Annotated in this window: 56 protein-coding genes (2 of these 56 cut by a window edge); 29 read left to right on the top strand and 27 right to left on the bottom strand. The window is 69.4% G+C overall.

Annotated features, from left to right (window positions below; translation table 11 throughout):
• Positions 1 to 143, bottom strand: the 5' portion of a protein-coding gene (locus ACT54R_RS02310) for a zinc-finger domain-containing protein (RefSeq protein ID WP_476326346.1). 118 nt of this gene lie to the left of the window's left edge; only the first 143 of its 261 coding nucleotides appear in the window; the start codon lies at positions 141 to 143; its stop codon lies off the left edge, out of view.
• A 428-nt stretch (positions 144 to 571) separates the two neighbouring features.
• Between ACT54R_RS02310 and ACT54R_RS02305 the strand changes: the two genes are divergently transcribed.
• Complete coding sequence (locus tag ACT54R_RS02305; protein WP_476323084.1) at positions 572 to 2,371, top strand: ABC transporter ATP-binding protein; 1,800 nt, start codon at positions 572 to 574, stop codon at positions 2,369 to 2,371.
• A gap of 162 nt (positions 2,372 to 2,533) precedes the next feature.
• Here the strand turns inward: ACT54R_RS02305 and ACT54R_RS02300 are convergent, their stop codons facing one another.
• Positions 2,534 to 3,970: a class II 3-deoxy-7-phosphoheptulonate synthase gene (locus tag ACT54R_RS02300; RefSeq protein WP_476323081.1), complete on the bottom strand. Its 1,437-nt coding sequence runs from the start codon at positions 3,968 to 3,970 to the stop codon at positions 2,534 to 2,536.
• Between the two features lie 324 nt (positions 3,971 to 4,294).
• Here ACT54R_RS02300 and ACT54R_RS02295 point away from each other — a divergent pair, with 324 nt between their 5' ends.
• Together ACT54R_RS02295 and ACT54R_RS02290 are read left to right on the top strand one after the other, a co-directional pair.
• Positions 4,295 to 5,596: a multidrug effflux MFS transporter gene (locus ACT54R_RS02295; RefSeq protein ID WP_476323078.1), complete on the top strand. Its 1,302-nt coding sequence runs from the start codon at positions 4,295 to 4,297 to the stop codon at positions 5,594 to 5,596.
• Between the two features lie 157 nt (positions 5,597 to 5,753).
• Positions 5,754 to 6,647, top strand: a complete 894-nt coding sequence (locus ACT54R_RS02290; protein ID WP_476323075.1) for an SHOCT domain-containing protein — start codon at positions 5,754 to 5,756, stop codon at positions 6,645 to 6,647.
• Positions 6,648 to 6,689: 42 nt separating this feature from the next.
• Here ACT54R_RS02290 and nth read toward each other — a convergent pair whose 3' ends face one another.
• Complete coding sequence (gene nth / locus ACT54R_RS02285) at positions 6,690 to 7,367, bottom strand: endonuclease III (RefSeq protein ID WP_476323072.1); 678 nt, start codon at positions 7,365 to 7,367, stop codon at positions 6,690 to 6,692.
• A gap of 508 nt (positions 7,368 to 7,875) precedes the next feature.
• Between nth and ACT54R_RS02280 the strand changes: the two genes are divergently transcribed.
• Entirely contained in the window at positions 7,876 to 8,352 is a 477-nt protein-coding gene (locus ACT54R_RS02280) for a DUF2244 domain-containing protein (RefSeq protein ID WP_476323069.1), read from the top strand.
• 220 nt (positions 8,353 to 8,572) lie between these two features.
• Here the strand turns inward: ACT54R_RS02280 and ACT54R_RS02275 are convergent, their stop codons facing one another.
• From ACT54R_RS02275 to fae, 3 genes are all read right to left on the bottom strand, one after another.
• Positions 8,573 to 9,262 carry a ChrR family anti-sigma-E factor gene (locus ACT54R_RS02275; protein ID WP_476323066.1) on the bottom strand — a complete coding sequence of 230 codons (690 nt, stop codon included), beginning with the start codon at positions 9,260 to 9,262 and terminating at the stop codon, positions 8,573 to 8,575.
• Positions 9,259 to 9,840 (bottom strand): sigma-70 family RNA polymerase sigma factor, encoded by a 582-nt coding sequence (locus ACT54R_RS02270; RefSeq protein WP_168460610.1) that lies wholly within the window; start codon positions 9,838 to 9,840, stop codon positions 9,259 to 9,261. The genes ACT54R_RS02275 and ACT54R_RS02270 overlap by 4 nt, the downstream gene beginning before the upstream one ends.
• A 244-nt stretch (positions 9,841 to 10,084) precedes the next feature.
• On the bottom strand, positions 10,085 to 10,624 hold the full coding sequence (gene fae / locus ACT54R_RS02265; RefSeq protein WP_168460607.1) for a formaldehyde-activating enzyme: 540 nt from the start codon (positions 10,622 to 10,624) through the stop codon (positions 10,085 to 10,087).
• Positions 10,625 to 10,811: 187 nt separating this feature from the next.
• On the opposite strand from fae, the gene ACT54R_RS02260 reads away from it, so the two are divergent.
• Both ACT54R_RS02260 and ACT54R_RS02255 read left to right on the top strand, forming a co-directional pair.
• Complete coding sequence (locus tag ACT54R_RS02260) at positions 10,812 to 10,955, top strand: hypothetical protein (protein ID WP_024278335.1); 144 nt, start codon at positions 10,812 to 10,814, stop codon at positions 10,953 to 10,955.
• Positions 10,952 to 11,911 (top strand): site-specific tyrosine recombinase XerD, encoded by a 960-nt coding sequence (locus ACT54R_RS02255; RefSeq protein ID WP_476323061.1) that lies wholly within the window; start codon positions 10,952 to 10,954, stop codon positions 11,909 to 11,911. The genes ACT54R_RS02260 and ACT54R_RS02255 overlap by 4 nt, the downstream gene beginning before the upstream one ends.
• Positions 11,912 to 12,070: 159 nt before the next feature.
• Here the strand turns inward: ACT54R_RS02255 and ACT54R_RS02250 are convergent, their stop codons facing one another.
• Positions 12,071 to 12,646, bottom strand: coding sequence for a nitroreductase family protein (locus tag ACT54R_RS02250; RefSeq protein WP_476323058.1), 576 nt, complete (start codon positions 12,644 to 12,646; stop codon positions 12,071 to 12,073).
• Between the two features lie 238 nt (positions 12,647 to 12,884).
• Here ACT54R_RS02250 and ACT54R_RS02245 point away from each other — a divergent pair, with 238 nt between their 5' ends.
• The 3 genes from ACT54R_RS02245 to ACT54R_RS02235 all read left to right on the top strand — a co-directional run bounded on the left by ACT54R_RS02245 (position 12,885) and on the right by ACT54R_RS02235 (position 15,140).
• Positions 12,885 to 13,907, top strand: a complete 1,023-nt coding sequence (locus tag ACT54R_RS02245; RefSeq protein ID WP_476323055.1) for a hypothetical protein — start codon at positions 12,885 to 12,887, stop codon at positions 13,905 to 13,907.
• Positions 13,908 to 13,939: 32 nt separating this feature from the next.
• Entirely contained in the window at positions 13,940 to 14,278 is a 339-nt protein-coding gene (locus tag ACT54R_RS02240) for a c-type cytochrome (RefSeq protein ID WP_476323052.1), read from the top strand.
• 169 nt (positions 14,279 to 14,447) lie between these two features.
• Positions 14,448 to 15,140, top strand: a complete 693-nt coding sequence (locus ACT54R_RS02235) for an outer membrane protein (protein WP_476323049.1) — start codon at positions 14,448 to 14,450, stop codon at positions 15,138 to 15,140.
• A gap of 272 nt (positions 15,141 to 15,412) precedes the next feature.
• Here ACT54R_RS02235 and ACT54R_RS02230 read toward each other — a convergent pair whose 3' ends face one another.
• The 3 genes from ACT54R_RS02230 to thrS form a co-directional block, all read right to left on the bottom strand.
• Positions 15,413 to 15,829, bottom strand: a complete 417-nt coding sequence (locus ACT54R_RS02230; RefSeq protein WP_476323046.1) for a type II toxin-antitoxin system VapC family toxin — start codon at positions 15,827 to 15,829, stop codon at positions 15,413 to 15,415.
• A gap of 1 nt (position 15,830) precedes the next feature.
• Positions 15,831 to 16,271 carry a DUF7662 domain-containing protein gene (locus tag ACT54R_RS02225; protein ID WP_476323043.1) on the bottom strand — a complete coding sequence of 147 codons (441 nt, stop codon included), beginning with the start codon at positions 16,269 to 16,271 and terminating at the stop codon, positions 15,831 to 15,833.
• 128 nt (positions 16,272 to 16,399) lie between these two features.
• Positions 16,400 to 18,376 (bottom strand): threonine--tRNA ligase, encoded by a 1,977-nt coding sequence (thrS, locus tag ACT54R_RS02220; RefSeq protein ID WP_476323040.1) that lies wholly within the window; start codon positions 18,374 to 18,376, stop codon positions 16,400 to 16,402.
• A gap of 456 nt (positions 18,377 to 18,832) precedes the next feature.
• Here thrS and ACT54R_RS02215 point away from each other — a divergent pair, with 456 nt between their 5' ends.
• The 3 genes from ACT54R_RS02215 to ACT54R_RS02205 all read left to right on the top strand — a co-directional run bounded on the left by ACT54R_RS02215 (position 18,833) and on the right by ACT54R_RS02205 (position 21,722).
• Positions 18,833 to 19,465: a L,D-transpeptidase gene (locus ACT54R_RS02215; RefSeq protein WP_476323037.1), complete on the top strand. Its 633-nt coding sequence runs from the start codon at positions 18,833 to 18,835 to the stop codon at positions 19,463 to 19,465.
• Between the two features lie 40 nt (positions 19,466 to 19,505).
• Entirely contained in the window at positions 19,506 to 20,519 is a 1,014-nt protein-coding gene (locus ACT54R_RS02210; RefSeq protein ID WP_168460576.1) for an amino acid ABC transporter substrate-binding protein, read from the top strand.
• 171 nt (positions 20,520 to 20,690) lie between these two features.
• Positions 20,691 to 21,722 (top strand): MBL fold metallo-hydrolase, encoded by a 1,032-nt coding sequence (locus ACT54R_RS02205; RefSeq protein WP_476323033.1) that lies wholly within the window; start codon positions 20,691 to 20,693, stop codon positions 21,720 to 21,722.
• Between the two features lie 19 nt (positions 21,723 to 21,741).
• Here ACT54R_RS02205 and cutA read toward each other — a convergent pair whose 3' ends face one another.
• Positions 21,742 to 22,065: a divalent-cation tolerance protein CutA gene (gene cutA, locus ACT54R_RS02200; protein WP_476323030.1), complete on the bottom strand. Its 324-nt coding sequence runs from the start codon at positions 22,063 to 22,065 to the stop codon at positions 21,742 to 21,744.
• 165 nt (positions 22,066 to 22,230) lie between these two features.
• Here cutA and ACT54R_RS02195 point away from each other — a divergent pair, with 165 nt between their 5' ends.
• From ACT54R_RS02195 to ACT54R_RS02185, 3 genes are read left to right on the top strand one after another with little or no spacing between them, the layout of a single operon-like run.
• Complete coding sequence (locus ACT54R_RS02195; protein WP_168460566.1) at positions 22,231 to 23,007, top strand: NAD kinase; 777 nt, start codon at positions 22,231 to 22,233, stop codon at positions 23,005 to 23,007.
• A 21-nt stretch (positions 23,008 to 23,028) separates the two neighbouring features.
• On the top strand, positions 23,029 to 24,447 hold the full coding sequence (locus ACT54R_RS02190; protein ID WP_476323027.1) for an MBOAT family O-acyltransferase: 1,419 nt from the start codon (positions 23,029 to 23,031) through the stop codon (positions 24,445 to 24,447).
• A gap of 16 nt (positions 24,448 to 24,463) precedes the next feature.
• Positions 24,464 to 25,561, top strand: coding sequence for an alginate O-acetyltransferase AlgX-related protein (locus tag ACT54R_RS02185; protein ID WP_476323024.1), 1,098 nt, complete (start codon positions 24,464 to 24,466; stop codon positions 25,559 to 25,561).
• Positions 25,562 to 25,564: 3 nt separating this feature from the next.
• On the opposite strand, the gene ACT54R_RS02180 is transcribed toward ACT54R_RS02185, so the two are convergent.
• From ACT54R_RS02180 to folE, 8 genes are all read right to left on the bottom strand, one after another.
• Positions 25,565 to 25,816, bottom strand: coding sequence for a hypothetical protein (locus ACT54R_RS02180; protein WP_476323021.1), 252 nt, complete (start codon positions 25,814 to 25,816; stop codon positions 25,565 to 25,567).
• Positions 25,813 to 27,129, bottom strand: coding sequence for a hypothetical protein (locus tag ACT54R_RS02175; RefSeq protein WP_476323018.1), 1,317 nt, complete (start codon positions 27,127 to 27,129; stop codon positions 25,813 to 25,815). The genes ACT54R_RS02180 and ACT54R_RS02175 overlap by 4 nt, the downstream gene beginning before the upstream one ends.
• Entirely contained in the window at positions 27,098 to 27,637 is a 540-nt protein-coding gene (locus ACT54R_RS02170) for a hypothetical protein (protein ID WP_476323016.1), read from the bottom strand. The genes ACT54R_RS02175 and ACT54R_RS02170 overlap by 32 nt, the downstream gene beginning before the upstream one ends.
• Positions 27,638 to 27,761: 124 nt before the next feature.
• Positions 27,762 to 28,397, bottom strand: a complete 636-nt coding sequence (locus ACT54R_RS02165) for a flavin reductase family protein (protein WP_476323013.1) — start codon at positions 28,395 to 28,397, stop codon at positions 27,762 to 27,764.
• A gap of 201 nt (positions 28,398 to 28,598) precedes the next feature.
• Positions 28,599 to 29,681 (bottom strand): patatin-like phospholipase family protein, encoded by a 1,083-nt coding sequence (locus tag ACT54R_RS02160; protein ID WP_476323010.1) that lies wholly within the window; start codon positions 29,679 to 29,681, stop codon positions 28,599 to 28,601.
• 152 nt (positions 29,682 to 29,833) lie between these two features.
• Positions 29,834 to 30,829, bottom strand: a complete 996-nt coding sequence (locus tag ACT54R_RS02155; RefSeq protein ID WP_476323007.1) for a helix-turn-helix transcriptional regulator — start codon at positions 30,827 to 30,829, stop codon at positions 29,834 to 29,836.
• A gap of 428 nt (positions 30,830 to 31,257) precedes the next feature.
• Positions 31,258 to 31,758 carry a phosphoribosyl-AMP cyclohydrolase gene (gene hisI / locus ACT54R_RS02150; protein ID WP_476323004.1) on the bottom strand — a complete coding sequence of 167 codons (501 nt, stop codon included), beginning with the start codon at positions 31,756 to 31,758 and terminating at the stop codon, positions 31,258 to 31,260.
• 72 nt (positions 31,759 to 31,830) lie between these two features.
• On the bottom strand, positions 31,831 to 32,556 hold the full coding sequence (gene folE, locus ACT54R_RS02145) for a GTP cyclohydrolase I FolE (protein ID WP_168460533.1): 726 nt from the start codon (positions 32,554 to 32,556) through the stop codon (positions 31,831 to 31,833).
• Positions 32,557 to 32,911: 355 nt separating this feature from the next.
• On the opposite strand from folE, the gene ACT54R_RS02140 reads away from it, so the two are divergent.
• Positions 32,912 to 33,355, top strand: coding sequence for an iron-sulfur cluster assembly scaffold protein (locus ACT54R_RS02140; protein ID WP_476323001.1), 444 nt, complete (start codon positions 32,912 to 32,914; stop codon positions 33,353 to 33,355).
• A 10-nt stretch (positions 33,356 to 33,365) separates the two neighbouring features.
• Here ACT54R_RS02140 and ACT54R_RS02135 read toward each other — a convergent pair whose 3' ends face one another.
• A complete protein-coding gene (locus ACT54R_RS02135; protein WP_476322998.1) occupies positions 33,366 to 33,965 on the bottom strand; it encodes an HD domain-containing protein in 600 nt (199 codons plus the stop codon).
• 102 nt (positions 33,966 to 34,067) lie between these two features.
• On the opposite strand from ACT54R_RS02135, the gene yidD reads away from it, so the two are divergent.
• Positions 34,068 to 34,487, top strand: a complete 420-nt coding sequence (gene yidD, locus ACT54R_RS02130; RefSeq protein WP_476322995.1) for a membrane protein insertion efficiency factor YidD — start codon at positions 34,068 to 34,070, stop codon at positions 34,485 to 34,487.
• 19 nt (positions 34,488 to 34,506) lie between these two features.
• On the opposite strand, the gene ACT54R_RS02125 is transcribed toward yidD, so the two are convergent.
• The 5 genes from ACT54R_RS02125 to gspD form a co-directional block, all read right to left on the bottom strand.
• A complete protein-coding gene (locus ACT54R_RS02125; protein ID WP_476326344.1) occupies positions 34,507 to 36,687 on the bottom strand; it encodes a transglycosylase domain-containing protein in 2,181 nt (726 codons plus the stop codon).
• Positions 36,688 to 36,856: 169 nt separating this feature from the next.
• A complete protein-coding gene (locus ACT54R_RS02120; protein WP_476322992.1) occupies positions 36,857 to 37,285 on the bottom strand; it encodes a YidB family protein in 429 nt (142 codons plus the stop codon).
• Between the two features lie 49 nt (positions 37,286 to 37,334).
• Positions 37,335 to 37,895 carry a tetratricopeptide repeat protein gene (locus ACT54R_RS02115; protein WP_476322989.1) on the bottom strand — a complete coding sequence of 187 codons (561 nt, stop codon included), beginning with the start codon at positions 37,893 to 37,895 and terminating at the stop codon, positions 37,335 to 37,337.
• Between the two features lie 39 nt (positions 37,896 to 37,934).
• The gene (locus ACT54R_RS02110) at positions 37,935 to 38,555 is read right to left on the bottom strand and encodes a prepilin peptidase (RefSeq protein ID WP_476322987.1); all 621 of its coding nucleotides are present in this window, start codon (positions 38,553 to 38,555) and stop codon (positions 37,935 to 37,937) included.
• Positions 38,556 to 38,563: 8 nt separating this feature from the next.
• Positions 38,564 to 40,795 carry a type II secretion system secretin GspD gene (gene gspD / locus ACT54R_RS02105; protein ID WP_476322985.1) on the bottom strand — a complete coding sequence of 744 codons (2,232 nt, stop codon included), beginning with the start codon at positions 40,793 to 40,795 and terminating at the stop codon, positions 38,564 to 38,566.
• Between the two features lie 528 nt (positions 40,796 to 41,323).
• Here gspD and ACT54R_RS02100 point away from each other — a divergent pair.
• The 12 genes from ACT54R_RS02100 (at position 41,324) to ACT54R_RS02045 (ending at position 50,870) form a co-directional block, all read left to right on the top strand.
• On the top strand, positions 41,324 to 42,994 hold the full coding sequence (locus tag ACT54R_RS02100) for a GspE/PulE family protein (protein WP_476322982.1): 1,671 nt from the start codon (positions 41,324 to 41,326) through the stop codon (positions 42,992 to 42,994).
• Positions 42,995 to 42,998: 4 nt separating this feature from the next.
• On the top strand, positions 42,999 to 44,207 hold the full coding sequence (locus ACT54R_RS02095) for a type II secretion system F family protein (RefSeq protein ID WP_476322979.1): 1,209 nt from the start codon (positions 42,999 to 43,001) through the stop codon (positions 44,205 to 44,207).
• A 27-nt stretch (positions 44,208 to 44,234) separates the two neighbouring features.
• On the top strand, positions 44,235 to 44,684 hold the full coding sequence (gene gspG, locus ACT54R_RS02090; protein WP_476322976.1) for a type II secretion system major pseudopilin GspG: 450 nt from the start codon (positions 44,235 to 44,237) through the stop codon (positions 44,682 to 44,684).
• A gap of 15 nt (positions 44,685 to 44,699) precedes the next feature.
• Positions 44,700 to 45,173: a GspH/FimT family pseudopilin gene (locus ACT54R_RS02085; protein WP_476322973.1), complete on the top strand. Its 474-nt coding sequence runs from the start codon at positions 44,700 to 44,702 to the stop codon at positions 45,171 to 45,173.
• On the top strand, positions 45,160 to 45,561 hold the full coding sequence (locus tag ACT54R_RS02080) for a prepilin-type N-terminal cleavage/methylation domain-containing protein (protein WP_476322970.1): 402 nt from the start codon (positions 45,160 to 45,162) through the stop codon (positions 45,559 to 45,561). The genes ACT54R_RS02085 and ACT54R_RS02080 overlap by 14 nt, the downstream gene beginning before the upstream one ends.
• Positions 45,558 to 46,283, top strand: coding sequence for a PulJ/GspJ family protein (locus tag ACT54R_RS02075; protein WP_476322967.1), 726 nt, complete (start codon positions 45,558 to 45,560; stop codon positions 46,281 to 46,283). Before ACT54R_RS02080 ends, ACT54R_RS02075 begins: the two co-directional genes overlap by 4 nt.
• Positions 46,280 to 47,260 (top strand): type II secretion system minor pseudopilin, encoded by a 981-nt coding sequence (locus tag ACT54R_RS02070; protein ID WP_476322964.1) that lies wholly within the window; start codon positions 46,280 to 46,282, stop codon positions 47,258 to 47,260. The genes ACT54R_RS02075 and ACT54R_RS02070 overlap by 4 nt, the downstream gene beginning before the upstream one ends.
• On the top strand, positions 47,257 to 48,336 hold the full coding sequence (locus ACT54R_RS02065; RefSeq protein ID WP_476322961.1) for a PilN domain-containing protein: 1,080 nt from the start codon (positions 47,257 to 47,259) through the stop codon (positions 48,334 to 48,336). The genes ACT54R_RS02070 and ACT54R_RS02065 overlap by 4 nt, the downstream gene beginning before the upstream one ends.
• Positions 48,333 to 48,944: a type II secretion system protein GspM gene (gene gspM, locus ACT54R_RS02060; protein WP_476322958.1), complete on the top strand. Its 612-nt coding sequence runs from the start codon at positions 48,333 to 48,335 to the stop codon at positions 48,942 to 48,944. Before ACT54R_RS02065 ends, gspM begins: the two co-directional genes overlap by 4 nt.
• Positions 48,941 to 49,627: a hypothetical protein gene (locus tag ACT54R_RS02055; RefSeq protein WP_476322956.1), complete on the top strand. Its 687-nt coding sequence runs from the start codon at positions 48,941 to 48,943 to the stop codon at positions 49,625 to 49,627. The genes gspM and ACT54R_RS02055 overlap by 4 nt, the downstream gene beginning before the upstream one ends.
• Positions 49,628 to 49,740: 113 nt before the next feature.
• Positions 49,741 to 50,361, top strand: a complete 621-nt coding sequence (locus ACT54R_RS02050; protein WP_029559015.1) for a TIGR02466 family protein — start codon at positions 49,741 to 49,743, stop codon at positions 50,359 to 50,361.
• 26 nt (positions 50,362 to 50,387) lie between these two features.
• Positions 50,388 to 50,870: a copper resistance CopC family protein gene (locus ACT54R_RS02045; RefSeq protein WP_476322953.1), complete on the top strand. Its 483-nt coding sequence runs from the start codon at positions 50,388 to 50,390 to the stop codon at positions 50,868 to 50,870.
• Here ACT54R_RS02045 and ACT54R_RS02040 read toward each other — a convergent pair.
• Complete coding sequence (locus ACT54R_RS02040) at positions 50,767 to 53,406, bottom strand: fused MFS/spermidine synthase (protein ID WP_476322950.1); 2,640 nt, start codon at positions 53,404 to 53,406, stop codon at positions 50,767 to 50,769. The genes ACT54R_RS02045 and ACT54R_RS02040 overlap by 104 nt on opposite strands.
• Positions 53,407 to 53,514: 108 nt before the next feature.
• On the bottom strand, positions 53,515 to 54,203 hold the 3' end of the coding sequence (locus tag ACT54R_RS02035) for a hypothetical protein (protein WP_476322947.1). The gene runs 1,246 nt beyond the window's last position; only the last 689 of its 1,935 coding nucleotides appear in the window; its start codon lies beyond the right edge, outside the window; the stop codon is at positions 53,515 to 53,517.

Here is a 54,203-nt window from a genome sequence, read left to right as displayed (position 1 = left end):
TCGTCGTCGTCGCCGAGGTCGATGAAGATGTGCGGATGGTCGAAGGGCGGCTTCGCACCGATGCACATGAATTCCTTGCTGCCCACCTCGATGACGGTGACGCCGAGGTCGTTGCAGAAGTGGGGAATGCCGGTGTCCGCCATGGTTCCGCCCATGCTTGTCCAAAAAAGCGCCGCGACCTTAGCGTCTGATGGCCGCCTGCGAAAGGGTCTGGTCCGCGGCAGATCGGCCGGCCATACTGCAGGCGCCGCCCCGTTCCGGGGCCGTGCGGAATTCACATCCGGAAGGGAGGGGTACCGTTCATGAGCACGACCATGTTCTCCACCCCTGCCGTACCGCGCGGCATCCTGCGCCGCGCCCATTTCACGGATGTGGTTCCCCGCCAGCCAGGCTCTCGCCGCTAGCTCCCGGCACAACCAAGGGCCCGCGGTCCGCCGCCTGACTGCGCTGTTGCGCGGGCGGGGGCCTGCCGACGCCCGTGCCTTCCCACTTCGCGGCCGATTGCGCCGCGCGTCCCCGTTCGAATCAGGGACCGGCCCTGGCGCCCCTTGCGGCGCGGCCGGATCGTGTCATGTCGTTGTTCCAGACCCACAAGCGCGGGCTGTCGTTCCGCGCCATCTTCGGCTTCCTCTTTGCCCACTGGGCGAAGCGGAAGGGCATCATCGCGGCCACCATGGCGGCGATCCTCGTCTCCACGCTGGCGGAAGTGCTGGTGCCGCTGTTCGCCGGCCGGCTCATCGACGCCTTGTCCCTGGCCGACCGGGAGATGGCCTGGCACATCGCCACCATGGCCTTCCTCGCCATGGTCGGGCTCGGCGTCATCATGGTCAGTGCCCGCCACGTCGCCTACACGGTCATCGTGCGGCTAACGCTGCGCATGATGGCGGACCTGGCGGCGGATGCCTTCGCGCGGGTGCAGCGCTTCTCCTCGGACTGGCATGCCTCCACCTTCGCCGGCTCCACCGTGCGCAAGATCTCGCGCGGCATGTGGTCCCTCGACGTGCTGCACGACACCTTGCTGGTGGCGCTCTTCCCCTCCTTGGTGGCGCTCGCCGGCACGGCGCTGCTGCTCGGCCTGAACTGGCCGGTGCTGGGCGCGGTGGTGGCGGTGGGGGCGGTGGCCTTCATCGGGCTCACGCTCGCCCTGTCGGTCAACTTCGTCGCCCCGGCGGCGCGGCTCTCCAATGCCTGGGATACCCGCGTGGGCGGCGTGCTGGCGGATGCCGTGGGCTGCAACGCCGTGGTGAAGGGCACCGGCGCGGAGGCCCGCGAGGAGGAGCGGCTGACGCGGGTGCTCGGCAAGTGGAACGCCCGCACCTACCGCACCTGGATGGCGGCGACCTGGGCCGGCACGGCACAGCTTCTGGCGCTGGTGGCGCTTCAGGCCTCCATCATCGGCACGGCACTGGTGCTGTGGCATCAGGGGCAGGCGAGCGCGGGCGATGTGGCCTATGTGCTCACCTCCTACCTCGTGATCCACTCCTACCTGCGTGACATCGGCATGCACGTCCACAATCTCCAGCGCTCCCTGAACGAGCTGGAGGAACTGGTGGAGATCCACCACCAGAAGGTCGGCGTTTCCGATGCCCCGCAGGCGGTGCCGGCCAAGGTGGAGGAGGGCACGATCGCGTTCGAGAACGTGACCTTCCACTATGGCGGCCACGCCAAGCCCCTCTACGAGAACCTCTCCGTGACCATTCCGGCGGGGGAGCGGGTGGGCCTCGTGGGGCACTCGGGCTCGGGCAAGACCACGTTCGTGAAGCTCATCCAGCGCATGCACGACGTGACCGCCGGCCGGGTGACCGTGGACGGGCAGGATGTGCGCGATGTCACGCAGGGCTCCCTGCGGCGCGCCATCGCCGTGGTGCAGCAGGAACCGGTGCTGTTCCACCGGTCGCTGATGGAGAACATCGCCTACGCCCGGCCGGACGCCTCGTTCGAGGAGATCCGGCGGGCGGCGGAGCTGGCCAATGCGGCCGACTTCATCGGACGCCTGCCGCGCGGCTACGGCACGCTGGTGGGCGAGCGGGGCGTGAAGCTCTCCGGCGGCGAGCGCCAGCGCATCGCCATTGCCCGGGCCTTCCTCGCGGATGCGCCCATCCTGATCCTGGACGAGGCCACCTCCAGCCTCGATTCGGAATCAGAAGCGGCGATCCAGGACGCCATGGAGCGGCTGATGGTGGGGCGCACCACCCTCGTCATCGCTCACCGGCTCTCCACCGTGCGTTCTCTCGACCGCCTGATGGTGTTCGACAAGGGCCGCATCGTGGAGGAGGGCGACCACGACGCGCTGGTCCGCCGCGAGGGCGGCCTCTACCGCCGCCTGTTCGAGCGGCAGGCCATGGAGCTGGCCAAGGGGCTGGCGGCGTGATGAGGGGGTGACGAACACGCCTTCCCGCCCTTAGGCGGAGAGGCCGTCTCTGGGCCCAAAACGAAGAACGGCGGGCCGAGGCCCGCCGTTCAGTCTCTTTCCTGGAAGAACCCTCGGATCACTCCGCGGCTTCGACTTTGTCGCGTCTGTGGACGCGGCGGATTACTCCGCCGCCTCCACTTGCGGCCGGCCGCGGGCGAGGCGCTCGCGCTTGAGCAGCTCGGCCACCAGGAAGGCGGTCTCGATGGCCTGCTCGGCGTTGAGGCGCGGATCGCAGAAGGTGTGGTAGCGGTCGCGCAGGTCCTCGTCCGAGATGGCGCGGGCGCCGCCGGTGCATTCGGTGACGTTCTTGCCCGTCATCTCCAGATGCACGCCGCCGGCGAAGGTGCCCTCGGCCGCATGGATGTCGAAGAAGGAGCGGATCTCCGACTGCACCCGCTCGAACGGGCGGGTCTTGTAGCCGGAGGCGGCCTTGATGGTGTTGCCGTGCATGGGATCGCACGACCACGCCACGGTGCGGCCTTCCTTCTCCACCGCGCGGATGAGGCCCGGCAGGTAGTCGCCCACCTTGTCGGCACCGAAGCGGCAGATCAGCGTGATCCGGCCCGCCTCGTTGTCCGGCTGGAGGATGTCCAGCAGGCGGATGAGGCCTTCCGGCGAGATCGACGGCCCGCACTTGATGCCGATCGGGTTGCGGATGCCGCGGAAGTACTCGACATGCGCATGGTCCGGCTGGCGGGTACGGTCGCCGATCCACAGGAGGTGGCCGGAAGTCGCGTACCAGTCGCCCGAGGTGGAATCGACACGGGTCAGGGCCTGTTCGTAACCCAGCAGGAGCGCCTCGTGGCTCGTGAAGAAATCCGTCGAGCTCATCTCGGGATGGCTTTTGGGATCGATCCCGCAGGCGCGCATGAAGTCCAGCGCCTCCGTGATCCGGTTCGCCAGTTCCTGATACCGCGAGGACTGGGGCGAATCCTTCACGAACCCCAGCATCCAAGCGTGGGCGTTGGCGAGGTTGGCATAGCCGCCATTGGCGAAGGCGCGCAGAAGATTGAGCGTCGCCGCCGACTGGCGGTAGGCCTCGAGCTGCCGGCGCGGGTCCGGGATGCGGGCGGCTTCCGTGAAGGCGATGTCGTTGATGATGTCGCCGCGGTAGCTGGGCAGAGTCACGCCGTTCTCGGTCTCGGTGTCCGAGGACCGGGGCTTGGCGAACTGCCCGGCGATGCGGCCGACCTTCACCACCGGCGAGCCGCCGGCAAACGTCAGCACCACCGCCATCTGCAGGAAGACGCGGAAGAAATCGCGGATGTTGTCGGCCGAATGCTCGTCGAAGCTCTCGGCGCAGTCGCCGCCCTGCAGGAGGAAGGCCTCGCCGCGGGCGACCTTGGCGATCTCGGCCTTCAGGCGGCGCGCCTCACCTGCAAAAACAAGCGGAGGGTAGGAGGCGAGCTTGTGCTCCACCTCTTCCAGCTGCGTCTTGTCGGGATAATTGGGCATCTGGAGGCCGGGATAAAATCGCCAGCTATCCGGACGCCAGCCTTCGGCGCGGCGGGAAGCCTCGGCGCCAGGGACGGGAGCGGACTGCGGGCGGGTCACCATTTGACTCTCCATTTGCATAAGGCCGGCCGGTTGTCCGGTCCGGTCCGTCCCGCTGGTGCGCCTCCGGCGTTCCTCTTGTGTTCGCGGGATCGGAAGGCGGGCTTATACACGAAGCCCGTGCGCACCGAAAGGATGCGGCGCAACAGGGGAAACGCGACCTTCGGGTGTCCGCCGGGCGCGCCGCCGGGCTTCTCTTGGCCCCGCCCATCGCCTATGAGGAGTGCGCGCCAGCGCGCGCCCGCCGTTCTGCCGGCTCCTCTCCTGCCGGCGCCCGTCCTGAAATGTCCGTGTCTGTTGCGGGACACGCCAACGCCCGAGCCTGTCATGTCACAGCCCCATCGCGCGCCGGCGCCGGCCTCCGCTTCTGCCACGCCGCGCGGTGCCGCGCCCGGGAAGCCCGGCGCCCACGGTCCGGCCTTCCAGGGGCCCGGTTTCGTGGAGTTCGTGGCGCTCATCGCCCTGCTCATGGGCATGACCGCCTTTTCCATCGACAATCTGCTACCCGCCTTCGGCGCCATCCGGGCCGATTTCGCGCTGGACAATCCCAATCACGTGCAGGTGATGGTCTATGCCTATCTCATCGGCATCGGCGGCGCCCAGTTCTTCTACGGCCCCATCTCCGACGTGCTGGGGCGCCGCCCCATTCTGTTCGCCGGCCTCGCGATCTATGCGGCGGGCAGCCTCCTTGCCTTGTTCACCCGCGATTTCGACGTGCTCATCGTCGCCCGGCTGATCCAGGGCACGGGCGCGGCGGCGGGGCGGGTGCTGGCCATCGCCATCGTGCGCGACCGCTTCGAGGGGCGCGACATGGCGCGGATCATGTCGCTGAGCATGATGGTGTTCCTCACCGTCCCCATCATCGCGCCGGCGCTGGGCAGCCTCATCCTCCTTTTCGGCTCGTGGCACCTCATCTTCGTCGCCATGCTGCTGCTGGCGCTCGCGCTGTTCGTCTGGTTCGGCGTCCGGATGCCGGAGACGCTGCATCCCGAATACCGCATCCCCTTCTCGCTGCGCTCCATCGGCAAGGCCGCGAAGCTCACGCTCACCACGCGCCGCTCGGTGGGCTATGCGGTGGCCATCGGGCTGATGATGGGCTCGCTGATGGCCTATGTGGGTTCGGCCTCGCAGGTGTTCCAGACCGACGTCTACCGGCTCGGCAACCTCTTCCCCATCGCCTTTGCGGCGGTGGCGGGCATCATGGCGGTGGCTTCCTTCCTCAATGCCAGCCTGGTCCACCGGCTCGGCATGCGGCGGCTGTCCCATGCCGGCATCCTCGGCTTCATCGCCGCCGGGGCGCTGATGGTGGCTTCCAGCCTGATCTGGGACGGCAAGCCGCCGCTGATCCTGTTCTGCGCCCTGGTGGCGGCGGGGCAGTTCCTGTTCGCACTCACGGTGCCGAACTTCAATTCCATGGCCATGGAGCCGCTCGGCGCGGTGGCGGGCACCGCCTCGTCTTTCATCGGAGGCTTCACGACGCTCATGGCGGCCGTGCTGGGCTTCGTCGTCGGCAGCCATTTCGATGGCACCGTGATGCCGCTGAGCCTCGGTTACATGGTGCTCGGGGCCGTCGCGCTGGTGTTCGTGCTGTGGGCGGAGAAGGGCAAGCTGTTCGGCCACCAGCCGTAGGCGCATCCCCCTTCGGCATGGCTGCCCTGCGCCGGCTCGGCGAAGTGTGTCGGGGAACTGTCCGCAAGGCGTGATAGAACAAGCCTCGACACCGACACGCTTGCGCCATACCGCGCCTGCGGGATCGACCGACATCAGGAGCCCCATAGGAGCCCCCATGCCCCAGCTCTCGCCCGAAGGCCAGGCGGCCATCAACGCCATTTCCCAGCGCACCGGCTTCAGCCCGGATGCGGTGACCTCCATGCTGTTCTCGGTGATCGCCGGCAACGGCACCATGGCCCAGTTCAGCCATCCCGAATTCGGCGGTTCCGGCCAGTGGATGGCCGGCGGGATGACCATGGTCTCGGATATGTTCAACAATTACCTGAAGGGCCGCGTGGACGGCCTGTGCAGCGAATTGTCGAACCTCGTCGCCAGCCAGCCCGGCCTCACCCAGACCGGCAGCTTCCAGTCGCAGAGCCAGGGGGGCGGGTATTCCGGCGGCGGCCAGTGGCAGACCAGCGGCGGCGGCGGATTCGGCGGAAGCCTCGGGGGCAGCATGGGCGGCAACCAGCCCAGCCTGTTCGTGCCGGAGGCTTCCGGCGGCTTTAACTGGTGGCCGGCCGATCTCGGCCAACCGGCCAGCACCGGCGCCCAGAACGGCGTGCGCTACGCCTACTTTCCCGGCGCGCGGCGCCTCGCCATCGATCTGAACGGGCAGGTGACGGTCTATGACAGCCTCGATCACCAGATCGGCGGCTTCTCCCAGCAGCAGGGCGGATCGGGCAGCCTCACCTTCACCAGCCAGTACGGCACGGTGTTCGTCTCCAGCCTGCCCATCGTCAGCGGCGCGCCGCAGGCCCCGGCTTACGCGCCGCAGGCGCCGTCCTATGCCCCGCCGCCGGTGTACGACGCTCCGCAGCAGCAGCCCCAATCCTTCGGCAGCCCGCAGCCGCTGGGCCAGAACGAGGTGATCTCGGCCATCGAGAAGCTGGCCGACCTGCACGCCAAGGGCATCCTCAGCGACCAGGAGTTCAGCACCAAGAAGGCCGAGCTGCTCAGCCGGCTGTGAGAGGGGCGGGCGGTCGGCAGGGGGCTTCCCTACCGAATGCCCTCAGAAGTTCTTGTCCGGCCAGCGGCACAGATCGGCGATGAGGCAGCGCCCGCAGGCGGGCTTGGCCGCCTTGCAGATGTAGCGGCCGTGCAGGATCAGCCAGTGGTGGGCGTGCAGCTTGAAGCGGTCGGGGATGCGCGCTTCCAGGCCCAGCTCCACCGCCAGCGGCGTCGCCCCGGGGGCAAGGCCGGTGCGGTTGGCGACGCGGAAGAGGTGGGTGTCCACCGCGATGGTGGGCACGCCGAAGGCGATGTTCAGCACCACGTTCGCCGTCTTGCGCCCGACGCCGGGCAGCGCCTCCAGCGCCTCGCGATCCTTGGGCACCACGCCGGCATGGCGCTCCAGCAGCAGGCGGGACAGCTCCACCACGTTCTTCGCCTTGCCCCGGAACAGGCCCAGCGTGCGGATGTGGTGCGCCACCTGATCCTCACCCAGCGCCAGCATGGCGGCGGGGGTGGCGGCAGCCGCGAAAAGACCTTTGGTCGCCTTGTTCACGCCGGTGTCGGTGGCCTGGGCGGAGAGCACCACGGCGACGAGCAGGGTAAAGGCGTCGGAATGGTCCAGCTCGCCCTTCGGCTCGGGGTCCTGCGCCTCGAAGCGGGTGAAGGCCTCGGTGATCTCGGCGTCGGACCAAGGCGAGACCGTGCGTCCATGCACCGCCGCCGCCGCATTGGCCACCGCCTTGTTGCGGCGGGGGAGGGAGGGCGGCGGAGCTGGAGCTGCACGGACCCGCTTGGCCGGCTTGACTAAAGTGGCCGCCTTGCCGCCCCCTGCGGTGTCATGGCCCGGCTTGTCCGGAAGGCGGCTGTTGCCGACTTCCGTTCCTAAAGGCGGAACACGGCTGTTGCCGTGTTCCGGGCCATCCACGCTTCCGACCGAGCGCTTCCCGGCTTTCGGGCGGGCCGATCGCGGCGGAGCGGATCCCCCGGACGAGCCGGGGGATGACGGCTGGAGTGGGGGTGATTTGGCGGCACCGACCGGGCTGGCGGGTGCTTTCGCGGTTTTCTCAGCCCCCTTCGTGACGCGCGCAGGGCGCGGGGCCGAGACGCTCTCGGCTTCCGGAACGGCGGCGGGTTTGGGCGGGGTGATCCTGCGCGGCATTTTTCGGGTATACTGCCCAGCAATGCCCCAGACCAGCGACCGAGACAGCGCACCCGAGACGCACGCGCAGGCTCAAGACGAGCCCGTGGTCTATGCGGTCACGCTCGCGCCGCACCGCTCCCTCTCCAGGCGCGGCTTCTTCTGGGTGATGGCGGGCATCGGCGCCGTGAGCTTCGTGTCCGGCGCGGCCTTTCTCGCCATGGGCGCCTGGCCCATCTTCGGTTTCTTCGGCCTGGATGTGCTTTTGATCTACATCGCCTTCCGCGCCAGCTTCCGCTCGGCGCGGGCGCGCGAGCACATCCTCGTCACGCCGAGCCTCGTGGAAATCCGCCGCGAGCCGGCGGCGGGACGGCCCTCCACCACGCGGCTCAACCCGTTCTGGACCCGGCTGTGGCGTGAGGACGACGAGGAGCACGGGACGCTGGATGTCGCCCTCATCAGCGGCAAGCGCACCGTGCCGGTGGGCCGCTTCCTCGGCCCCGTCCAGAAGGCGGAGCTGGCGAGCGACCTCACCGAGGCGCTGGCGGTGGTGAAGAAGGGCGTCACCCGCACGCAGTTCTGAGGGGTTGGCCCCAATAAGCCCGCGCGTTTTCTCTCTCGTCATCGCCCGCCTTGTGCGGGCGATCCACGTCTCGGCCCGAGCGGTTCCGGAAAGACGGAAGGCGGATGGGCGATGGGGTGGATCCCCCGGACGAGCCGGGGGATGACGGCTGCGGATTTCACGAACGCACCCGGCCCAGCCGAGCCCGCGCGGCGCCTGAGCGAAGGCAGCGCCAAATTGCTCAGAGAAACGGACGCGTCACCATGCCCAGCAGGCCGCGGAAGCGGATGCGGCCGTCGAAGGCGGCGAGGCAGAGGCATTCCCCATCGGCGTCCACGCGGGGGGAGTGGTCGATGTCCGCGTCGCATTCCACGAGGTCGCCGGGGCCGTAATGGCCGTTCGGGTCGCTGAAGCCGCCGCAGATCACGTGGGTGAATTCGAGCCCCGCATGGGTGTGCTGGGGGATGGCGCGGCCGGGCGCGATGCGGAACAGCAGCACCTGCGCGTCCGGGTCTTCCTCCAGATGCACGAGGCCGAGCCGCACCCCGGGCGCCACCGGAACCAGCCGGCCGATGCGGCGCGACGCGATGGCCGGTGGCAGCACCACGCCGGGCGGCAGCTTCAGCCCCTCGGGCAGCGGCCAGCGCCGCGGGGCGCCGGAGGCTTCCGCATGATGGAGCGCGGCGGGATTGCGGGAGACGGGGCGGGCATCGAGCCGCGCCAGCGCGCGGTCGAGCGCGTCGGGGGCGAGAGCGAGGGGTTCGCAGCTATCGAGCAGGGCGCCGCCGACGGACATCAACCGTCCCACCGTCGCGCGGCATTCGGGGCAGCCGTCGAGATGGACGTCCACCAGCAGGCGGGGACCGGCCGGCAGCGTGCCCGCCGCATAGCGCAGCAGGGTCTCGGTGCCGGGATGGGTCGAAGCACTCATTTCAGGTCTTCCAGCAGGGAACGCAGACGGTTGAGCGCAAGGCGCACGCGCGACTTGGCGGTGCCCAGCGGAATGCCCAGCTCCTGCGCGATCTGCGAATGGGGCTTCTCCTGAAAGAAGGAGAGGCGGACGATGGTGGCCTGTTCCTCCGACAGCTTGGCGAGGGCGGCGCGCACCCGCGCCTCCCGCTCGGCGGTCATGAGGATGGTCTCGCCCGAGGTCTCGTCCACCTCGTCCTCGTGGGTCTCGGCCTGATAGGTATCACCATAGCGCTCGCGGCGCTTGAGGTCGATGGAGAGGTTGCGGGCGATGGTGAAGATCCAGGTGGAGGCGGCGGCCCGCGTCGGATCGAAATAGGCCGCCTTGCGCCACACCGTCAGCAGGGTCTCCTGCGCCAGCTCCTCGGCGGCATTGGCGGAGAGCCCGCTGCGCACGAGGTAGGATTTCACCCGCGGCGCGAAATGGCGGAACAGCCGGGCGAAGGCCTCCCGGTCGGCGCGGCTGGCGATGGCGACGATCATCGCGCTCAGCTCGGCGCCGGAGGATGCCACCCGGGGCTCGACGGGTTGGACGCTCATGGCCGTCCCCCCCACGACACGAACGCCACCATCCGGCAGCTGTCGGGTGCGACGCGGCTTCGGCAGATCGAGGATGAGACTGGGCTCGGCGGCATTCATACTCTCGATACGCGGCGCCCGAAGCGGTGGATGAGTGGAGCCGCTGCGAAAAAAATCGGCGGCTCCGCCCTCCGAATGCGCGGGCTGGAACCGGAGCTTAGCCGAGCGGCAGGTCCGGCTCCAGCAACGTCAGCGTGACCGGGCTTTAGTACTCGATGATACCCTCGAGCGCGTAGTGCTTCACGCTCTTGCGGTTGGCGATCAGCTCGTCGATGGAGGGCTCGCCCTTGAGCGCGCGGGAGATGGCGAGCTTCGTCGCCTCGTAATTGGTGCGGTAGAGGTCGGCCTTGTCGAGGTTGGGGTCCTCGGGGCAGCGCGGGTCGAGCCACACCATGATGATCATGGCCAGCTCGTCCACCTGATCCTTGGGGATGATGCCCTCGCTGACGCAATCAACGATGGCGTCGCCCATGGCCGCCTGCACGACGCCGCCGAGCAGGTCCACATATTCGGCGGTGTGGATGGTGGCCTTGGTGGTCATCATGGTCACCGGGCGCACCAGCTGGTTGAGGTCGCGCACCACGAACATGCGGGTGTGGCCCTGCACCTGCCCCATCATGGAGGCGAAGGCCTGACCCACCGGGCCGCGCACCGAGCCGATCAGCACTTCCGGCATGGCGTCCGTCACCTGCCCGTCCGCCGCCAGCACCGTCGCCTCGCCCGCCTTGAACCAGATGTCGCTCATCGTTTCCTCCTCGTTGGGTGGCGCAGGTAAGCACCCGCCGCCCCGCCCGTCCAAGGTGACCCTGCGTCGCTGGTGCCAAAGGGCATGGGTGCGGCGCCTCGGGTTGAACGGCGGCGCGGGCCGTGGCACCTCTGGCGCGAGAGGGGTGCCCGCGGGCGATTCGCGCCCGCACCTGAAGGAGGCAGCGATGCCCACGCTCTTCCGCATTCTGGTGGTGCTGGCCGTGCTCGGCGGGCTCGGCTACGCCGCGCTCTGGGCGCTCGCCACCCGCGTGGAGCCGCAGGAGCGGGAACTCTCCTTCACCGTCGCCCCCGAAAAGATCGGCAAATGACCGGCGCGGGCCCGGCCGCGCAGGGCCCGCTCGCGCTCTTCCTCGACATGCAGGCGGTGGAGCGCGGGGCGGGCGCCAACACGCTGGACGCCTACCGGCGCGACCTCAGCGACCTCGCCGAGTTCCTCGCCCCCCGCGCCCTTGCGAGCGCCGACACCGCCGCCATCCGCGACTGGCTCGCCGATCTCACTGCCCGCGGCTACAAGGCAACCACCGTGGCGCGGCGCCTCTCCGCCGTGCGCCAGTTCTTCCGCTTTCTCTATGCCGAGGGGCACCGGGGCGATGATCCCGCCGCCGTGCTGGAAGGCCCGAGGCGCGGGCGCCCTTTGCCCAAGGTGCTCACGGTGGAGGAGGTCTCCACCTTGATCGACACCGCCCACGCGCGGGCGGCCGAAGTTCTTGCGGCAGAGGGCGAGGCCGCCGGCAAGGTCCGTGCGGAGATGCTGAAGCGCCGCCGCACCGCCGCCGTGGTCGAACTGCTCTATGCCAGCGGCCTGCGCATCTCCGAACTGGTCTCGCTGCCGGCCGCCGCCGCGCGGGCGAAGGGCGATGCCATCCTCGTCACCGGCAAGGGCCGCAAGGAACGGCTGGTGCCGCTGTCCGAGCCGGCGCGGGCGGCCATGGCGGCCTATCTCGACGCGCGCAAAGCGGCGGGGCTTGAGGCGTCGCGCTGGCTGTTTCCCTCCTCCAGCGAGAGCGGATACGTGACCCGCCAGCAGGCGGCGCGCGACCTGAAGGAGCTGGCGCTGGCCGCCGGCCTCGACCCGGCCAAGCTCTCCCCCCACGTGCTGCGCCACGCGTTCGCCAGCCATCTTCTGGCCCACGGCGCGGACCTTCGGGTGGTGCAGACCCTGCTCGGCCATGCCGATGTCTCCACCACGCAGATCTACACCCACGTGCTGGACGAACGCCTCAAGAGCATGGTGCGCGACCTGCATCCGCTGGCGGATGAGTGAGGGGGCGCGGGGGTAGGGCGGCCTTTTGGAGCCTCATCCCGCCGTCGCCCTCCGGCTTGACCGGAGGGCCCATCTGCCCACCCGCGCACGCTTACGACGGCTGGGGCCAACGGCGCCATGGGTCCTCCGGTCAAGCCGGAGGACGACGGCGGTGAGGTATCAGAACCGCGTCACCACCTCGGCCAGCGCCGGGCGGGGACGGTCTTCCAGCTTCTGGGTGGCGGTGCCGATATAGATGAAGCCGACGAACCGCTCGAACTCGTCGAGGCCCAGCGCGGCGCGGGCGTTGGCGTCGTAGGTCGTCCATTCGGTGAGCCAGGTGGCGCCGTAGCCCAACGCCGCGCAAGCGACGAGGATGTTCTGGCAGGCGGCCGCCGCCGAAAGCAGCTGCTCGTATTCCGGGATCTTCACATGCGGCGCGGCACGCGAGACCACGGCCACCACCAGCGGGGCGCGCAGGAAACGGGCGCGCTCGTCCTCGAGCCGCTTCTCGGCGATGCCGGGGTCGGAGGCCGCCAGCGCCTCCGCCAGTTTCTCCCCGGCGCGGACGCGGCCGTCGCCTTCCAGCACGATGAAGCGCCAGGGCGCGAGCTTGCCGTGGTCCGGCACGCGCGCGGCGATGGTGAGAATGGTGTCCAGCTCCTCCGCCGAGGGGCCGGGCGCGACCAGATCGATCACGCGGGAAGAGCGGCGGGCGGCGAGGAGGGCGATGGTTTCGGGGCTGGTAACGGTCATGGGGCAATGTTTCCGATGAAAGGCTTCGGGGCAATCTACAGAGGGGGCGCCCGCCACGGAACCGAGGGGGCGCGGCGGCAACCGGCCGCAGGCCGGGGCAGGGGGTGACTTGAATCCGCCCCGAATTTTGTGCACGTCAAGACACATGATCCGCTTCGCTCACGCCTGCTCCCGCTTCCGCCGCCTCCGGCCATCCGCCGATGCGCAGCGGATGAAGGCGGCCAGGCGTGTGATGCGGATGGCTGCGCTGGGTCTCTGGACCGTGATGGCGCCCCTGGGTCTCGTTGCGGGAGCGGGACCGGTCGCGGCGCAATCCATGCAATTCCTCGGTCCGCCCACGGCGCCCCCGCCGGCCGGGCCGTTCGCGACGCCGCCCAATGTGCGGCCCACAGGGCTGCCTCCGGGGCTGCCCCCGCCGCCCGGGCAGCCTGGCCCGACCGCGCAGGCCGGCCAGCCCGGCCGCGAGCCCCATGCCGTGCTGCCGCCGGCCCCGCCCGGCAAGGCGGCTCTTGGCGTCTATGCGCGTTTCGGCGCCGAGGGTAGCGCCATTCCCCGCGGCCTCGTCTGGCGCGTCTTCGCCGACCAGCCCGAGGCCTCCACCGGCGCCTTCCCGCTGGTGGCGGAGAGTTCGGAGCCGGCGCCCGTCTTCTTCCTCACGCCGGGCGGCTACATCGTCCACGTCACCTACGGCTTCGCCACCTCGGCGCAGCGGGTGCAGATGGGTCCGGTCTCGCGCCGGCAGGCGTTCGACGTGCCGGCCGGGGCCCTGCGCCTCGCCGCCGACGTGGACGACAAGCCGATCCCCGCCCAGAGGCTGACCTTCGACATCTTCGAGGGCTCGTTCCTGCAGGGGCGCACCTCCAGCCAGCCCTATTACCGGGGCGCCGCCGCCGGCGACGTGGTGCTGCTGCCGGAGGGCACCTATCATGTGGTCTCGACCTACGGCGACGCCAATGCCGTGGTGCGCGCGGACGTGATCGTCCAGCCCGGCAAGCTCACCGATGCCACGGTCCACCACCGGGCGGCGCAGATCAGCCTCAAGCTGGTGAAGGTGGCGCGCGGCGAGGCGCAGGCCGACACCCAGTGGACCGTCATCACGCCCGGTGGCGACACCATCAAGGAATCGATCGGCGCCTTCCCGACCTTCGTGCTGTCGGAAGGCGACTATTCCGTCATCGCCCGCAAGGACGGCAAGAATTTCAGCCGCGACATCAAGGTCGAGGCCGGCAAGAATCAGGAGGTGGAGGTTCTGGCGAAGTGACGCCCGGCCGCCGCCGTGTCCGGAGGGTTCCCATGGTGCGCCTTCTTCCGCGCGTGGCCGGTGCCGTCGCGCTGCTCGGTGTCGTTGCCTTGCCGATGCTTGCCGCCAATTCCGCCCGCGCCGCCGACGCGTCGGCCGGGCGCGCGCTTGCCGAGCGCTGGTGCGCCGGCTGCCACGTGGTGGGCACCGCTCCGCAGAGCGCCACGAGCGATGCGCCCACCTTCGCCGCCATCGCCGCCCGCGACGGCGATGTCTCGGCGGCCTGGCTGGCCTTCCGCCTGCTGAACCCGCACCCGCAGATGCCGCAGGTCTCCCTCACCCGCGCCGAGGCGGCCGACCTCGCGGCCTATTTCGCGACGCTGAAGAAGTAATCGGCCGCTCGGGCCGACGCGCGCGTTTCCCAAAAGACACACCGGGCGAAACTGTTCAGCTCAAGCGCCCTGCCGACTTGTGGCAGGTGCAGGTGGGCCTGCATGCTGCTCGCGCTGCGTCGCAGCAGCGCCAACCATTCTGCATTCGGCTCCCGCCTGAGGACTTTCCATGCGCGTTCGTTCTTCCGCCCGCGCATTCGCTTGCCTGCTCGCCGTCTCCCTGGGGGGCGCGCAGGGCGCCCTCGCGGCACCGCCGGCGGAGCAGCCAACCTTTTCCTGGAGCGGCTTCACCGTCGGCCTGGATGTCGGATATGCCTGGGCGCAGGCGAGCGGCCAGGATTGCAACTGGGCGCGCACCACATGCCCGGCCTATTCCACCGGGGCCGACGGCATCGTGGGCGGTGCCTATGCCGCCTTCAACTGGCAGGTGGACCACATCGTGCTCGGGATCGAGGGCGATATCGAAGGCTCCGCCGTCACCGGCACCTCAGCCTTCTCCAGCCCGTTCGTCTCCTACCTCTTTGGCCATGCGGTGGAGGAGAACTGGCAGGCCTCGCTGCGCGCGCGCCTCGGCTATGCATTCGACCGCACGCTCATCTATGTGACCGGCGGCGTCGCCTATGCCGATGTCTTCAACAATCTGTGGCGGCTCGGAAAACCGTTCCACGCCTATGGCGAGACCCGTCCGGGCTGGACCGTGGGGGCCGGCGTCGAGCAGGCCCTCTCCGATCACTTCACCGCCCGCGTCGAATATCGCTACACCGGCTTCGACAGCTCCGAGAACTCGGTGGGCACCAATTCCACGATCCTGCAGGACCTGAACCAGCAGGCCATCCGCATGGGCATCGGCTACAAATTCTGACCAGTGCGCGCGGCGGGCGGAGCCGGAGCCACGGCCGGGCAGACGATTGCCGGGCGCCGGTACGCCTGCTGCCATGTGGTCGGGACCCCGCCCCTGAGCGCCGCAAGCGGCGCCCCCATCCTTCGCCAGCATCGCTGCGTGTGAAGCCGACATTTCCGGCCCCTGGCTGGCCTTCCGCCTTTTGAACCCGCATCCCCAGATGCCGCAGGTCTCCCTCACCCGCGCCGAGGCGGCGGACCTTGCCGCCTATTTCGCGACGCTGAAGAAGTAGGTCAGCACGCGATGGCCTGAAGATGCCCGCGGGCGGCAAAGCCGAGGATGAGCCGGTCGCGCGTCATCAACTGGTAGCCGTGATGGCGCGCCATGGCGATCATGATGCGGTCCACCGGGTCGCGGGGGGGCTCGTCCGGTAGGAAAGACGATTCAACCAGAGCCTCGGGGGGCATGGCCGCGAGCGCGACGCCGGGCAGGGCGACGAGCGCCCGGAACCACGCGGCCGGCGACTGCGCCAGCGCGATCTTCCGCGATGCCACCAACTGGCCGATCTCCCAGGCCGTCATGGGGCAGATGAAGATCGATTGCCCCGCCTCGAGGGCGTCGGCCAGCCTTTCCAGCGCCTCGGGTGCGATCCTGTCGCCATTGGCGATCCAGATGGCGGCACACGTATCGAGCAGGATGGGCAGTGCCATCTCAGTGGTCCGCCCGCCAGTCGGTCGCGGTAGGCGCGGTGAGGTCTGTCCCGTCCGGGACCGTGACGGTACCCTTGAGCGCCCCATAGAGCGCCTTCAGCAGGCTCGCGCGGTCGGCGGCCGCAGCGGGAGCAGCTTCAGCGATGGCCGAGATCCGTTCCTCCTCCTCCGCGCGCCGGAAGACGAGGCGGCCGGCCTCCATATCGACCTGCTCGGACTTGTAACCGGCAGCCAGCCAGGCCCAGGTGATAACACTGTTGCTCGGATTGTTGCTCCACCACGCGCGGTGTCGGCGGGCGCTGGCGGGGAGGGGATGGCCCACCAGGGCCTCGATCTCCGCGAACGTCATCGCAATATGGGTTTGGCTGACGGTCCGAAGATAGGCGGTCAGGGGCGCGTAGCGGGAATCGGTCGGGGCCTTGAGTGCGCTGGACGATGCCACGGGAACCTCCTTTTTCGATGATTGGAGGCTAATCAAACAAACAGTGTTTGTAAACAGTGTTTGTTTGAGCGCAAAAAGAAAGGCGAAGCCGAAGCCCCGCCTCTCTCATTCCGTCCTGTTTTCTCCCCTCACGCCGCCTTGGCGTTGAGCGCCTTGCGCTTGAGGTCCGGCGGCACCGCCTCGTCCACCAGCGCGGCGATGACCTCGTCGAGCGCGCCCGAGGACTGGGCGTTGGAGCCGAGGCGGCGGATGGAGAGGGTGCGTTCGGCCGCCTCCTTCTTGCCCGCCACCAGCAGCACCGGCACCTTGGCCAGCGAGTGCTCGCGCACCTTGAGGTTGATCTTCTCGTTCCTCAGATCGAGTTCCGCGCGCAGCCCCGCCGCCTTCAGCGCGGCGACCACCTCGGCGGCATAGTCGTCCGCATCCGAGGTGATGGTGGCGACTACCACCTGCGTCGGCGCCAGCCACAGCGGGAAGTGCCCGGCGAAGTGCTCGATGAGGATGCCGGTGAAGCGCTCCATGGAGCCGCAGATGGCGCGGTGGATCATCACCGGCGTCTTCTTCTGCCCGTCCGCATCCACATAGAAGGCGCCGAACCGCTCCGGCAGGTTGAAGTCCACCTGGGTGGTGCCGCACTGCCATTCGCGGCCGATGGCATCCTTCAGCGTGTATTCGAACTTGGGGCCGTAGAAGGCGCCTTCGCCCGGCAGGATGCCGGTCTTGATGCGCCCGCCCGACTGGGCCTCGATCTGCGCCAACACGCGGGTCATCACCTCTTCGGCGTGATCCCACACGGCGTCCGAGCCCACGCGCTTCTCCGGCCGGGTGGAGAGCTTCACCACGATCTCCTCGAAGCCGAAGTCGGCATAGGTGGAGAGGATGAGATCGTTGATCTTCAGGCACTCTGCCGCCATCTGCTCCTCGGTGCAGAAGATGTGGGCGTCGTCCTGGGTGAAGCCGCGCACGCGCATCAGCCCGTGCAGCGCACCCGAAGGCTCGTAGCGGTGCACCGCGCCGAATTCGGCGAGGCGCATGGGCAGGTCGCGATAGCTCTTAAGGCCGTGCTTGAAGATCTGCACATGGCCGGGGCAGTTCATGGGCTTGAGCGCGAACACGCGCTCGTCCTTGGTCTCGTCGCCGGCCGATTGGACCTTGAACATGTTCTCCTTGTACCAGCCCCAGTGTCCGGAGGTCTCCCACAGGGAGTGGTCGAGCACCTGCGGGGCGTTGACCTCGCTGTAGTCGGCCTTCAGCCGGCGGCGCATGTAGGCCACCAGTTCCTGGAACAGGGTCCAGCCCTTGGGGTGCCAGAACACCGTGCCGGGGCCTTCCTCCTGGAAGTGGAAGAGGTCCATCTCCCGGCCGAGGCGGCGGTGGTCGCGCTTCTCGGCTTCCTCCAGCCGGTGCAGGTAGGCGGCGAGTTCCTTCTCGTCCTGCCAGGCGGTGCCGTAGATGCGGGTGAGCATCGGGTTGTTCGAATCACCGCGCCAGTAGGCGCCCGCCACCTTCATCAGCTTGAAGGCGTTGCCGATCTTGCCCGTGGAGGGCATGTGCGGACCGCGGCAGAGGTCAAACCACTCGCCCTGCTTGTAGATCTTCACGTCCTGGTCTTCGGGGATCGCGTCGACCAGCTCGACCTTGTAGTTCTCGCCCTTGGCGGCGAACACGCGCTTCGCCTCATCGCGCGTCCACACTTCCTTGGTGAAGGGGCGGTCGCGGGCGATGATCTCGCGCATCTTCGCCTCGATGACCGGCAGATCTTCCGAGGTGAAAGGGGCGTTGCGGGCGAAGTCGTAATAGAAGCCGTTCTCGATCACCGGGCCGATGGTCACCTGCGTGCCCGGCCACAGCTCCTGCACTGCTTCCGCCATCACGTGGGAGCAGTCGTGCCGGATCAGCTCCAGCGCGCGCGGGTCGTCGCGGGTGACGATCTCCAGCTTCGCGTCGCGGGTGATGGGCTGGGAGAGGTCCGCCAGTTCCCCGTCGAGGGTGACGGCCACGGCCTTCTTGGCGAGGGATTTGGAAATGGCGGCGGCGATGTCCGCGCCGGACGTCCCCTCGGCATAATCGCGCTTGGCGCCGTCGGGGAAGGTCAGGGAAATCATGTCAAAGCTCCTTGCGGCCCACTCCTGCGCACCTCGCAGGTAGGCCTTTTCGTTAAGCGCGCCCTTTTAGGCGAGGCCATGGCGCCGCGTAAAGCGCGCGGGCGGGGTGAGGCGTCTCGACCGGCGGCGAAGCAAGGCCCGCGACAGCCCAGCGCCTGAAACGGGCGGCGTCCGCGCTCTGGATACCGTTCAGAAACCGTTCAGGGCCAAAATGCTGCACTGCTTCGGCCGCGTCCCCCCTTTCCCTCGCGCGCGGCCTCGGCTAATCGGGAAGCGGGGTCGTGAGTGTTCGCCATGCCGGCGTCGTTCCGAGAAGGTCCGGGGAGGGCCTTCGCGGAGGGCAGGGCGGGTCACGCGGGGTGGGAAACCGGTCGGCGCGCCTTTCCAGGGCTGCACGACCGGCGAGGACACCGCTCGACCGGGCCGAGGCCCGGGATGCGTCTAGAAGAGGCCGGCATGATGCCTGTGACGATCAAGACCTTGACCTTCGCCGCCCTGCTTCAGGTGGGCGTGTTTGCCTTCGCCGCCGGCGCCAGCGCCCAGGTGGGTCCGCGCGGCGGCCCCGGCGCGGTGATGGACATCGACGACCAGCCGGGCCTCACCGCCCCGGACGACGACATCGCCCAGCTCGATCCGCAGTTCCGTCACCAGCCGGTGTATTTCCGCACCACGGAAAAGCCCGGCACCATCGTGATCCACACGAACGAGCGCTTCCTGTACCTGGTGCAGGGCGACAACCGCGCCATGCGCTACGGCATCGGCGTCGGCCGCGACGGCTTCCAGTGGTCGGGCCTCAAGACCATCGAGCGCAAGGCCGAGTGGCCGGACTGGACCCCGCCGTCCGAGATGATCCAGCGCCAGCCCTACCTGCCGCGCTTCATGGCCGGCGGCCCCGGCAATCCCATGGGCGCCCGCGCGCTCTACATCGGCGGCACTGTCTACCGCATCCACGGCACCAACCAGCCGCAGACCATCGGCTACGCCGTGTCCTCGGGCTGCTTCCGCCTCGTGAACAGCGAGATCATCGACCTCTACAGCCGTGTCCCGGTGGGCACGAAGGTCGTGGTGCGCCAGCAGGCCGAGCTCTGAGGGCGCGCCTCTTTTCACCCGTTTCTCACTGGGGGATTTCATGAAGACGATCCTGGCCCTTCTGGCCGGCGCGGCGTTCGCGCTCGGCGCCACGGCGGCACCGGCGCAGACCCTCAAGACCGTGAAGGACCGCGGCGAGCTGGTCTGCGGCGTCTCCAAGGGGCTCCCCGGCTTCTCCGCGCAGGACGCCTCCGGCAAGTGGACGGGCTTCGACGTGGACCTGTGCCGCGGCCTGGCCGCGGCCATCTTCGACGACGCGAACAAGGTGAAGTTCGTGCCGCTGACCGCGGACGAGCGCTTCCCCGCCCTCACCAAGGGCGAGATCGACGTGCTCTCGCGCAACTCCACCTGGACGCTGGAGCGCGAGGCCAAGCTCGGCCTGCTCTTCGCCGCCATCAACTACTATGACGGCCAGGGCTTCCTGGTGCGCGACGCCCGCAAGGTCACGTCCGCCCTGGAACTCGACAAGTCCAAGGTCTGCGTCCAGGCGGGCACCACCGCCGAGAGCAACACCAAGGACTATTTCGCCGCCAACGGCATGACGCTGGAACTGGTGACGCTGCCCACCTCCGGCGACCTCGTGAAGGCCTACGAAGAGGGCAAGTGCGACACGCTCACCACCGACGTGTCGCAGCTCTATGCCCTGCGCCTCACCATGGCGAAGCCCGGCGACCACATCGTGCTGCCGGACGTGATCTCCAAGGAGCCCCTCGGCCCCGTCGTCCGCCAGGGCGACGACCAGTGGTTCAATCTGGTGAAGTGGACGGTGTTCGCGATGATCAACGCCGAGGAACTCGGCGTCGCCACCAACACCATCGACGCCGCGCTGAAGTCCAAGAAGCCCGAGGTCCGGCGTCTCGTCGGCAACGAGGGCGGCTACGGTGAGGAACTCGGCGTGTCCAACGACTTCGTGGTGCGCATCGTGAAGGCGGTGGGCAATTACGGCGAGAGCTTCGAGCGCAACGTGGGCGCCGCGTCCAAGCTGGGCATCCCGCGCGGCATCAACCAGCTCTGGAGCATGGGCGGCATCCAGTATGCCCCGCCGGTGCGCTGATAGGAGCCGGAATCGGCGGTGCGCCGATCCTCACGGCTAAGCTCCTGGTCGAGCTTATGATTCGAAACGCCGCGCTCGCAGGGATGTGAGCGCGGCGTTTCCGTTCCGGCATCGATTTGTCCTGAAGCGGTGTCCTAATCTTCCGGCGCTTCACGCCCCGAGGAGAATTGGATGACCGAGGTTTCCCGCCGGACCCTTCTGGCCGGCACGGCCGGCATCGCCGGCACCCTGGCCGGCATGGGGGGCGCCGCCGCCCAGACGCCCGCCCAGACGCCCGCCAAGACTCCGGCCCAGCCTGTCGCAGCCAAACCCGAACCGACGAAGACAGCCGGCCCCATGCAGGTTCCAAGCGCCTATCGCTACAAGGTCGGCGACGTGGTCGTGACGGCCATCTCCGACGGCATGCGGACGATCCCGCTCTCCGACACCTTCGTGCGCAACCAGCCGAAGGACGCGGTGAACGCGGCCCTGAAGAAGGCCTATCTGCCGGAAAATCAGGTGCCGATCTCCTTCACCGTCCTGCTGCTCGACATCGGCGGGCGGAAGGTGCTGGTGGATACCGGCAACGGCGGGCAGGCTGGCCCCGTGGGCCTGGTGCGCTCGACCCTTGAGGATCTGGAGATCGATCCCGCCTCCATCGATCAGGTGGTCATCTCCCACTTCCATCAGGACCACATCAACGGCCTCCTCCTCGCCGACGGCACGCCGGCCTATCCCAAGGCACAGCTGATGGTGCCGGAGAAGGAATGGGCGTTCTGGATGGACGACGGCCAGATGAGCCGCGCGCCGGATGGCCTCAAGCCCGGCTTTCAGAACGTGCGGCGGGTGTTCAAGCCGTTCGAGGGCAAGGTGGAGCGCTACGCCTGGGACAAGGAACTGGCGCCGGGCCTCAAGTCGGTCGGCACGCCGGGCCATACGCCCGGGCATACCTCCTTCGAGCTGGAGTCGGGCTTCGACACCCTCTTCATCCAGTCCGACATCACCAATCTGCCCGCGCTGTTCGTGGCCAATCCCGGCTGGCACGCGACGTTCGACATGGATGCCGCAGCGGCCGAGGCGGTGCGGCGCAAGACCTACGACCGGCTCGCGGCGGAGCGCATCCTGGTGGCGGGCTATCACTTCCCGTTCCCCGGCGCCGCCTACATCGAGAAGAAGGGCGACGGCTACCGCTACCAGCCGATCTATTGGCGCCCGGTGCTGTGAGGGCAGGGCGGCGGGTGCTTCAGCCTCCCGCCGCCACCTCGCCGGCGATCCAGGCGAGATAGGCCGGCAGGCCGCCTTCCAGCGGCAGCACGACGATGGCGGGCACGTCGTAGGGATGGGCGGCGCGCACCGCCTCCACCACCTCGGCGGCCCGCTCGGCGGTGGTCTTCAGCATCATCACCGCCTCGGTGCCGCGCTCGATCTTCCCCTCCCAGCGGTAGATGGAGACCATCTCCGGCAGGATGTTGGCGCAGGCCACGAGCCGCGCCTCCACCAGGGCACGGCCCATCTCCTCGGCCTCCGCGACGCTCGGGAAGGTGGCATAGACGATGCGCGCGGGCATAAGCTCCTCCGGGGCACGCGGCGGGGCTAGGCTGCCGATGCGCTTCCACCGCGACCCTACCATCCCGCCCGGCGCCTCGACAGATTGCGGCGGGACCGCTAGACCGTACCCGGCCCCTTCCGCTCCCGGCCCGCCGACCGGACGATCCTCCTGACCGACGCACCGATGAGCGAACCCCGTTTCCAGCGCATCGCCTTCGTTTCCAGCCAGACGCCCGAGGCCGAGGCCGCGCGCGAGCGCCTCGTCGCCCGCTACGGTCTGGTGGCGGAGGAAGACGCCGACGTGGTGGTCGCCCTGGGCGGTGACGGCCTGATGCTCCAGACGCTCCACCGCTTCCGCGAGCGCACCCTGCCCATCTACGGCATGCACCGCGGCTCGGTGGGCTTCCTGATGAACACCTTCCGCGAGGAAGGGCTGGTCGAGCGCCTCACCGCCGCCCAGCAGGTGACCATCCATCCGTTGATGATGGAGGCGGTCACTTCCAACGGCATGCGCCACCGCGCGCCGGCCTTCAACGAGGTGTCCCTGCTGCGCCAGTCCTATCAGGCGGCGAAGCTGCGCATCTCCATCGATGGCAAGATGCGGCTGGAGGAGTTGATCTGCGACGGCATCATCGTCGCGACCCCGGCCGGCTCCACCGCCTACAACCTCTCCGCCCACGGGCCGATCCTGCCGCTCGGCACGGCGCTTCTGGCGCTGACCCCCATCTCGCCCTTCCGCCCCCGCCGCTGGCGCGGCGCGCTGGTGCCGGACCGTGCGCGCATCGACATCGCCGTGATGGAGGCCGACAAGCGCCCGGTGAGCGCGGCGGCCGACCATTTCGAGGTGCGCGACATCATCGCCGTCTCTGCGCGGCTCGATACCACCTCCTCCGTGGACATGCTGTTCGACCCCGACCATGGTCTCGACGAACGCATCCTGCGCGAGCAGTTCGTCTACTGACGCCCCGGGCGCCGGCGAGCCATGGTCTTCTCCTCCGTCACCTTCCTGTTCTATTTCCTGCCGGCCTTCCTGCTGTGCTACTTCGCGACCCCCGGCGTGCGCGCGAAGAACATGGTGCTGCTCGCCTTCTCGCTGGTGTTCTACGCCTGGGGCGGCATCGCCAACGTGCTCGTGCTGGCGGCATCCATCGTCGGCAACTACTTCCTCGCCCTTGCCATCGACGGCCGCAGCGAACGCTGGCGGCTGCGGGTGCTCGGTCTTGCGGTGGCGGCGAACCTCGCCGGGCTGATCGCCTTCAAATATTCCGGCTTCCTAGCCCAGAATTTCAACCTGCTGCTGGCGCCGGCGGGCCTCGCGCTGCCGGTGGTGCATCCGGCGCTGCCACTCGGCATCTCCTTCTTCACCTTCCACGCCATCTCCTACCTCGTGGACGTGTACCGCCGGAAAGCCGCGGCCAACGGGCGGTTCGAGGAGATCGCGGTCTACATCACCATGTTCCCGCAGCTGGTGGCCGGCCCCATCGTCCGCTACTCCACCATCCACCGGCGCATCCGGCAGCGGCGCACCACGCTCGGCCGCGTCTCGGCGGGCCTGCGCATCTTCGTCATCGGCCTCTCGTGGAAGGTGCTGATCGCCGACGAGGTGGCCCCTGTGGTGGCGGCGGTGTTCGACCACACCTCGGCGCCCAATCTCGGCGAGGCGTGGCTGGGCGTCACGGCCTATGCGCTGCAGATCTATTTCGACTTCGGCGGCTATTCCAACATGGCCATCGGCCTCGCCATCGCCATGGGGCTGAAGTTCCCGCGCAACTTCAACCTGCCCTATGGCGCGCGCTCCATCTCGGATTTCTGGCGCCGCTGGCACATGAGCCTGTCGAGCTGGTTCCGCGACTATCTCTACATCCCCCTCGGCGGCAACCGGCACGGCCATCTGCACACGGCGGCGAACCTCTGGACCGTCTTCCTGCTCTGCGGCCTGTGGCACGGGGCGAGCTGGACCTTCGTGATTTGGGGCGCCCACCACGGCACCTTCCTGGTGCTGGAGCGCACCCGCTTCGGCGCGTGGATGAAGGGCGCGCCGCGCGTCCTCTCCCATCTCTACGTGCTGCTGGTGGTGCTCACCGGCTGGGTGTGGTTCCGCGCCGACAGCCTGCCGCAGGCGCTGGAGCTGTTCCAGGGGCTCGTGGGGATGAACGGCGCCGGCTATCTTTCCGCCCAGCTGGAGGTGGAGCTGAAGCCGGTGACGCTGGCCATCCTGGTGCTGGCGTGGCCCCTCGCCATGTTCGGCCTGCCGCGCCCCGGCGGCCGCTCGATGGCGCCGAAGATGCGGCTGGCCGTATTCGGCGCGGTGGATTCGCTCGTGGTGTGGGGCCTGTTCGTGCTCTGCGTGCTCTCGGTGGGCGCGGCGACCTACTCGCCGTTCCTCTATTTCCGCTTCTGAGAAGGGAGGACACGCCATGCCGCTTCTGATGTCCTTCCGCCGCTGGTGGGCGGTGATCTTCTTCGCCATCCTCACCTTGCCCACCATCGGCCTCGTCGCGCCGGACCTGCCGGCCCCGCTGCGCACCGTCGCCGCCCCCGAGGCGCGCTGGTGGGAAGACGCGGCGCGCCGGCTCGATCCCTACATCAACAACGTCTTCGGCTTCCGCGGCGCGGTGCTTACCGCCCATCGGTCCTATGTGCGCTTCATCGGCGACACCCAGGGCGACCTCGCGCTGAAGGGCGAGAACGGCTCGCTTTTCCTGAAGGACGAGCACGCGCTGGAGCAGTCGCTCGGCCAATTGGTGCGGCCGGAGGCGGTGAGTGGCATCGTCTCGCTCGCCGAGCGCATGAACGCCTACATGGCCGCCCATGGCGGACGCTTCGTGGTGCTCATCCCGCCCAACGGCCACACCACCAATTTCGAGTATCTGCCCGCCTACGCCCGGCGCCTGAAGGTCTCGCCCACGGAATATGATCTCGTGGCGGAGAAGATGAAGGCGGCCGGCATCACCTTCGTGGACATGCGCCCCATCCTCGCCGAGGCGAAGAAGAGCGGGCCGGTCCATTGGCGCTACGACACCCATTGGAACCAGCGCGGCCAACTCCTCGGCTTCAACGCCGCCATGGCCGCCGCCGGCCGTCCCGACCTGGAAGTGAAGCCGGAGGACGCCCTTGGTCCGCCCGAGCCGCGCCTCACCGGCGACCTCCTGCGCGCGACGGGATCGCCCGTGCCCAACCCGCCGGACGTGATGTTCCCGCCCAAGGGGCCCATGGTGGCGCCGAAGGACCCGAAGCTCATCCCCGGCATCTTCAAGCCAGTGCCGGACAACGATCCCTTCCAGCCCTATGCCATCGACACGGGCCATGCCGGCCCGCGCATCATGGTCATCGGCGACAGCTTCTCCCAAGGCTCCTGGCGCGGCCTCGGCGCGTCGCAGGCGTCGGCCTACGCGTGGATGCACCACCGCTATTGCCGCTTCGAGATGGGGGCCGTCGAGCGCTTCAAGCCCGACATCCTCATCTACGCGCCCACCGAACGCGCCATGCCCTGCAAGGGCACGCCGGCGGAGTGAGGCTCAACGCGTCAGGTGGCGGATCAGGCCGACCTTTTCCTCGACCAGAATGACGATGCCGCTCTCTGCCTCCAGCGACTTCAGGAAGCTGCGCTCCTGGGCCGTTATGGAATAAGGGAAGCGGAATTGCAGCGCCCAGTTGCCGTCGTCGAGCATGCTGACGCTGGAGACCGCGCTCTGGCTGATGCGCTTGCGAACTTCGTCGCGGGCGATCTTTTGCAATGCCTTGGCTTCGTCCAAGCTGTGAGCTGTCATGACTTGTCTCCCGGAACGGAGATACCCAACCCCTCGATGATCGCGTCCACCGGAAGCGCGTAGGCGAGTCCGCCTGCGCCCTTTTTGCCGTTTCCTGCGACGATCATACCCGCAAAAAGTGCACAGGACTTCTCCGGATCCAGGACAAAAACGCCTGATCCGCTGTCGCCGCCTTCGGTGAAGGTGGCGGCTGCTTCGGTTCCGGACTTCTTCTCCGGCGGTCGAAGCTCGAGCATCCCGTCGTAGTGGAACAGATCACCATTGGGTGAGACAGCCGTGAAGCTTGCGTTGATGGCATGCACCTCAACGTCCACGAGACGCTGCTTGCGGCCGACCACCTTCACCAGAGGTCGATTGACGTCTCTGGTGGGCTCAGTGACCGTGATCCCGGTGACCTTGTATTTCCGCTCGCCCAAGCCGGGCCGACGGAATTTGTTGCCTTCGATCGCCCGGCCCTTCCCGACCGCAAAAAGCGCGGCGTCGAGCGGCGCGGGCTGCTCATCGACGAAAGGCATGGCCGAGGGAAAGCGGTAGGTGCCGATCGGCTCGGTTGCAGGTATTCCCTTTTTCACCCGGAGGATATCCGTCTCGGGCGCCGCCCGACCCATGCAGGTCACCAGGTGCCCGGCACCGAGGACGAACGGTTGTCCCTCTTTCTTGACGAACAGGGTGACGGTGCCCATGGCGGTCTCATCGTCGGAATGGACGATACTGTCGCCAATTCGGATTTCGTCGGCCGGCGTTGCATCCGTCCCGCCCTTGAGAAGCAGCCGCACCAATCTGTGGCAGGAGACTTCATAGCGCCTGATGAAGTCGATACCCGCGAAAGCACCCTGGGCGACCGCGGGATGGAATTGCGCGGCGAGTTGCGGCTCGTTGGCGAGTGCGGCGATCCGGTTGCCCATTTCAACGATGAAATTGTTGAAGGACTGCCGTTTCCTGCTCGCGTAGATCTGGGCCGCAGAATGGATGCGGACGAAAATCTTGTAGCTGGCGCCGACGCTCGTATTGTGCTCGAGACTGAGGGAGAAGCCGAGTAGATACCGCTGGGCCAGATCAGTCTGTCCGGGCTGCCATGGCTGTATTTCCTCGATCCCGTTGCCTCCGGCAGGCTTGGCTTCGAGGTTCGGCAGATGCTGTTGCAATAGTCCTGCGCGAAAGGCGTCTGTCAGCCCCCGGATCAGGGCCTCGCCGATGGCGCGCGTGATGATTGGCGCTGGCCGTGTGGCTACCTGCTCGGGATCGGTTTTCTGGAACGCCTTCTTGTTCCGTCGCTCCGGGTCAAAGGGAAGGATCTTGGTTGGCGTCGTCATCGTCGTCTCGACTATTGGATGAAGATGAATCGGGGAGCGAAAGGGGAGCCAACAGGCGTGCCAGCAACTTCGTGGCTGCCTTGATCGCTTCGCTGACGGACGGGTCCGGCGGGTACGCGGTGATCTCGATCGATCGCCTGTCCAGCTTGATCGTGTGGAAGCGCATGGCGACGAAAATCACGGCGACGGCCCCGGCGCAGGCAGCGATCTCCGGCCCGCCGAATTGCAGCGGGACGGCCGTGGCACGGGCCTGAGCCTTGAACACGAGGCTCCCGGGGGGTCCTTGCTCCACCGCGATGATGCGGCCGAGATCCAGGCATTCCCCACTGTGGGCGGAGAAGAAGCCTGCGGGGTCGTTCTGGAACTGTGTGCTCCAGCGCGTGGTGCCCTCGAATTCGTCGAGGGCGGCAAGCGCCGTGCGCGCCGCCTCCACGATGTTCAGATCGAGCTGTCGCGCACTGAGGCGTACCGCCCATGTTGCGACACCTAATGCGCGTTCGTCCGGCATGGGCCCCCCAACCGTGCAGAGATCGCATGAATCAATGTAGGGTTGTGTAACAGCCCATCGGTACAACTGCAACGTTTGTGTTGCCGGGCCGAATGGTCAGGAGATCTTGGGGGCGAACGCCCCTCTATGCCTTCGTCCGGGCCTTCAAATCCATGCCGCCGCCCGGCGGGCGCTCGCGCTCGGTGAGTTCCTCGACCCAGGCGTAGTCGAGATAGCCGCAGCGGGCGAGGGACTTCATGACCCGCATGTCCACCCGGCCGTCCACGATGGCGGCGTCGTCCACATAGACGCCGACGATCTCGCCGATGATCATGTGCTGGTCGGGCTGCGTGCCGTCTCGGCCCTTCGGCCGGAAGGTCTCCACATAGACGCATTCCAGCGCGCAGGGGCTGGCCGCCACGCGCGGCGGCTTCACGAGGCGCGAGGGCGCGCGCTCGAGGCCCACGAGGTCGAACTCGCTGACATCGCGCGGCGCGGGGGCGGAGGTGAGGTTCACCGCATCCACGAGGTCGAGCGTGGCGAGGTTGCAGACGAACTCGCCGGTGGCCTCGATGTTGGCCGCGCTGTCCTTGCGGCCGGCGGACGAGAACATCACCAGCGGCGGCGCCTCGCAGATCAGGTTGAAGAAGGAATAGGGGGCGAGGTTCGCCACGCCCTCCGGCGTCAGCGAGGAGATCCAACCGATGGGGCGGGGCGCGACGATGGCCTTCAGCGGCGAAAAGGGCAGGCCGTGGTTGCGCTTGGACGGCTCGTAGAACATTGCGGGGCAGATCCTGATCCGGAAGATCGCGGACCATAGCCGCTCCGCTTGCCCGGCGGCACCTATACTCACGCATGGCGCGCGCCTCAGCCCGGCGCCACCCGTGCCCGCGCTGCTGCGCGGGCCTGCCCCAGGGCGACCCGAGCCCGCTCGGCGCGGGCTTAGCCCAGCGCGACCCATGCCCCCGCGCGCGGCGCGGGCTTAGCCCAGCGCGACCATCGTGGAGGAGATGTCCTCCAGCGCCCGCTCGGCAGCCTCGGTGCCGGCGGCGATGGCCTCCTTCGCCCGCTGGAATTCGAACAGGCCGATGCGGCCGAGCTTGGGGGAGAGCATCACGTCCGGCGGATCGCCCGCGAGGCGCGAGCGGGCGATGCGGTCCTGGGTGATGTTGAAGGCGTCGATCATCACCGTCGTCAGGCCGCGCGGGCCGTCGCCCGAGGGGCCGGCGAAGAACTGCCGGCGCAGCCGGTCTGGGCTGAGGATACCGGCGAGGCCGTCCTTCTTCTCGGCCACCGCCATCTCGGCGACGCGCTCCACCACCCCGCCATGGTCCTGGATGACCGTGCCGCGGCCGAACACGTCGGCATTGAGGTTCACCGCGATCACCATGCGCGCCCCCATGGCGCGGGCGGCGGAGACCGGCACCGGGTTCACCAGCGCCCCGTCCATCAGCCAGCGCCCGCCCACCTTCACCGGGGTGAAGATGCCGGGCAGGGCATAGGAGGCGCGAATGGCGTCCACGAAGTCGCCACGGGTGAGCCAGATCTCGTGGCCCGTGCCCAGCTCCGTCGCGATGGCGGCGAACACGATGGGCAGATCCTCGATGGAGATGCCGCCCACATTGCGCCGCATCAGCTCCACGAGGCGGCGGCCGCCGATGAGGCCGGCGGCGCCGAGGTTGAAATCGAGCAGCCCGAGCACGTTGCGCTTGGTGAGGCTGAGGGCCCACTCCTCCAGCGTGTCGAGCTTGCCGGCCGCCCAGATGCCGCCCACCACCGCGCCGATGGAGGTGCCAGCCACCACCGAGGGGCGGATGCCTGCCCGGTCCAGCGCCTTCAGCACGCCGATATGGGCAAAGCCGCGCGCCGCCCCGCCCCCGAGCGCGAGGCCGATGGCCGGGCCGTTGGGCACCGACGTGCGCGGCGCCGCGTGGGCGGGCGTGCCGAGATCGGGTGGGCCGGAATCGGGGGGCTGCGGCGCGGGGCTGGTCGCGGAAGAGGTCGCAGCTTTGGGGGCGGCCGCTGCGGTGGAGGGGCCGGAACGCCAGTGGAGGGACTGAAACATCGACGCCTCCCGTCGCGCCGCCAAGCTGGCGCCGTGGGAGGATAACCTCCACCGGCGCCGAAGCGTTTCCGGCGCTCCGCTACATTGGCGATTCGATTACTAAAGTCTGGTGTCCGAAGCGTGGCGCCCGTCCGGCGCGTTTTGAGCCGGCCCTACGGCGGGCTTCGGCGGCGCGCGGCGGAAGGCGCCTCGCCGAAATGGCGGCGGAACTGGCGGTTGAAGGTGGAGAGGTCGCGGAAGCCGGCCTCGAAGGCGAGGTCGGCAATGCGCCGGTGGGCGTGGCGCGGATCGTCAAGCATCCGCCGCAGCCATTCCATCCTGAGCCGCGTGACGTGGGCGGAGAAGGTCTCGCCGTCCTCCTCGAACAGAAGCTGCACATAGCGCGCGCTGATGCCGAGCTGGGTGCCGATGGTGGCCGCCGACAGGTCGGGATGGTGGAGCGCGGCCCGGGTCGCGGCCTTGGCGGCGGCGAGGCGGGCGGCCTTCACGCTGCTGCGTCCGGACGCGTCATGCCCGGGCGCTCCACGTCTCAGCGCCAAGGCGGCGAGCTCGGCCAGCTGCCCCGCGACCACACGGCCGGCTTCCGCGAACCCGATGTGCTGGCGCTCAACCAGCTCGGCATAGCCGAACATCAGGTCGAGCGCGGGCTCGCCCGGAGCGAGCCGCACCATGTTCACGTCATCAAGGTTGGGCACCAGGGTCCGCAGCAGGCTGCGCGAGACCTGCACCGTGCGGAACCGGGTGTCGGGCTGGATGATGGAGGATGAGCGCTGGCCGAGAGTCCACACGCCGGTCTCGCCCACACCCACTTCCATCTCGCGGCCATCGGGCGTGGTGACGCGATAGGCCCGCTCGGCACGGCAGATGGTCAGGTCGTCGATGCCGTCGCCGAGCAGCGCGGCGGTTCGGGTCGAGACCATGGCGCTGGCCTGCCCCCGCGCCACGAGGGCGCCCGGCAGGTCAAGGAAGCTCACCGAGACGCGGAAGGGATCGTCCGGGTCCGGCGCGAGGTCGAGGCCAGTCAGGACGGGGCCGTAATATTCCCGGACGAAGGCCATGCGTTCGGCCTCCGGCACGTCGGCCGTGTTGAACCGCACGGGGGCGAGGTCAGCGGCTGGTGCAGCAACGTGTGGGGCGGCTTGGGGCATGGGAGCGGCGCTGGGCTTCTGGTCCGGACGGCGACCGGGTCCGTCGGAACCGCGTGTCGTCGAGGGGCGCGGCGATCGTCTGCCGGGAGAAGGGCATATGCCGCGGACCAAAGATCGCAGGGGAAGCTTTGCCGCGTCAATGTCGCAAACGCGGGAAGGATCAACCGCAGCGGGTTTTCCGGAAGGGGAAAAAGGGGCACTTCGCACGCTGCACAAACCGGGTGCGCGCAATGCCGAGAAAGAGGCCGCGGAATGGCGGATAACAGGCTGCGGATGACGATTTCGGGCGCGTCCGTCAGGGTGCGCGCCTGAAATTCTCCGCTGCCGGTGCAGTGCCCGTCCCCGTTGGCCAGCCCCCGCAGCCGGCGAGGCGGCACTGTACCGGCTGTTGGCTTTCCCCAGGGGCCGGCGCCCCACGGTGTCGGGCCTCAGTGGTCGTGCCCGTGGTCGTCCGTGTGGCCCTTGCCGTAGACGGCGGCGGGATCGAAGCGCGGGGTGTCGCCGGTGAAGGCGAGGCGGGTCGCCTCGGAGGGCGCGGCGCCGATGGGCACCGAGCGATAGAAGCAGGAGCGGCGGCCCGTGTGGCAGGCGGCGCCCGTGCCGCCCATCTCCACCTTGATGACGACGGCATCCTGATCGCAGTCGATGAGCATCTGCCGCACCTTCTGGGTGTGGCCGGAGGTCTCGCCCTTCTTCCAGAGCTTGCCGCGCGAGCGGGAGAAATAATGCGCCTCGCCCGTCGCCATGGTGAGGGCGAGGGCCTCCGCATTCATATGGGCGAGCATCAGCACCTCGCCGGTCTCCGCATCCACGGCGACGCAGGTGACGAGGCCGTTGGCGTCGAAGCGCGGGGTGAGGATCGTGTCCTCCTCCAGCGCGGTGCCCTTGCCGGCGGCGGGGAAGGTGAAGGCGGGGGTGTCGGCGTTCATTCGCTGGACTCTTTCGCTCGCGTGTCGGGCGCTCCCGCCTCGGCAGGAACGCCCTTCGGCGGCGGTCCTGCGTCAGCCCTTGGAGCGCACCAAAGTGATGAAGCGCACCTGCTCGGCCGGGTCATCCCGGAACACGCCGGTGAACTGGGTGGTGAGGGTGGAAACGCCCTGCTTGGTGATGCCGCGCATGGACATGCACATGTGCTCGGCCTCGATCATCACCGCCACGCCGCGGGGGCGCAGGCCCTCGTCGAGGGCGTTGGTGATCTGCGAGGTCAGGTGCTCCTGCGTCTGCAGCCGGCGGGCGAAGATGTCCACTACCCGCGCGATCTTGGAGAGGCCGACCACCCGCTCCACCGGGAAATAGGCGATGTGCGCCTTGCCCACGAAGGGCACCATGTGGTGCTCGCAATGGGAATGGAACGGGATGTCGCGCACCAGCACGAAGTCGTCGAAGGTGCCGATCTCGCCGAAGGTGCGGTCGAGCAGCTCGTCGGCGTCCTCGCCATAGCCGGAGAACAGCTCGTCATAGGCCTTCACCACGCGCTTCGGCGTGTCGAGCAGGCCCTCGCGCGCCGGGTCCTCGCCGATATAGGCGAGCAGCGTCTTCACCGCGGCTTCCGCCTCGGCCCGGGTGGGGCGGGGGCTGCCATCGGAGAGGGGCGGGTGAACCTTGGGGAGGGCAGGGGCACCGTCTGCCGCAGGCGCGCGGAGAACCGCCGCCGCCTTGGCCTTCAGCTGACGCTCCCGCTCCTCGTTCTCGGCCTGCGCCTTGAACAACTTAACAACCGCGTCCATGACCAACTCCGTTCGACCCGCCCTCACCGGAGACCGGGAAAGGCGGGAGTGTCACCGGTTGTCGGCTCGCTTGCGCGGTGTCGCTCAAACCGCGCCCCGCCGGACCTGCCGGCGGCGGCTTTGCCGTCCGTTTCAAAAATGAAGGCCCAATGCAGGGCCCAAGTTCCATGATGGGGCCGAAGGGGCGTTTTCGCAAGGGTGAGGCGGCTCAACTTACCGCATCGAGGTTTTATGGCACCATCGGCTAGCTTGCGGTCGGACGCCTTTGCGTCCGTTCCTCCCGTCTCTATATAAGAACGGAACGCCCGCGCGACAGGCTCACAGGCTCCGTCCGCGCCGCCCGATTGGTTCGCCCATGATCAACGACGTCTACAACGCCCGCATTCTTGCCCTCGCCGCGGACATTCCGCGCCTCGGCCGGCTCCCCGCGCCGCAGGCGAGCGCGCGGGCGCATTCGCGGCTGTGCGGCTCCACCGTCACCATCGATCTGGTGATGGACGGGGACAAGGTGGCCGATTTCGCCCATGAAGTGCGCGCCTGCGCCCTCGGGCAGGCGTCCTCCTCCCTTATGGCGAGCCACATCGTCGGCGCCAGCGCGCAGGAGCTGCGCGAGGTGCGCGACACCATGTGGAAGATGTTGCGGGAGAACGGCCCGCCGCCCACTGGCCGCTGGGAGGACTTCAAGGTGCTGGAGCCGGTGCGCGACTACAAGGCGCGCCACGCCTCCACCATGCTCACCTTCGATGCGGTGGTGGACGCCATCGGCCAGATCGAGGCGGCGCGCGCGGCGGCGGAATAGCCCTTCGGCCTCAGCCCACGGCCCATTCCTCCGACCGCCGCGTCTCGATGGCGGCGATGGCTTCCTCCGCCGCCTGATCGAACGCCGTTTCCAGCGCGGGATTGATGCCGCGCAGCCCGGCCGCCACCGCCCGCGACCATTCCACATAGGCGCGAGCGCGCGACTGCGGCCAGTCCTCCGGCGGATCATCGGCGAGGGAGCGCAGGTTGCAGGTCTTGTCGGCGAGCTTCAGCAGCTTGCCGCGCGCGGAAAGGTGGGGCGCGTGCTCCACCTGCAGCCGCTTGCGCTCGGCGGAGGAGAGGCCCTTGTCGTCCGTGACTTCCATGACGAGGCCGGCGATGTCCGCCCCGAAGGTGGTGGCGATCTCTTCCGGCGTCACGCCCTGGTCTTCCACCACGTCGTGCAGCAGCGCGGCGGCGACGAGGTTGGGGTCGGCGCCCCCGGTCGCCTCGCTCACCAGCAGCGCGACCTCCACGAGGTGGTTCACATAAGGCTGCGCCCGCTTTCCCTTCCGCCGCTGGTCGGTGTGGCGCAGCGTCGCGAAGGCGAGGGCGCGCATCACCACGGACAAGGGCGGGACGGAAGGGGTGGGCGGGAAGACATCAGGCATCATCGATCACCTCGCGCATGAGCATAGCCGCCGAAAGCAGGGGCCGCGCGGGTCGCCGGGACCAGCTCGGCCCCGACTTCGACATGAAGGCTGGATAGGCGCATGTCGAACCCGAAGCGTGGCGATTATGGGGCGATGCCGGACAGAGGCGATATGGCGGTGGATGACAGCGGGCTGAAGGAGACGGCAGGGCCGGCGCGCCACATTGGTGCGCAGATCGCCCGAGCTCCGCGCTTCGCCTTGCGCGGGCTCATCCTCGTCTATCGCTACACCTTCTCCGCCTTCATGGGGCGGCAGTGCCGCTATCTGCCCACCTGCTCGGAATATGCGGAGGAGGCGGTGATGCGCCACGGCGCGCTGCCCGGCGCGGTGATGGCCACCGCCCGCATCTGCCGCTGCAATCCCTGGGGCGGGCATGGCTATGACCCGGTGCCGAAGTGCCTGCCCACGGGCGGGCGCTGGTACAGGCCGTGGGCCTACGGCATCTGGCGCACGCCGAAGGAGCCGGACGCGGAGAATTGAGGCTCCGCGTTTGGCGCCGTCAGTTCCTGCGCACCGCGGTGGGCATCGGCGTCGCGGGCACCGTCGGTGTGGGCGTGGCGGCCGGGGCAGGGGCGGTCTGTGCCGCGGCCGGGACGGGCGCCGCGGCAGGGCCGGCGTCGGTGAGCTTCACCTCGGCCTCCTTGAACATGCGCTCCAGCGCCGCCAGCCGCTCGGCCGAACGGGGGGAGAGGGTCACCGGCCGCTCGCTGTCGGCGAGGCCGGGCACGTTCATGCTGGCGGGCGGCTCGTCGAGCTTCGGGATCGGCGTGGTGACGCCGGGGATCGGCTTGATCTCGATGCCCTGGTGGGCATAGGCCATCACCTTCTGCCACGTCAGGGCCGGCAAGGTGCCGCCGGTCATCTTGTTCATCACCGCGTAGTCGTCGTTGCCGAACCACACGCCGCAGACATAATTGCCGGTGAAGCCCATGAACCAGGCATCGCGATAGGAATTGGTGGTGCCGGTCTTGCCCGCCACCTTGGCGTTGGGCAGGCGGGCGCGGCGGCCGGTGCCGTTCTCCACCACGTTGTTCATCATGTCGTTGATGTCGTAGAGCGCCTGCTGCGGGATGATCTGCACCGGCTTCGGGGCGTCCCGGTCGAAGCGCCAGATCACGTCGCCGTTGCCGATGCGCATCTCCACCACCGCGTGGGGGTAGACGCTCTTGCCGCCGTTCGCGAACACCGAATAGGCGGTGGTGGCGTCGAACAGCGTCACCTCGGCGGCGCCCAGCGGCAGCGGCGCGGAGATGGGCAGCGGCGTGCGGATGCCCATCTGGTGGGCGAGGTCCACGATCTTCTTGCGGCCGAACTTCTCGGCGAGGCGCACCGCCACCGTGTTCAGCGAGTGCTGGAGCGCGGTCTTGAGGGTGATGGAGCCCATGTAGGAGCGCCCATAGTTCTGCGGGCACCAGTTGCCGAGGCAGATGGGCGCGTCCTGCACGATGGTGTTCGGCCGGTAGCCGTTCATCAGCGCCACCGTGTAGACGTAGGGCTTGAACGAGGAGCCGGGCTGGCGCAGGGCGTCGGTGGCGCGGTTGAACTGGCTCTCGCCATAGTCGCGCCCGCCCACCAAAGCGCGCAGCGTGCCGTTGGGCTCCATCACCACGATGGAGCCCTGCTTCACCTTGTAGTCGCGGCCGAACTCGTTGAGCGAGGATTCCAGGGCGGCGTCCGCCACCTTCTGGATGTTGGGATCGAGGCCGGTGCGGACGATGAAATTGCGCTCGATGACGGAGGGCGGCAGCTGGTCCACCAGCTTCTTCACCTCGCCGAAGGCGTAGTCGAGGTAGAAGTCCGGCACCTCGTCGTCGCGGCGGTCCACGGGCGTCGCGGGGTTGCGGCGCGCGCCGAACACCTGGCCCTCGGTCATGAAGCCCGCCTCGACCAGGTTGTCGAGCACGGTGGAGGCGCGGGCGCGGGCGGCCGGCAAATTGATGTGCGGGGCGTATTTGGACGGCGCCTTGAACAGGCCGGCCAGCATGGCGGCCTCGGCGAGGTTCACCTCCTTCACCGACTTGCCGAAATAATAGCGCGCCGCCGCATCCACGCCGTAGGCGCCGCCGCCGAGGTAGGCGCGGTCGAGATAGAGCTTGAGGATCTGGCTCTTGGAGAGACGCGCCTCCAGCCAGATGGCGAGGAAGGCTTCCTTGATCTTGCGCTCGATGGTGCGCTCGTTGGACAGGAACAGGTTCTTGGCGAGCTGCTGGGTGAGCGAGGAGCCGCCCTGCCGCACGCCACCCGCCTTGGCATTGGTGACGAGGGCGCGGGCCGTGCCGGCGACATCGATGCCCCAATGCTCGTAGAATCGCCGGTCCTCGGTGGCGAGCGTCGCCTTGATGAGGTTGTCCGGGATGTCTTCCAGCGGGATGGTGTCGTTCTGCTTGACGCCGCGTTCGCCGATGGAATTGCCGTAGCGGTCGAGGAAGGTGACGGCGAGTTCTGTGCGCTTCAGCCAGTCGTCGGACGTCTCGCGGAAAGCCGGCATGGCGAGCGCCAGCATGACCATGGCGCCGGCCACGCCCAGCGTGAAGCCTTCCGAGGCCGCGCCGATGGCCCAGCGCCCCACGCCCGTGACATTGAACCGCTCGGTGAAGGCGGCATAGGCGGAGAGGATGTTGCGTGTGCGCGCGCCGAGGCTGAACAGCGAACTGTCCAGCAGCGCGTCGAAATCGAGCATCAGCCCGCGCAGGCGCTCGAGGAGGGAAGGACGCTTACGCTCGGTCACGGTGCGGGCTCTGGTCTTTCTGAACGATGGCCCGATGGCGCCCCCGCGCCGCGACCGGACCTTGAGCCCTATATAGCGTTCCCCGGCGGCGGGCGCGAGCCTCCCGCCGTACACCCCTTTGTCAGGCCGCGGAGCGCTCCGGCAGCTCGAACGTGCCATCCGGGCTCAGGCGATCCACGATCACCGGCAGGAAGCGCGCCATCAGTCCGGGCAATGGCGCGGCCGGCAGGTTGAAGGCGGCGGCCAGCTCCGCGATGCGCTCCTTGCCCAGCGCCGCGATGATGGCGTCTGCGTCCACCGGCGTGTTCGGGCCGTCAGCGATCCAGCTGTCCAGCGCATCCGAAAGGCCGCCGGCGCGCAGGGCCTCGGCGAAACCCTCCAGACCGCCGAAGCTGGTGCCCGCCATGGTCCGGTCAATCCAGCTGGGCAAGGCGGTGACGGCGGGGCTGTTCAGAAGGCCATCGAGCAGGCCGCCCACCGCGCCGCTTTTCCGGATCTGGCCGACGACGCTCGCAACGAGACCGCCGATCATCTGGTCGAACAGGGCCATGACGCCTCCGCAATCTGGGATCACGGCCGGCATCAAACACCCGCGCCGGTTAGAACGGCGTGAACGAGCGCGGACGGTTCAGCCACAGGGGATCGGGCACGAAGGGCGGGGCCGGCATCCACAGGATGGCCTGCTCCTGCGCGACGGCGATCTGCGCCCGGCTCATCTTGGAGGCGACCGCATCGCGGATGCGGGTGAAGGTGTCGCGTTCCTGCTTTCCGGCCCGGGCGGCGGCGAGGATCAGCCATTTCTGCGAGAGCACCACGTCCACGGGCACCCCGCGCCCCTTGTCGTAGGCGAGGCCGAACATATATTGCGCGGTGGGGTCGCCCTGCTCGGCGGCGCAGCCATACCACTGGGCGGCAACCACGAAGTCCTGCGGCACGCCCTTCCCGGTCTCATAGAGATAGCCGACCATCCCCTGCGCCTTCGCATCGCCCTGCCATGCGAGGGGGATGAGCAGCGCGGCGGCGGTCACATAGTCGCCCTTCGCATAGGCCGCATAGGCGCGGGACTGGGTGCCGTCCTTACTGCCGGCCATCGCCGGCCCACAGAGCGCGAACACCAGCGCCAGCGCGACGGCCGCGTGGCGAAAGGCTTTCCGAAACACAGTCCCTTCCGGGCGCAAGGTCTCTTCCGGGCGCATGGGTCAGCTCGCCTTGAGGAGGAGGGCGTCGATCATGAAGGCGATCCACACCGCCGGCGCGAGGAACAGGCCGAACGGCAGCCGCCCATCGAACCGCAGCGCGCGGCCGCTCGCACGGCGGCGCAGGGCATAGGCGAGGAGCGCGGAGAGGGCCGCGATCTCGATGGCGAGGGGGATGGCCGTCACGTCCAGCCAGACGCCCGCCAGCACCGCCAGCTTCACGTCGCCGAGGCCGAGCCCGTCGCGTCCGCGCAGCGCGCGATATCCCGCGCGCAGGCCGAAGAACAGCAGGCCGAGGAGGAGGCCGCGCGCGCCAGCGGCGATCAGCCCTTCCGTAACGTCGTCAGCGGCGAGCGCCGCATGGGCGAGTCCGAGGGCGATGCCGGCGGCGTTCAGGGCATCGGGAATGAGGAAGTGCCGCGCATCGATGACGGCGATGGCCGCGAGCACCGGCACCAGAGCGGCGAGGGGCAGGCCGGCGGGAAGGCCGGCCACCGCGAGGCTCGCGCCCATGGCGGCGAGGCAGACGGCCGCGAGGGCGGTCGCCTCGGCCCGGCTGGCGGCACGCGGATGGGAGCCGAGGCCCGTCAGGCGCTCCCCCATCGCATCTGCGGCGTCGGCCATGGCGGGCCTCACCGGTTGATGAGCGGCTGGGGGCCGCCCGGCAGCACGCCCACCGAGCCCTTCAGCTTGGCGCGCAATTCCTCCGCCACCGTGTGGGCATCCATGTTGTCGCGGATGATCTGGGGGCGGATGAAGATGATCAGCTCGGTGCGCTTCACCGTGGTGTCCTTGTGGGCGAAGGCATCGCCCACGCCCGGGATCTGGTCCAGCACCGGCACGCCCTGGCGCACGCCGTCGCTGCGCTCGCTGATGAGGCCGGCGAGAAGCACGGTCTGCCCGCTGGTCACCGCGATGGTGCTCTTCACGCGGCGCTGGGAGACGGTGGGGGTGAGGGTCGAGCTGTCGGAGGAGGAGCCGTTGGTGGTCGGCTGCTTGGTGACGTTGCTGATCTCCTGCTCCACGTCGAGCCGGACCTGCCCGTTCACGTTCACCCGCGGCGTCACATGCAGGATGATGCCGGTGTTCTTGTACTCGATGGTGTTCACCACCGTGTTGGAGGAGGTGAGCACGGTGGCGCTGCCGGTGGAGACCGGCACCTCGTCGCCCACCTGAAGGGTCGCCTTCTGGTTGTCCACCACCACCACGGAGGGATTGGACAGCACCTTCACGTCGGTGACGGTGTGCAGGGCATCAAGGATGGCCTTGGGCTGGTTCTCGCGGCCGATCAAAAGGTTGAAGCCCGGCAGCACCCGGTTGATGGCCTGGTTGGTGATCTCGCTGGAGAGCGTGTTCACCGCCGAGCCGTTGTTGCGGCCGAGGCCCAGGTCCTTGCTGGTGAGGAAGAACTGCACGCCATAGGCGAGCTGGTCGTTGAGCGTGACCTCCGCCACCGTGGCCTCGATGGCCACCTGCAATTGCGGCTGGTCGAGCTGGAGCAGGGTGCGCTCGATGATCTTGTAGTTCTCCTGGCTCGCATAGATGAGCAGCGAGTTGTTCACCTGATCGGCGGTGATCCGGATGCCGGAGAGGATGGCGCCGCCGGCACCCGAGGGGCCGGAGCCCCCCTGCAGCTCGTTGTCGGTCTCGCCCCGGTTCACCGGCTGGGCATTCTGGCCGTTCTGGCCCTGGTTCTGCTGCGGCGTCTGGCCGAGGCGCTGCTGCACGGACATGGGCCCGTTCGAGCCGCCGCCGTTGGATGAGGCGGAGGTGCCGGAGCCCGGCGCGATCTGGTTGGAGGCCTGGTCCAGCCCCTGCGAGGAGGTGCCGTTGAACAATTCGTTCAGCACGCGCGCGGTCTGGCGGGCATCGCCGTAGCGCAGGCGGTAGACGCGCACGCCCACCGAGCTGTCGGAACGGTCGAGGCGCTCGATCCAGGTGGCGGCGGTGCGCAGCAGCTCCGGCTTCTTGGCCACCACCATCACGGAGTTCATCCGGTTGATGGCCTGGAACTTCACCAGCTTGTGGCTGAGCCCGCCCTCGCCGGAATCCAGCAGCGTCTCCAGCTCGGTGATGAGCGGTTCCGGCGCGCTGTTGCGCAGCGGGTAGATGCCCACGGACTGGCCACGCATCCAGTCGGCGTCGAAGGAGAGGGCGGTGTTGATGGCCGCCTGCCGCTCCTGCGCGGTGCCTTGGATGAGCAGGACGTTGCGGCCCGGATCGACCCGCACCATGCCGGCCCGGGTGGCGAAGCTGTCGATGACCGGCATTAGCGTCTCGGCCGAGACGTAGCGCAGCGGCACCACGGAGACGCCGTAGCCGGGCTCCGGCCGCGATGTGCCGACATCGGTGGCGCCGGAGCCGGCGGCCTCGGTGAGCGGCATCAGCTGGTAGCCGGAGGAATCCTTGACGAGGGCGATGCCGTTGGCGCGCAGGGCGCTCTCCAGCACGTAGGCGAGATCGGTGCGGGCGACGGGGCGCGCCGAGGACAGGCTGATGGTGCCCTGGACCCTCGGATCGATGATGACATTGGCGCCGAGGATATCGGTGAGCACCACCTTGGCGACGGTGGTCACCGGCGTGTTCTCGAAGTTGAGATCGTATCCGCCATCAGCTCCGCGTTGTGCGGTGCCGGCCGCGCCGACCGCCGCCGGGTCGGCCACCGGCTGCGCGCCGGGGGTGGCGAAATATTCAATCGGCTGACGATTGTCGGACGGCTGTTGCGGCTGGGCCACAGGCTGCATGGGTTTCGGCGACAGGTCGATGTTGCGGACCTGGTCGAATGTGCTCTGGGGCTTGGTGTCGTCCATGATGCCCGAGCAGCCGGACAGGACCGCGGCGAAGAGGATCGCGCACGTCAACACGAGAGTGCCCGGTCGTGGGCTCGACCGGCCGCGCCAATCCTCAATCACGCATCACCTGATACTTCCGAACGCAAGAGCCGAAACGCAGAGCCGAAACGCAGGGCGAAACAGAGGACCCGCCCGCCCCCCGGGGTCGCCCAGATACCTTTGCGCGCTTCTCCATAGCGACGGCATGTGACGGATGTATAAGGGTTGACGATGGCTCCTGCCAAGCTGCCGTTAGCTGGCTACGACTGATTCGGCCTGAACGCGGAATGTCGTGCGGATGTCACGGACATGACGCGCGAACGTCATGTCGGCCGGGAATACCAAGCCGGCCGCTGCGGGATCCACCGGTGCGCGGCCAGCTTCGGCCCCGAGCCGGTGAAGCGGGCCGCCACTGTCTGGCCGGCCCATTGCAGCGAAATGCTTTCCACTGGCAACCTTCGCCGGTATCTGTTCCATGCTAGGACGGTCACGGTCCAGCTGTCGAATGATGCCGCTGGATTGCGCTGCTGGATTTGAACGCTGGCTTTCGGGGGCGCGGGCATGAGCGGGGAGGGCGGCGATTTCCTGAGCTTCCTCGCCGCGAGCGGGTTGGCGCATCCCGCCGGGGGCGGAACTGCGGGCACGCTCGTGCGCCCGCTGCGTCAGGTCTGGGAGGCGAGCGAGCTGACCGCCGGCGATTTCGCCGACGCCGTCGCCGGCTTCTATCGCCTGCCGCGCATCGCCTTGCCGGAGCTGATGGCGGCGCCGTCCCTCGTGTCCCACTTCACCCCGCGCTTCCTGCGCGAGATGACGGTGCTGCCCTTCCGCGCGGCGGACGGAACGGCCTGCCTCGCCGTGGGCGATCCCACGGACGAGACGGTGGTGCGGGCGGCGGAGATCGTGCTGGGGAGCAAGGTGACGCTGGCCGTCGCCTCCTTCGAGGACATCGCCACCGCCTTGGCCGAACGGCTCGGCGCCGACGAGGCGGCCGCCCGGGAGGCGGCCGGCCCCGCCACGGCGCGGGCCGAGGACGACATCGACAGCCTGCGCGACCTCGCCTCGGGCGCGCCGGTGGTGCGGGCGGTGAACGACCTGTTCGACAAGGCCATGGAGCTGCGCGCCAGCGACATCCATATCGGCCCCTTCCGCACCGGCCTCGAGGTGCGCCTGCGCATCGACGGCATGTTGCGCCCCATCCATGCGCTGGCCGACGTGCTGCCGCAGGCGGTCATCTCCCGCATCAAGATCCTCGCCGGCCTCGACATCGCCGAGCGCCGCCTGCCGCAGGACGGCGCCGCGCGCCTGAAGCTCGGGCGGGACGAGATCGACGTGCGCGTCGCCATCATGCCCACCCAGCATGGGGAGAGCGCCGTCATCCGCCTGCTGGCGCGCGACCGGGGCGTGCTGACCGTGGACAAGCTGGGTCTCGCCCCGCACGACCGCGAGACGCTGATGAAGCTGCTCGCGCTGCCGCACGGCATGGTGGTTGTCACCGGCCCCACCGGCTCGGGCAAGACGACCACGCTCGCCACCATCCTCTCGGTGCTGAACGAGCCCACCCGCAAGATCCTCACCATCGAGGACCCGGTGGAGTACGAGATCCGCGGCGTGTTCCAGTCGCAGGTGCGGCCGCAGATCGGCCTCACCTTCGCGGCGGCGCTGCGCTCCTTCCTGCGCCAGGACCCGGACGTCATCATGGTGGGCGAGGTGCGCGACCCGGAGACGGCGCACATCGCCGTCCACGCCGCGCTCACCGGCCATCTGGTGCTCACCACGCTCCACACCGACACCGCCGCCGCCTCGGTGCCGCGCCTGCTCGACCTCGGCGTGGAGGGCTTCCTGCTGAAGTCCACCTTGCGCGCGGTGATCGCCCAGCGCCTCGTCCGCCAGCTGTGCGAGCGCTGCAAGCGGCCGCATACCCTTTCGGTGACGGATGTGCGGGACGATCCGCGCTATGCCGCCCTCGGCCTCAAGGCGGGCGAGACCGTGTACGAGCCGGTGGGCTGCGAGCGCTGCGGCGGGGCGGGTTATCGCGGGCGTATCGGCGTGTTCGAGGTGCTCACCCTCTCGGACGAGATCCGCGAGATGATCGACCGCCACGCCGGCGCCGCCGCCCTCGACCGTGCCGCCATCGCCGGCGGCATGACCACCATGCTCGACGATGGCGTCGCCAAGTGCCGCGCCGGTCTCACCTCGGCCGCCGAGGTGCTGCGCGTGACCACGGTGCGCTGAGCCCATGGCCACCTTCTCCTACCGGGCGCTGACCCAGGCCGGACAGATGGTGAGCGGCGAGATCGCCGCGCCGACGGAGGCCGAGGTGCGCCGCCGCATCGAATTCCTTGGCCTCGTGCCGGTGGAGACGACGCCGCTGAAGGAGAAGAAGGAAAGCGCCTTCGGCTTCACCTTCGGCGCGCCCAAGGCGGAGGACGTGACCCTCTTCACCCGCGACCTCGCCTTGCTGCTGCGTGCCGGCGCGCGGCTCGACGAGGCGCTGGAACTGCTCACCGGCGACACCGATCTCGGCCGCATGCGCACCGTCGCCCGCAAGATCCGCGCGGATGTGCTGGCCGGCGAGAGCCTCGCGGAGGCGCTGGCGTCCCATCCCAGGTTGTTCCCGCCGGTCTATGTGGCGCTGGTGAAGGTGGGCGAAGCCTCGGGCACCGTGGACCGGATGCTGGAGCTGGTCGCCGCCGAACGGCAGCGAGCCGAGGAGCTGCGCCGCAAGGTGGTGTCCGCGCTGCAATATCCCGCCTTCGTGCTGGTGGCGGCGGGCGGTGTGCTCGTCTTCTTCCTCATGTTCGTGATGCCGCAATTCTCGTCGGTTCTGCGCGACATGGGGGCGAAGCTCGATCCCATGGTGCAGGTGCTGCTGGACCTGTCGGACGGATTGCAGGCCCACGCCGCCGCCGTGGGCATCGCGGCGGTGGTTCTGCCGGCCCTCTCCTTCCTCGCGCTGCGACGCAAGGAGGTGCGCGGGGCGGTGACGGGCACGCTGGCGAAGCTGCCGCTGGTGCGCACGGTGCTGTTGTTCCGCCGCTCGGCCGTGTTCTGCCGCAACCTCTCCATTCTGCTCGGCAACGGCGTGACGCTCACCGCCGCGCTGCGCATCATCGTGGACGTGATGGCGGCGGGGGAGGAAGCTTCCGTCTGGGCCAAGGCGGCGGACCGGGTGCGCCATGGCGGGCGGCTGTCGGACGCCTTCGCCGAGGGCGACGTGCTGCCGCCCATGGCCATCCGCATGCTGCGCCTCGGCGAGGAGACCGGCCAATTGGCCCTTCTCTCCGGCCGCATCGCCGATTTCTACGAGGAAAAGCTCCAGCGCGCCCTCGCGAGGGTGGTCGCGGTCATCGGGCCTGCGGCCATCGTCACCATTTCGGTGGTGGTGGGCGGGCTCATCGTCTCGGTCATGACCGCGTTGCTGTCGGTCAGCCAAAGCATCGGGTGACGAAACGTGAATCAAGGTCCAGCCCCCATGATGGCCAATGCCCCGTCCCGCTCCCGCCGCCGGAAGACCGAGGGCGGCTACACGCTGGTGGAACTGCTGGTGGTCATCACCATCATCGGCCTCATCGTCGCCCTGGTGGGGCCGCGGGTGCTCGGCTATCTCGGCGACAGCAAGGTGAAGACGGCGAAGATCCAGATCCAGGGCTTCTCCAGCGCCCTCGACCTCTTCTATCTGGACGCCGGCCGCTATCCCTCGTCCTCGGAGGGGCTGAACGCGCTGGTGCAGCGGCCGGGCAACGTCTCCACCTGGAACGGGCCGTACCTCAAGGGCGGCACCGTCCCGGTCGATCCCTGGGGCAAGGCCTACATCTATCGCGCGCCCGGCCAGCACGGGCCGTTCGACATCGTCTCCCTCGGCTCCGACGGGCAGGAGGGCGGCACCGGCAATGCCGCCGACATCACGAGCTGGGCGCGCTGAGGCGGGACCGGGGCGATGGCACTCAGGGCGCACAGGAATGATCGCGAGGCGGGGTTCACCCTGCTGGAGATCGTCTGCGCCCTCGCCATCGTCGCCGCGCTCGCGACCCTCGCGCTGCCGCGCCTCGCGCCGGGCACCTCGCGGGCGAAGCTTGAATCCCTCGCGGTCGAGGCCGCCGCGCTGCTGAAGGCCGACCGCGCCGCCGCCATCCGTCGGGGTGTCCCGGTCGCGACGGCGGTCGATGCCGCCGGCCGACGCATCACCTCCGGCTCGGCTGCCCGCGTAGTGCGCGTGCCCGGCGACGTGCAAATGGACACGGTGCTGCCCGCGACCTGCGACGGCCGGCCGGCGCGCGGCTCGGTGGCGTTCTTCCCCTCCGGCCTTTCCTGCGGCGGCGTGGTGGCCATGCTCAAGGGCGGGGCGGGCTACGAGGTGCGGGTGAACTGGCTCACCGGCGGCGTCGAGATTGTCCCCCGTGGCCGTTCCTGATCCGCGCGCCCGGCGCGGCACGGCCGGTTTCACCCTCATCGAGGTGCTGGTGGCGCTGGCGGTGGTCGCGGCCTCCCTCGGGGCCATCGCCATGGTGGCGGGCACCAGCCTGCGCGGCACCCGGGCGCTGGAGCGGCGGGTAGTGCTGCTGGAAACCGCCCGCGCTGTGGAGACCGGCATTCCCAGCCGCGATCTTCTCCAGCCCGGCCGCACCGAAGGCGAGATCGCCGGCCACCGCTGGCAGATGGACATACAGCCGCTCCAGCTCGCCGGCCTGCCGGACAACGCCCCCTGGACACCGTTCGACATCCGCATCCGCGTGCGCGGCCCCGGCGGCGAGATGGTGGCGCTGGAGACGGTGCGCCTCGTGCGGAGCCGGCCGCAATGAGCGCCCTCGCGTCGTCGCGCCGCCGCAGCGCCGGCTTCAGCCTCATCGAGATCCTGGTGGCGATGACGCTCACCGGGCTGGTGCTCGCGGCCATCGCCATGGTCACGGCGAAATGGCTGCCCGCCTGGCAGCGCGGGCTCGGGCGGGTGCAGCAGAGCGAACTCGTCGCCCTCGCCCTCGATCGCATGGCGGCGGACCTCGCGGCCGCCGCCTTCCTGCCCGCCGTGCGGGGCGGCGCCAAGCCGCTGTTCGACGGGACGGCGGATCGTGTGATCTTCGTGCGCGAGGTGCTGGCCCCCGGCGCGTCGCGGGGACTGGAGATCGTCGAGCTGGTGCCGGTACCGGACGGGCGCGGCCCCGCCATGGTCCGCCGCACCGCGCCTTATGCGCCGCAGGCGGACGGGGCGCTGCCGCCCTTCGGCGCCCCGGTGCGCCTGCTGCGCCCGCCGGTCAGCGTCTCCTTCTCCTATGCCGGACGCGACGGCGTGTGGCACGACGCATGGCGTGGCGAGGAGGAACTGCCGCGTGCGGTGCGCATGGTGGTGCGCGAGGGCGGGCGGGCCACCGCCGCGTCCACCGCCGTCACCATTCGCTCCGATGTGCCCGCCTTCTGCGCCGCCGATGTCACCAAGCCAATCTGCGGATCGTCCGTCGGTTTCGGCGGACCACGCGCCAAAGCCGTCTCGGGTGCCGGGGCGAATGGCGGGGGGGCCGCGCAATGACGGGCGCCCGCCGCACGCGCCTCCCGAGCGCGGGGGATCGCGGCTTCATCCTCGTGACCGTGCTGTGGATCCTCGCCGCGCTCGCCGCTTTCACGGCGGTCTATGCGGTCTATGTGTCCGATACGGCGTCCGCCTCCGCGGTGCGGACGGACACGCTGCGCGCGGACGGTCTCGTGGTCGCCGCGGTGGAACTGGCGGCGCTGCGCCTTCTCTCCGTGCCGGCGTCCGAGCGGCCCAGCAGCGGCGAGGTGCGGTTCCGCATGGGCGAGGCGAACGTCTCCGCCCGCTTCGCCGACGAGGCTGCCCGCATCGATCTCAACGCCGCGGCGCCCGCCGTGCTCGCCGGCCTGTTCCAGGTGCTGGGCGTGCCGGAACAGCCGGCCAAGACTTACGCCGCCAGCATCGCCGCCTGGCGGAGCCCGGCCCGGGGTTCAGGCAGCGCCGGCCCGGGCGGCGCGGCTACGGGCGGCAAGACGTCCGCCCTGGGCGACGACGAGACGACGAAAGGGCAAGGTGCCTTCGCCCATGCGGCGGAACTGGTCCGGGTGCCAGGCCTGCCGGCCGATGTGGTCGCCGCGGCGCTGCCCTATCTCACGGTCTATGCGGGTCGGCGGGAGATCAATCCGGAGGCGGCGGGGCCGGTGGTGCGCGCGGCGCTGGCGAAGGCGGGGCAGGGGATGGACGATATCGACACGGCCACGTTTGCGACCTCCGGCGACGAAAAGACTGGCGGGGAAGGGACCGCCATCGCGGGCGCCTCCGGCCTCAGCACGGTGGCCGGCGACACGGCGCGCGTGACGGTCCGCATCACCTTCGACAACGGCCGCAGGCAGGGGGCGGAAGCGGTGATCCTGATGCGTGACTTCGGCGTCGATCCCTATCGCGTGCTCCTCTGGCGCGATCTGTCTTGGCGGGAGCTTGCCGACCTCGATGCGGCTCCGGCGCCGCGGCGAAAGACAACGGGAGGACGGCCATGAGCCTGGTTCCGGGCGCGCCCGAAGCCTCGCTGGTGACGCGCTTCATCGATGGCTTCTCGGCCTTCATCGATCTGACGGCGACGGCCCTGACCACCGCTTTGGCCGCCGGCCGGGCCCGGCTCGGCCGGATGCGCGCCGTGCGCATAGAGGAAGGGGAGGATGGAGCCTTCCACCTGCCCGGCGCCCCTCCTTTCTCCGCCCCAGGTGCGGAATCGCCCTTCGTGCCGCCCGAGGTCGTGGCCATGCTGGAGGGCCGGGAGGTGGAGCTGGCGCTCGACCCCGCCCGCTTCCTGTTCCGCCCGCTCGACCTGCCGGCGGGGGCGAGGCCCTATCTCGACGGCATCGTCCGGGCGCAGATCGACCGCCTCACGCCCTGGAGCGCGGCGGAGGCTGCCTTCGGCTGGACGGCGCCCGAGCCCCTCGGCGACGGCCGCATCCGCGTGATGGTCGCCGCCACTCCGCGCGCGCGTCTCGCCCCCGCCCTCGACGCGCTCAAGGGGCTGGGCGTGGGCCATCTGCTGCTGACGACGCGGCAGGGCACGGGAGAGCCCATCACCGTTCACACCGGGGCCGCCGGGGAAGATGCCGGCACGGCGCGCCTGAAGCAGGTCCTGCTCGGTATTCTCGCGGCTGCGGCGCTTGCGGCGACGCTGGCCTCCGGCGTTTCCGGCTTTCTCGGCGGCAGCCTCGACGAGGAGCAGCAGACGCTGGACCAGGCCATCGCGGCCCGCCGCCGTGCCATCGCCGCCGCCCGGGACGGGCAGGGCGCCGAGGGCGCCGCCCTGCGCGGTCTGGAGCAGGCGAAGCGGGAGCGGGCCTCTCCGGTTCTTGTGCTGGAGGCGCTCTCCCAAGTGCTGCCCGACCACACCTATCTGACCGCTCTGACCATCCAGAACGGCAAGGTGGAACTGAGCGGCGTCTCGCGGGAGGCGCCCTCCCTCGTGCGGCTGCTGGAGGAGTCCAGGCACTTCTCCGCCGCCACCTTCGTCGCCCCCACCACCCGCCAGCCGGGGGATGCCGGCGAGCGCTTCCAGATCCAGGCCGACATCACTTTGCCGTTCGAGGTGACCCAGTGACCGCACCCGCTCCCGCCCGTTCCCGGCGCACGCTGGCGCTCGCGGCGCTGGGCTATGGCGCGCTGGTCGCGGTGCTGCTGGCCGTCGCGTTCGGCGAGGTGGCGGACGTACTCGCCAAGCGCGCGGCGGTGGCCGAGGCGCAGGACCTGCTCGACCGGCTGGAGGGGCGCCGGCCGCCGCGGCCCGGCGCAGCGGGCGCTGAGGAGCGCGGCTCACCCTTCCTCGAAGGCGCGACGGTGACGGTGGCCGGCGCGGCGCTGGCCGAGCGCGTCGCCGCCGCGGCCGATGCTGCGGGCGGGCATCTCGTCTCCTCCAGCGTCGAGCTGGGGGCGTCGCCGCTCGGGCCGGGCTTCGTGGCGGTGGCGGCCACCATCGATATCGGGCAGGAAGATCTGCAGAACCTGCTATATGATATCGAAGGCGGCCAGCCCTTCCTGTTCGTCGACCCGCTTGTGGTCCAGGCGCAGGGGCAGGGCGCCGCTCTGGGGCAACCGGACGCAGAAGGTGCCGAGGGACGGATGCAGGGGGATGGCGCGGAAGCACGGGGGCAGGAAGGCCGCATCCAGGTGGTGCTGACCGTCCATGGCCGCTGGCGGGGGGCACGATGATCGCCCGCGCTCAGATTCCCGCGCGCCCTTTGCCCGCGCGCCGTTTCAGCCGTCTCCCCCTCGTCGTGGCGGGCCTGATCGCCGGCATCGCGGCGGCCTCGGCCGAGGCGGAGGCCCCCGCGCCGCAGGTGGACTTCCTTGTCCCCGGCCAGCCTTCCACCCGCGCGGCGACCGCTCCGGCCGACCGCGAGCGGGGAAATCCCCTGTGGGCCATCCCCATCGAAAGCCTTTCGGCGACGCGGGATCGCCCCCTCTTCACTCCCTCTCGCCGCCCGCCCGAGCAGCCGGTCGCGCTCGCACCCCCGCCGCCACCCGCCGCGCCCCCAGCGGCCGTCGCCGCCCGGCCGGTTCTGGCGCTGATGGGCACGGTGGTGAGCACCGCGGGCAGCATCGGCATCTTCACCGATCTGGCGAGCGGACAGATCGTGCGCCTCAAGGTCGGCGATGCGCATGGCGGCTGGACCCTGCGCAGCGTCGGCCCGCGCGACGTGGTGATGCACGGCGGCGCCGATACGGTGACTCTCGCCCTGCCTGCGCCCGGCAAGGGCGGCCCCCAGCCGCCGCGCGGGTCCGAAGGTCCGTTCGCTGCCGCGCAGGTGGGCAATGCCAAGCCGGTGGCCGGGCAGGTGGTGGTGCCGCGCCGCACCAAGCCCTCGCCGGCGGATCTGGATTCCAGCCACTGAGTGCGACGCCGGCGTTCATCGTCCGGACGTGATCGTGGGGTCGTCATCGTCAGGTCACGGCCCATGGGGAAAGTGCGCCGTCTTCCCGTCTCGCGCACATCGGCCGGCCTGTCGTGACCCAGCTCATTGGACTTTTCCCCACCCCCGTGATGCGTGTCGAAGGCCTCATCGGCCCCGCCGACGTTGAGGCGCTCGCAGCTGAGGTGGCGGACCGCACCTCGCTTACCAATGCCTATTCGGACCTCCTCTCCCACACGCCGGTGGCGGGCGACCAGTCCGACACCCTGCTGTCGCGGCTGGGCGCGCTGGTGCTGCCCAAGGTGGCGGAGTTCGGCGAGGTGCTGTTCGGCGAGGCGCTGAGCTGGCAGATCAAGGAAATCTGGGTGAACGTGCTGGAGCCGGGCGGGCACCAGGCCATCCACACCCACGCCAACAGCTTCATCTCGGGCGTCGTCTACCTGACGGAGGCCCACCCCTCTGCCAACATCGTCTTCCACAAGGCCATCGGCGGCAGCGGCTTCATCTTCGGCAACACCAATCCCGGCGCGCGCATCAACGCCTTCAACGGCGGCAAGTTCGCCATGCCGCAGACCGGCGCGGGCGACCTCGTGATGTTCCCGAGCTACCTGCTGCACGAGGTGCCGGTGAACAAAGGCGGGCGGCGCATCTCGGTGGCGTTCAACGCCATCCCCGACCGGCTCGATAATTTCGGCTACGCCATCCACTTCTCGTGAACGCAAGCTTTTTCAGGGAGAGGCCCATGCGCCTTCACGCGGCAATCGCGCTGCTCTTCTTCGCAAGCCTTGCGGCGACCGGGGCGCAGGCGCAGTGCGCGTTCGACCAGTCGGTACCCAACGCCAACGATGTTCTCATCGAGACGCAGCCGGAAGTCACCATCGACTTCACCGACGAGTTCCGCCTCGACGACGTGCGCGTGGTGAGCCTCGACGACAAGGCCGAGTGGCCGACCGACTGGGCCCGCCCCTCCGAGGAAGTGCGGCAGACCGCGTTCCGCATGACCAGGCCCTTGCCGCCCGGCAAGTATCTGGTGGAATGGAACGGCTATCTGCGCCGCCACCACCATGCGGACGGGGGCTCCATTGCCTTCACCGTGGCGAAGCCCGGCGAGATCCCGCCCGCTACGCCGGCGGTAGCTGAGCCAAAAGCCGCCGCGCGTCGGGCCGGCTCGGGTTCGCCCTATCCAATGCTTCTAGGAGCCGCCGGGCGCCCGAAGGATCAGTGACGGCGAGCTGCCGCGCCATGGCGAGCACGGGCGCGTAGGCGGCATCGAAATCCGGACTGATGCGCACCAGCTCGACGAGCTGCGGCGCCAGCGAGCCGATGACGTCTCGCGGCCCCTTCGCCGCAAGCGCCCGGGCGCCCATTCCGATATAGCCGTCGCGCGCGGTCCAGTAGGCGGCAAGGCGCCCCTGCGTGGTGGGATCAACGCCCGCCAGCAGCGTCTGCGGCGCGGGATGAAGGGCTGCGAGAAGTGCCACCAGCCGGTCCGCCGGCCGCTCGCTCGCCGCATAGGCGGTGCTGGGGGCGGAGGCTGTCACCACCGGCCGGTCGTCGGTGTTGGCGGGGGCATCGCCGGCGAAGCGGGCCAACTCCGCCGGGCCGCCGAGGTGGAGGCCGAAGAGGGCCATGCTGCCATCGAGACCCACGGCTGTGAGCCGTTCCGCGAGCGCCCGGTCGCGCACCCGGCGCTCCACCCAGTCGGACGGGTAGCTGGCCGGGGTCCGGCGGCCCACCAGCGCCACGAGGGGCGTTTCCACGCTGAACTGCGCCAGCCACGCCGTGGTGTCCGGAAACACGTCGAGGAAGGTGCGCACGATCACCTTCAGCGTCGCGATGTCGAGCTGGTGCAGGGGCAGCCACTGGCAGAACAGGCCGTCCGGCGCGAGACGGTCGCGGATGGCGGCGAAATGCTCGCGGGCATAGAGCGCGCCAGAGCCGTCCACCGAGGGGTGGTAGAGGTCGGCGACGATCACATCGTAGGGCGCGGTGCCGGCGCGCACGAAGCGGCGGGCATCAGCCACATGGATGCGGATGTCCGGGTTTCCGGCGAGGCGGGGCGGCGTGCGCTCGAAATAGGGGAAGCTCTCCACCACCTCGGGCACCAGCTCCACGCCCTCCACCTTGAGGTCCGGATGATCGCCGGCGGCCGAGACGGTGGCGCCGGTGCCGAGGCCGAGGAACAGCGCGCTGCGCGGATTGGGATGCAGCAGCAGAGGGATGTGCGCCTGCCGGTGATCCGAGCGCATGGAGGCGCTGCCGCCCATGCGGAAGTGGTTGTTCACCTGCAAATGCCGGTCGCCGGCGGCATTGCGCACCACGCTCACCGCCGCCATCACGCCGTCGCGGTGCCATTCCAGCGCGCCGCCGTCCGGCACCTGCACGAATCGCAGGGAGATCGGCGCGAGCACCAGCGCCAGCGTCGCCGCGAGGGTCAGCCCGCCGCCGGCCAGCGCCGCGCGGCTGCGGAGCGGCAGGGCCAGCACATAGGCGGCGGCGAGGAGCGCGAAGGCATATTTGGCGCCCATCAGCGGCAGCAGGACGGGGCCGAACAGCATGGGCGCCAGCGCCGCGCCGAGCGTATTGGCCGCAAGCCCCGGCCCGACGCCGCCGAGCCGGTCCGACGCGCGCTGGGCGAGGGCTGTGAAGAGGGCTCCCATGGCCATGGTGGGCGGCAGGAAGGCAACGGCGGCGAGGGCGAGTTCGGCCGAGAGGCGGCCCGCGACCGTCACCGGCAGGGCCGCCTTGAGGGCCGCGAGAATCTGCCCCGAGGCGCCGAGCAGCGCCGCGCCGGCAAGGCAGGCGAGGGCGGTGATCGTCACGAGGAGGCCGACCACGCCGTCACCCTGCGCGCTGCGCCGGGACCGCCAGCGCGCATAAAGCGCTGCTCCGATGGCCGTGCCGGCGAGGTAGCAGGCGAGCAGGACGGCGAAGGTGTAGATGGTGTTTTCCAGAATCTGGCTCAGCACCCGCACCGTCAGCACCTCGTAGCCGATGCCGAGGAGGCCGGTGAGAAACAGGGGTGCCAGCACGGGGAGCGCGGCCGAGTCGGTCTGGGGCGGGCGAACCGGCAGCGGTGCCGAGGCCGAATCGCGGGCCACGGCCAGCATGGCCGCCGCGCACACCGCGTTCAGCATGGCGCACAGCACCAGCGTGGCGTTGAGTCCGAGGGCGGGGATGATGAGGAAGGCCGTGGCCAGCGTGCCCGCCACCGCGCCGAAGGTGTTGGCGGCATAGACGTGCCCGACCGCCGCCCCGGAGGCCAAACGCGGCGCGAGCACCGCTTCCAGCGCCGGCAAGGTGGCGCCCATGGCCAGCGTCGCCGGCAGCAGCAGCAGGAAGGGCAGGGCGAACGCCACGGACCACTGGCGCAGCGCGGAGGCATCCACCGGCACCAGCGTGGGCACGAGATCGCCGAACAGCGGCGCCGCCACGATGAGAACAAGCGCCCAGGCGCCGATCACCAGTTCGAGGCCGGCATACCAGGTGGCCGGGCGTCCGCTCGCGGCGATGGCGCGGCCCAGCAGCAGGCTGCCCAGCGCGAGGCCGCCGAACAGCGCGGAGATGACCCCCAGCACCGCCACCAGCTCATGGCCGAGGCTGACCGCGAGCATGCGGGTCCAGGCGATCTCATAACCGAGGCCGGCAAAGCCCGAGAGGGTCGCCACCAGCGCGATGGCGATGCCGGTGCGCGCGTTTCGGCCGAGCGTCAGCTCTTGCGAGGCGGCGGAGCCGGACTGCGAAGCCTGAACCTGGGACATGAACGAAACCGATCCCTGAAAGCGAAAGAAGCCGGAGGCCCGAAGGCCCCCGGCATCCGAAGGTCTCGCGCCGGCCGTGGCCGGCGCCTGTCTTCCGTCGTCAGCCGCTCACTTGGCGAGGGAGACCGCGAGCTTCTCGTTGGTCTCGACGAGGAGTTCCGGCTGGTCGGAGACGCGGATGAAGATGGGGTTCGTGTAGAACCACAGGTCCGACCACGCGGCCACGTCGTAGCTGGAGATCTTCTGGCCGTCGCGCACCACCATGTGGGAGGGGCAGGCGGCGTCGTTGCAGGGCACGAACGGGCCCTGGGCGGCGTTTTCCGGATCCCAGTCGTTGAGCGGGTTGCCCTGGGCGTCCGTCTCGGCCGGCACCGAGGCCGGCAGGTTCGAGCCACGCACGCGGACGTACATGTTGTTCTGCACGTTCGGGATGGTGACGGTCATGGTGCGCTTGGTGCCGCGCGCCTTCCAGGTGGTGGGGCCGAAGGTGGCGATGATCGCCGCCGAGGCGTTGGTGCCGGCGGTGTAGTTGGCGCTGCCGGGCGCGACCACGCCGGTCACGTCACCCTTGATGAACTGCACCTGGCGGAGCGTCGGCTTGTTGAGCGGCTCCTGGATGCCGATCTGGGCCAGCGACGGGTTGTTGAAGGTGTAGGGCGAGTAGTTCGGTTCGGTCGGCACATTGACCTCGAGGGTCAGCGTCACCGACTTGCCGCGCTTCACGACCAGCGTGTCGCCCATGCCCGCCTTGGCGCCGAGACCGGCCTTGGCGCTGTAGGTCAGCTCGCCGGTGATGA

It is taken from the genome of Xanthobacter sp. DMC47, assembly GCF_056313845.1.
Note: the sequence above shows the minus strand (reverse complement) of the source record. Positions and strands in the feature narration are given on the sequence as shown.

Coding starts and splice junctions, on each gene's coding strand:
- ACT54R_RS02305 (WP_476323084.1), top strand. CDS start 572: ATGTCGTTGTTCCAGACCCACAAGCGCGGGCTGTCGTTCCGCGCCATC.
- ACT54R_RS02300 (WP_476323081.1), bottom strand. CDS start 3,970: ATGGTGACCCGCCCGCAGTCCGCTCCCGTCCCTGGCGCCGAGGCTTCC.
- ACT54R_RS02295 (WP_476323078.1), top strand. CDS start 4,295: ATGTCACAGCCCCATCGCGCGCCGGCGCCGGCCTCCGCTTCTGCCACG.
- ACT54R_RS02290 (WP_476323075.1), top strand. CDS start 5,754: ATGCCCCAGCTCTCGCCCGAAGGCCAGGCGGCCATCAACGCCATTTCC.
- ACT54R_RS02275 (WP_476323066.1), bottom strand. CDS start 9,262: ATGAGTGCTTCGACCCATCCCGGCACCGAGACCCTGCTGCGCTATGCG.
- ACT54R_RS02270 (WP_168460610.1), bottom strand. CDS start 9,840: ATGAGCGTCCAACCCGTCGAGCCCCGGGTGGCATCCTCCGGCGCCGAG.
- fae (WP_168460607.1), bottom strand. CDS start 10,624: ATGAGCGACATCTGGTTCAAGGCGGGCGAGGCGACGGTGCTGGCGGCG.
- ACT54R_RS02260 (WP_024278335.1), top strand. CDS start 10,812: ATGCCCACGCTCTTCCGCATTCTGGTGGTGCTGGCCGTGCTCGGCGGG.
- ACT54R_RS02255 (WP_476323061.1), top strand. CDS start 10,952: ATGACCGGCGCGGGCCCGGCCGCGCAGGGCCCGCTCGCGCTCTTCCTC.
- ACT54R_RS02250 (WP_476323058.1), bottom strand. CDS start 12,646: ATGACCGTTACCAGCCCCGAAACCATCGCCCTCCTCGCCGCCCGCCGC.
- ACT54R_RS02245 (WP_476323055.1), top strand. CDS start 12,885: ATGGCTGCGCTGGGTCTCTGGACCGTGATGGCGCCCCTGGGTCTCGTT.
- ACT54R_RS02240 (WP_476323052.1), top strand. CDS start 13,940: ATGGTGCGCCTTCTTCCGCGCGTGGCCGGTGCCGTCGCGCTGCTCGGT.
- ACT54R_RS02235 (WP_476323049.1), top strand. CDS start 14,448: ATGCGCGTTCGTTCTTCCGCCCGCGCATTCGCTTGCCTGCTCGCCGTC.
- ACT54R_RS02230 (WP_476323046.1), bottom strand. CDS start 15,829: ATGGCACTGCCCATCCTGCTCGATACGTGTGCCGCCATCTGGATCGCC.
- thrS (WP_476323040.1), bottom strand. CDS start 18,376: ATGATTTCCCTGACCTTCCCCGACGGCGCCAAGCGCGATTATGCCGAG.
- ACT54R_RS02215 (WP_476323037.1), top strand. CDS start 18,833: ATGATGCCTGTGACGATCAAGACCTTGACCTTCGCCGCCCTGCTTCAG.
- ACT54R_RS02210 (WP_168460576.1), top strand. CDS start 19,506: ATGAAGACGATCCTGGCCCTTCTGGCCGGCGCGGCGTTCGCGCTCGGC.
- ACT54R_RS02205 (WP_476323033.1), top strand. CDS start 20,691: ATGACCGAGGTTTCCCGCCGGACCCTTCTGGCCGGCACGGCCGGCATC.
- cutA (WP_476323030.1), bottom strand. CDS start 22,065: ATGCCCGCGCGCATCGTCTATGCCACCTTCCCGAGCGTCGCGGAGGCC.
- ACT54R_RS02195 (WP_168460566.1), top strand. CDS start 22,231: ATGAGCGAACCCCGTTTCCAGCGCATCGCCTTCGTTTCCAGCCAGACG.
- ACT54R_RS02190 (WP_476323027.1), top strand. CDS start 23,029: ATGGTCTTCTCCTCCGTCACCTTCCTGTTCTATTTCCTGCCGGCCTTC.
- ACT54R_RS02185 (WP_476323024.1), top strand. CDS start 24,464: ATGCCGCTTCTGATGTCCTTCCGCCGCTGGTGGGCGGTGATCTTCTTC.
- ACT54R_RS02180 (WP_476323021.1), bottom strand. CDS start 25,816: ATGACAGCTCACAGCTTGGACGAAGCCAAGGCATTGCAAAAGATCGCC.
- ACT54R_RS02175 (WP_476323018.1), bottom strand. CDS start 27,129: ATGACGACGCCAACCAAGATCCTTCCCTTTGACCCGGAGCGACGGAAC.
- ACT54R_RS02170 (WP_476323016.1), bottom strand. CDS start 27,637: ATGCCGGACGAACGCGCATTAGGTGTCGCAACATGGGCGGTACGCCTC.
- ACT54R_RS02165 (WP_476323013.1), bottom strand. CDS start 28,397: ATGTTCTACGAGCCGTCCAAGCGCAACCACGGCCTGCCCTTTTCGCCG.
- ACT54R_RS02160 (WP_476323010.1), bottom strand. CDS start 29,681: ATGTTTCAGTCCCTCCACTGGCGTTCCGGCCCCTCCACCGCAGCGGCC.
- ACT54R_RS02155 (WP_476323007.1), bottom strand. CDS start 30,829: ATGCCCCAAGCCGCCCCACACGTTGCTGCACCAGCCGCTGACCTCGCC.
- hisI (WP_476323004.1), bottom strand. CDS start 31,758: ATGAACGCCGACACCCCCGCCTTCACCTTCCCCGCCGCCGGCAAGGGC.
- folE (WP_168460533.1), bottom strand. CDS start 32,556: ATGGACGCGGTTGTTAAGTTGTTCAAGGCGCAGGCCGAGAACGAGGAG.
- ACT54R_RS02140 (WP_476323001.1), top strand. CDS start 32,912: ATGATCAACGACGTCTACAACGCCCGCATTCTTGCCCTCGCCGCGGAC.
- ACT54R_RS02135 (WP_476322998.1), bottom strand. CDS start 33,965: ATGCCTGATGTCTTCCCGCCCACCCCTTCCGTCCCGCCCTTGTCCGTG.
- yidD (WP_476322995.1), top strand. CDS start 34,068: ATGTCGAACCCGAAGCGTGGCGATTATGGGGCGATGCCGGACAGAGGC.
- ACT54R_RS02125 (WP_476326344.1), bottom strand. CDS start 36,687: ATGCTCGATTTCGACGCGCTGCTGGACAGTTCGCTGTTCAGCCTCGGC.
- ACT54R_RS02120 (WP_476322992.1), bottom strand. CDS start 37,285: ATGGCCCTGTTCGACCAGATGATCGGCGGTCTCGTTGCGAGCGTCGTC.
- ACT54R_RS02110 (WP_476322987.1), bottom strand. CDS start 38,555: ATGGCCGACGCCGCAGATGCGATGGGGGAGCGCCTGACGGGCCTCGGC.
- ACT54R_RS02100 (WP_476322982.1), top strand. CDS start 41,324: ATGAGCGGGGAGGGCGGCGATTTCCTGAGCTTCCTCGCCGCGAGCGGG.
- ACT54R_RS02095 (WP_476322979.1), top strand. CDS start 42,999: ATGGCCACCTTCTCCTACCGGGCGCTGACCCAGGCCGGACAGATGGTG.
- gspG (WP_476322976.1), top strand. CDS start 44,235: ATGATGGCCAATGCCCCGTCCCGCTCCCGCCGCCGGAAGACCGAGGGC.
- ACT54R_RS02085 (WP_476322973.1), top strand. CDS start 44,700: ATGGCACTCAGGGCGCACAGGAATGATCGCGAGGCGGGGTTCACCCTG.
- ACT54R_RS02075 (WP_476322967.1), top strand. CDS start 45,558: ATGAGCGCCCTCGCGTCGTCGCGCCGCCGCAGCGCCGGCTTCAGCCTC.
- ACT54R_RS02070 (WP_476322964.1), top strand. CDS start 46,280: ATGACGGGCGCCCGCCGCACGCGCCTCCCGAGCGCGGGGGATCGCGGC.
- ACT54R_RS02065 (WP_476322961.1), top strand. CDS start 47,257: ATGAGCCTGGTTCCGGGCGCGCCCGAAGCCTCGCTGGTGACGCGCTTC.
- ACT54R_RS02055 (WP_476322956.1), top strand. CDS start 48,941: ATGATCGCCCGCGCTCAGATTCCCGCGCGCCCTTTGCCCGCGCGCCGT.
- ACT54R_RS02045 (WP_476322953.1), top strand. CDS start 50,388: ATGCGCCTTCACGCGGCAATCGCGCTGCTCTTCTTCGCAAGCCTTGCG.
- ACT54R_RS02040 (WP_476322950.1), bottom strand. CDS start 53,406: ATGTCCCAGGTTCAGGCTTCGCAGTCCGGCTCCGCCGCCTCGCAAGAG.